Source organism: Streptomyces sp. NPDC002156, from assembly GCF_053593675.1.
Genome location: NZ_JBSFDA010000064.1, coordinates 1 through 54,157, shown reverse-complemented (window position 1 = coordinate 54,157; position 54,157 = coordinate 1). Strand labels below are relative to the sequence as shown.

General features: G+C 70.2%; 51 protein-coding genes. 40 read left to right on the top strand and 11 right to left on the bottom strand.

Annotated features, from left to right (window positions below; all coding sequences use genetic code 11):
• The first annotated feature begins 178 nt into the window (after positions 1-178).
• From ACWCRB_RS25115 to ACWCRB_RS25080, 8 genes are all read left to right on the top strand, one after another.
• Positions 179-1,378, top strand: coding sequence for a cytochrome P450 (locus tag ACWCRB_RS25115; RefSeq protein ID WP_450998176.1), 1,200 nt, complete (start codon positions 179-181; stop codon positions 1,376-1,378).
• Between the two features lie 8 nt (positions 1,379-1,386).
• A complete protein-coding gene (locus tag ACWCRB_RS25110; RefSeq protein ID WP_450998175.1) occupies positions 1,387-1,863 on the top strand; it encodes a VOC family protein in 477 nt (158 codons plus the stop codon).
• 7 nt (positions 1,864-1,870) lie between these two features.
• On the top strand, positions 1,871-2,995 hold the full coding sequence (locus ACWCRB_RS25105) for an acyl-CoA dehydrogenase family protein (RefSeq protein WP_450998174.1): 1,125 nt from the start codon (positions 1,871-1,873) through the stop codon (positions 2,993-2,995).
• A gap of 120 nt (positions 2,996-3,115) precedes the next feature.
• Positions 3,116-4,630, top strand: a complete 1,515-nt coding sequence (locus ACWCRB_RS25100; RefSeq protein ID WP_450998173.1) for a class I adenylate-forming enzyme family protein — start codon at positions 3,116-3,118, stop codon at positions 4,628-4,630.
• Positions 4,627-5,916: a MaoC family dehydratase gene (locus ACWCRB_RS25095; RefSeq protein ID WP_450998172.1), complete on the top strand. Its 1,290-nt coding sequence runs from the start codon at positions 4,627-4,629 to the stop codon at positions 5,914-5,916. The genes ACWCRB_RS25100 and ACWCRB_RS25095 overlap by 4 nt, the downstream gene beginning before the upstream one ends.
• A 2-nt stretch (positions 5,917-5,918) precedes the next feature.
• The gene (locus ACWCRB_RS25090) at positions 5,919-6,683 is read left to right on the top strand and encodes a crotonase/enoyl-CoA hydratase family protein (RefSeq protein WP_450998171.1); all 765 of its coding nucleotides are present in this window, start codon (positions 5,919-5,921) and stop codon (positions 6,681-6,683) included.
• Positions 6,684-6,750: 67 nt separating this feature from the next.
• The gene (locus ACWCRB_RS25085; RefSeq protein WP_450998170.1) at positions 6,751-7,896 is read left to right on the top strand and encodes a CaiB/BaiF CoA transferase family protein; all 1,146 of its coding nucleotides are present in this window, start codon (positions 6,751-6,753) and stop codon (positions 7,894-7,896) included.
• 49 nt (positions 7,897-7,945) lie between these two features.
• On the top strand, positions 7,946-9,088 hold the full coding sequence (locus ACWCRB_RS25080; RefSeq protein WP_450998169.1) for a thiolase family protein: 1,143 nt from the start codon (positions 7,946-7,948) through the stop codon (positions 9,086-9,088).
• 104 nt (positions 9,089-9,192) lie between these two features.
• Here the strand turns inward: ACWCRB_RS25080 and ACWCRB_RS25075 are convergent, their stop codons facing one another.
• The gene (locus ACWCRB_RS25075; RefSeq protein ID WP_450998168.1) at positions 9,193-10,362 is read right to left on the bottom strand and encodes an acyl-CoA dehydrogenase family protein; all 1,170 of its coding nucleotides are present in this window, start codon (positions 10,360-10,362) and stop codon (positions 9,193-9,195) included.
• A gap of 216 nt (positions 10,363-10,578) precedes the next feature.
• Between ACWCRB_RS25075 and ACWCRB_RS25070 the strand changes: the two genes are divergently transcribed.
• The 5 genes from ACWCRB_RS25070 to ACWCRB_RS25050 all read left to right on the top strand — a co-directional run bounded on the left by ACWCRB_RS25070 (position 10,579) and on the right by ACWCRB_RS25050 (position 16,221).
• Positions 10,579-12,051, top strand: coding sequence for a FadR/GntR family transcriptional regulator (locus ACWCRB_RS25070; protein ID WP_450998167.1), 1,473 nt, complete (start codon positions 10,579-10,581; stop codon positions 12,049-12,051).
• Between the two features lie 82 nt (positions 12,052-12,133).
• Positions 12,134-13,282, top strand: a complete 1,149-nt coding sequence (locus ACWCRB_RS25065) for an acyl-CoA dehydrogenase family protein (protein WP_450998166.1) — start codon at positions 12,134-12,136, stop codon at positions 13,280-13,282.
• A 10-nt stretch (positions 13,283-13,292) separates the two neighbouring features.
• Positions 13,293-14,060 carry an SDR family NAD(P)-dependent oxidoreductase gene (locus ACWCRB_RS25060; protein WP_450998165.1) on the top strand — a complete coding sequence of 256 codons (768 nt, stop codon included), beginning with the start codon at positions 13,293-13,295 and terminating at the stop codon, positions 14,058-14,060.
• Positions 14,057-15,244 (top strand): acyl-CoA dehydrogenase family protein, encoded by a 1,188-nt coding sequence (locus ACWCRB_RS25055; protein WP_450998164.1) that lies wholly within the window; start codon positions 14,057-14,059, stop codon positions 15,242-15,244. The genes ACWCRB_RS25060 and ACWCRB_RS25055 overlap by 4 nt, the downstream gene beginning before the upstream one ends.
• Complete coding sequence (locus tag ACWCRB_RS25050) at positions 15,241-16,221, top strand: NADPH:quinone oxidoreductase family protein (protein ID WP_450998163.1); 981 nt, start codon at positions 15,241-15,243, stop codon at positions 16,219-16,221. Before ACWCRB_RS25055 ends, ACWCRB_RS25050 begins: the two co-directional genes overlap by 4 nt.
• 22 nt (positions 16,222-16,243) lie before the next feature.
• Here ACWCRB_RS25050 and ACWCRB_RS25045 read toward each other — a convergent pair whose 3' ends face one another.
• Entirely contained in the window at positions 16,244-17,107 is an 864-nt protein-coding gene (locus ACWCRB_RS25045) for a mycofactocin-coupled SDR family oxidoreductase (protein ID WP_450998162.1), read from the bottom strand.
• A 175-nt stretch (positions 17,108-17,282) separates the two neighbouring features.
• Here ACWCRB_RS25045 and ACWCRB_RS25040 point away from each other — a divergent pair, with 175 nt between their 5' ends.
• The 4 genes from ACWCRB_RS25040 to ACWCRB_RS25025 are packed head-to-tail and all read left to right on the top strand — an operon-like array spanning position 17,283 to position 19,705.
• Positions 17,283-18,428: an amidohydrolase family protein gene (locus ACWCRB_RS25040; RefSeq protein WP_450998161.1), complete on the top strand. Its 1,146-nt coding sequence runs from the start codon at positions 17,283-17,285 to the stop codon at positions 18,426-18,428.
• On the top strand, positions 18,425-18,661 hold the full coding sequence (locus tag ACWCRB_RS25035) for a hypothetical protein (protein ID WP_450998160.1): 237 nt from the start codon (positions 18,425-18,427) through the stop codon (positions 18,659-18,661). The genes ACWCRB_RS25040 and ACWCRB_RS25035 overlap by 4 nt, the downstream gene beginning before the upstream one ends.
• Positions 18,662-18,668: 7 nt before the next feature.
• Positions 18,669-19,481 carry a mycofactocin-coupled SDR family oxidoreductase gene (locus ACWCRB_RS25030; protein ID WP_450998159.1) on the top strand — a complete coding sequence of 271 codons (813 nt, stop codon included), beginning with the start codon at positions 18,669-18,671 and terminating at the stop codon, positions 19,479-19,481.
• 35 nt (positions 19,482-19,516) lie between these two features.
• Entirely contained in the window at positions 19,517-19,705 is a 189-nt protein-coding gene (locus tag ACWCRB_RS25025; protein WP_450998158.1) for a ferredoxin, read from the top strand.
• Positions 19,706-19,793: 88 nt separating this feature from the next.
• Here the strand turns inward: ACWCRB_RS25025 and ACWCRB_RS25020 are convergent, their stop codons facing one another.
• Entirely contained in the window at positions 19,794-20,672 is an 879-nt protein-coding gene (locus ACWCRB_RS25020; protein ID WP_450998157.1) for a VOC family protein, read from the bottom strand.
• 169 nt (positions 20,673-20,841) lie between these two features.
• On the opposite strand from ACWCRB_RS25020, the gene ACWCRB_RS25015 reads away from it, so the two are divergent.
• Together ACWCRB_RS25015 and ACWCRB_RS25010 are read left to right on the top strand one after the other, a co-directional pair.
• Positions 20,842-21,711: an alpha/beta fold hydrolase gene (locus ACWCRB_RS25015; protein ID WP_450998156.1), complete on the top strand. Its 870-nt coding sequence runs from the start codon at positions 20,842-20,844 to the stop codon at positions 21,709-21,711.
• Positions 21,712-21,761: 50 nt separating this feature from the next.
• Positions 21,762-22,370, top strand: coding sequence for a TetR/AcrR family transcriptional regulator (locus ACWCRB_RS25010; RefSeq protein ID WP_450998155.1), 609 nt, complete (start codon positions 21,762-21,764; stop codon positions 22,368-22,370).
• 55 nt (positions 22,371-22,425) lie between these two features.
• Here the strand turns inward: ACWCRB_RS25010 and ACWCRB_RS25005 are convergent, their stop codons facing one another.
• Complete coding sequence (locus tag ACWCRB_RS25005; RefSeq protein ID WP_450998154.1) at positions 22,426-24,027, bottom strand: FAD-dependent oxidoreductase; 1,602 nt, start codon at positions 24,025-24,027, stop codon at positions 22,426-22,428.
• A gap of 279 nt (positions 24,028-24,306) precedes the next feature.
• On the opposite strand from ACWCRB_RS25005, the gene ACWCRB_RS25000 reads away from it, so the two are divergent.
• The 4 genes from ACWCRB_RS25000 to ACWCRB_RS24985 all read left to right on the top strand — a co-directional run bounded on the left by ACWCRB_RS25000 (position 24,307) and on the right by ACWCRB_RS24985 (position 28,078).
• Positions 24,307-25,134, top strand: coding sequence for a 2-keto-4-pentenoate hydratase (locus ACWCRB_RS25000; protein ID WP_450998153.1), 828 nt, complete (start codon positions 24,307-24,309; stop codon positions 25,132-25,134).
• The gene (locus ACWCRB_RS24995) at positions 25,131-26,090 is read left to right on the top strand and encodes an acetaldehyde dehydrogenase (acetylating) (protein ID WP_450998152.1); all 960 of its coding nucleotides are present in this window, start codon (positions 25,131-25,133) and stop codon (positions 26,088-26,090) included. The genes ACWCRB_RS25000 and ACWCRB_RS24995 overlap by 4 nt, the downstream gene beginning before the upstream one ends.
• Positions 26,087-27,103 (top strand): 4-hydroxy-2-oxovalerate aldolase, encoded by a 1,017-nt coding sequence (dmpG, locus tag ACWCRB_RS24990; RefSeq protein WP_450998151.1) that lies wholly within the window; start codon positions 26,087-26,089, stop codon positions 27,101-27,103. The genes ACWCRB_RS24995 and dmpG overlap by 4 nt, the downstream gene beginning before the upstream one ends.
• 258 nt (positions 27,104-27,361) lie before the next feature.
• Positions 27,362-28,078, top strand: a complete 717-nt coding sequence (locus tag ACWCRB_RS24985) for an IclR family transcriptional regulator (RefSeq protein ID WP_450998179.1) — start codon at positions 27,362-27,364, stop codon at positions 28,076-28,078.
• Positions 28,079-28,255: 177 nt separating this feature from the next.
• Here the strand turns inward: ACWCRB_RS24985 and ACWCRB_RS24980 are convergent, their stop codons facing one another.
• Together ACWCRB_RS24980 and ACWCRB_RS24975 are read right to left on the bottom strand one after the other, a co-directional pair.
• Complete coding sequence (locus ACWCRB_RS24980; RefSeq protein WP_450998150.1) at positions 28,256-29,026, bottom strand: SDR family NAD(P)-dependent oxidoreductase; 771 nt, start codon at positions 29,024-29,026, stop codon at positions 28,256-28,258.
• 2 nt (positions 29,027-29,028) lie between these two features.
• Positions 29,029-30,561: an acyl-CoA synthetase gene (locus ACWCRB_RS24975; protein WP_450998149.1), complete on the bottom strand. Its 1,533-nt coding sequence runs from the start codon at positions 30,559-30,561 to the stop codon at positions 29,029-29,031.
• Between the two features lie 278 nt (positions 30,562-30,839).
• Here ACWCRB_RS24975 and ACWCRB_RS24970 point away from each other — a divergent pair, with 278 nt between their 5' ends.
• The 3 genes from ACWCRB_RS24970 (at position 30,840) to ACWCRB_RS24960 (ending at position 33,884) form a co-directional block, all read left to right on the top strand.
• Positions 30,840-31,568: an enoyl-CoA hydratase/isomerase family protein gene (locus tag ACWCRB_RS24970; RefSeq protein ID WP_450998178.1), complete on the top strand. Its 729-nt coding sequence runs from the start codon at positions 30,840-30,842 to the stop codon at positions 31,566-31,568.
• A gap of 101 nt (positions 31,569-31,669) precedes the next feature.
• Positions 31,670-32,728: a 2,3-butanediol dehydrogenase gene (locus ACWCRB_RS24965; RefSeq protein WP_450998148.1), complete on the top strand. Its 1,059-nt coding sequence runs from the start codon at positions 31,670-31,672 to the stop codon at positions 32,726-32,728.
• A gap of 1 nt (position 32,729) precedes the next feature.
• The gene (locus ACWCRB_RS24960; RefSeq protein WP_405538856.1) at positions 32,730-33,884 is read left to right on the top strand and encodes an acyl-CoA dehydrogenase family protein; all 1,155 of its coding nucleotides are present in this window, start codon (positions 32,730-32,732) and stop codon (positions 33,882-33,884) included.
• Positions 33,885-33,972: 88 nt separating this feature from the next.
• Here ACWCRB_RS24960 and ACWCRB_RS24955 read toward each other — a convergent pair whose 3' ends face one another.
• Complete coding sequence (locus tag ACWCRB_RS24955; protein WP_389354120.1) at positions 33,973-34,680, bottom strand: TetR/AcrR family transcriptional regulator; 708 nt, start codon at positions 34,678-34,680, stop codon at positions 33,973-33,975.
• Positions 34,681-34,896: 216 nt separating this feature from the next.
• On the opposite strand from ACWCRB_RS24955, the gene ACWCRB_RS24950 reads away from it, so the two are divergent.
• Positions 34,897-36,900 (top strand): alpha-ketoacid dehydrogenase subunit alpha/beta, encoded by a 2,004-nt coding sequence (locus tag ACWCRB_RS24950; protein WP_450998147.1) that lies wholly within the window; start codon positions 34,897-34,899, stop codon positions 36,898-36,900.
• 77 nt (positions 36,901-36,977) lie between these two features.
• Here ACWCRB_RS24950 and ACWCRB_RS24945 read toward each other — a convergent pair whose 3' ends face one another.
• Positions 36,978-38,024: a cyclase family protein gene (locus ACWCRB_RS24945; RefSeq protein ID WP_450998146.1), complete on the bottom strand. Its 1,047-nt coding sequence runs from the start codon at positions 38,022-38,024 to the stop codon at positions 36,978-36,980.
• 162 nt (positions 38,025-38,186) lie between these two features.
• Here ACWCRB_RS24945 and ACWCRB_RS24940 point away from each other — a divergent pair, with 162 nt between their 5' ends.
• Together ACWCRB_RS24940 and ACWCRB_RS24935 are read left to right on the top strand one after the other, a co-directional pair.
• Positions 38,187-38,585, top strand: coding sequence for a nuclear transport factor 2 family protein (locus ACWCRB_RS24940; protein WP_450998145.1), 399 nt, complete (start codon positions 38,187-38,189; stop codon positions 38,583-38,585).
• 107 nt (positions 38,586-38,692) lie between these two features.
• Positions 38,693-39,100 carry a nuclear transport factor 2 family protein gene (locus ACWCRB_RS24935; RefSeq protein WP_405538859.1) on the top strand — a complete coding sequence of 136 codons (408 nt, stop codon included), beginning with the start codon at positions 38,693-38,695 and terminating at the stop codon, positions 39,098-39,100.
• A gap of 87 nt (positions 39,101-39,187) precedes the next feature.
• Here ACWCRB_RS24935 and ACWCRB_RS24930 read toward each other — a convergent pair whose 3' ends face one another.
• Positions 39,188-40,846 carry a flavin-containing monooxygenase gene (locus tag ACWCRB_RS24930; protein WP_450998144.1) on the bottom strand — a complete coding sequence of 553 codons (1,659 nt, stop codon included), beginning with the start codon at positions 40,844-40,846 and terminating at the stop codon, positions 39,188-39,190.
• 185 nt (positions 40,847-41,031) lie between these two features.
• Here ACWCRB_RS24930 and ACWCRB_RS24925 point away from each other — a divergent pair, with 185 nt between their 5' ends.
• From ACWCRB_RS24925 to ACWCRB_RS24900, 6 genes are all read left to right on the top strand, one after another.
• On the top strand, positions 41,032-41,424 hold the full coding sequence (locus tag ACWCRB_RS24925) for a carboxymuconolactone decarboxylase family protein (protein WP_369032505.1): 393 nt from the start codon (positions 41,032-41,034) through the stop codon (positions 41,422-41,424).
• 73 nt (positions 41,425-41,497) lie between these two features.
• Positions 41,498-42,238, top strand: coding sequence for an SDR family NAD(P)-dependent oxidoreductase (locus ACWCRB_RS24920; protein ID WP_450998143.1), 741 nt, complete (start codon positions 41,498-41,500; stop codon positions 42,236-42,238).
• Between the two features lie 159 nt (positions 42,239-42,397).
• Entirely contained in the window at positions 42,398-43,582 is a 1,185-nt protein-coding gene (locus ACWCRB_RS24915) for an NAD(P)/FAD-dependent oxidoreductase (protein WP_450998142.1), read from the top strand.
• Positions 43,583-43,642: 60 nt separating this feature from the next.
• Entirely contained in the window at positions 43,643-43,837 is a 195-nt protein-coding gene (locus ACWCRB_RS24910) for a ferredoxin (protein ID WP_450998141.1), read from the top strand.
• A gap of 86 nt (positions 43,838-43,923) precedes the next feature.
• Positions 43,924-45,162, top strand: coding sequence for a cytochrome P450 (locus tag ACWCRB_RS24905; RefSeq protein WP_450998140.1), 1,239 nt, complete (start codon positions 43,924-43,926; stop codon positions 45,160-45,162).
• 89 nt (positions 45,163-45,251) lie between these two features.
• Positions 45,252-46,193 carry an SDR family NAD(P)-dependent oxidoreductase gene (locus ACWCRB_RS24900; protein ID WP_450998139.1) on the top strand — a complete coding sequence of 314 codons (942 nt, stop codon included), beginning with the start codon at positions 45,252-45,254 and terminating at the stop codon, positions 46,191-46,193.
• On the opposite strand, the gene ACWCRB_RS24895 is transcribed toward ACWCRB_RS24900, so the two are convergent.
• Both ACWCRB_RS24895 and ACWCRB_RS24890 read right to left on the bottom strand, forming a co-directional pair.
• Positions 46,187-46,390 (bottom strand): hypothetical protein, encoded by a 204-nt coding sequence (locus ACWCRB_RS24895; RefSeq protein WP_450998138.1) that lies wholly within the window; start codon positions 46,388-46,390, stop codon positions 46,187-46,189. The genes ACWCRB_RS24900 and ACWCRB_RS24895 overlap by 7 nt on opposite strands.
• Positions 46,391-46,632: 242 nt before the next feature.
• On the bottom strand, positions 46,633-48,093 hold the full coding sequence (locus ACWCRB_RS24890; protein WP_450998137.1) for an MFS transporter: 1,461 nt from the start codon (positions 48,091-48,093) through the stop codon (positions 46,633-46,635).
• Positions 48,094-48,392: 299 nt separating this feature from the next.
• On the opposite strand from ACWCRB_RS24890, the gene ACWCRB_RS24885 reads away from it, so the two are divergent.
• From ACWCRB_RS24885 to ACWCRB_RS24865, 5 genes are all read left to right on the top strand, one after another.
• Complete coding sequence (locus ACWCRB_RS24885; protein ID WP_450998136.1) at positions 48,393-49,121, top strand: hypothetical protein; 729 nt, start codon at positions 48,393-48,395, stop codon at positions 49,119-49,121.
• 14 nt (positions 49,122-49,135) lie between these two features.
• Entirely contained in the window at positions 49,136-49,663 is a 528-nt protein-coding gene (locus ACWCRB_RS24880; protein ID WP_450998177.1) for a SixA phosphatase family protein, read from the top strand.
• A 37-nt stretch (positions 49,664-49,700) separates the two neighbouring features.
• A complete protein-coding gene (locus tag ACWCRB_RS24875; protein WP_405538864.1) occupies positions 49,701-50,327 on the top strand; it encodes a YigZ family protein in 627 nt (208 codons plus the stop codon).
• Positions 50,328-50,415: 88 nt separating this feature from the next.
• On the top strand, positions 50,416-51,579 hold the full coding sequence (locus tag ACWCRB_RS24870; protein WP_450998135.1) for an exonuclease SbcCD subunit D: 1,164 nt from the start codon (positions 50,416-50,418) through the stop codon (positions 51,577-51,579).
• A gap of 271 nt (positions 51,580-51,850) precedes the next feature.
• The coding region (locus ACWCRB_RS24865) for an AAA family ATPase (protein ID WP_450998134.1) at positions 51,851-54,157 on the top strand (2,307 nt) is incomplete at its 3' end.

Here is a 54,157-nt window from a genome sequence, read left to right as displayed (position 1 = left end):
GCCGCACCGGGCGAAGCCCCACGTACAACCAGTACGAGGGACTCCGCCCGGCACGCCGAGAGCACGCACCAGACGCCGCCGGGCCCGCCCTCCGGGCGGACGACGGGACTTTGCGGACACGACCTAGGACACCCCTGACCTCGTGCGACGTGACGGACGTACGACGAGAGGAGCCGTGATGAGTACGACACTCGAACCCGACGGAACCCACGACGGAGTTCCCGCCTACCACTTCGACAACCGGCTCAGCGGGCCGGTCCTCAGTCACCAGCAACGCTGGGACGAACTGGCCGGCACCCACTCCGGGTTCCGGAGCACCATCGCGCAAGGGTATTGGGTCGTCACCGAGAGCGAGGCGATCCAGCGGGCGCTCCAGGACTGGCGGACGTTCTCCAGCGAGTCGGTGACGGTCCTCAACCCGAATCCGAAGTTCCTGTGGATCCCGGAGATGCTGGACCCGCCCCACCACACCGAGTGGCGACGGCTGCTGGGCAAGCACTTCTCGCCGAAGGCCGCCGCCGCCGACGAGCCGAAGTTCCGGAGGATCGCCGGCGAAATCATCGACGGCCTGAAGGACGCCGGAAGCGCCGACGTCCTCGACGCCTTCGCCCGCCAGTACCCGACCCGGATCTTCATGGACCTGATGGGCCTGCCCGAGGACGACCTCGGCCAGTTCCTCCACTGGACCCACGATCTGCTGCACCTCACCTACGGCGAAGACCCCGACGGACAGCGGCAGTTGGCCGCCATGACCGCCGTGTCGGAGTACTTCGACGAGCAGATCGCCCTGCGCCGCGAGGCCCCTCGCGACGATCTGCTGTCACAGGCGATGACCTGGACGATCGACGGCGAGAAGATCAGCGACCGGGACATGCACGCGTTCTGCGTCCTGTTCTTCCAGGCCGGCTTCGACACCGTCCCGATCTCGGTCGGCTGGTCGTTCTATCACTTCGCCACACACCCGGAGCAGCGCCGGGCGATCGTCGCCGACCCCTCGCTCATCTCCACCGCCGTGGAGGAGATCCTGCGCGTCTACTCGCCCGTCGTCCCGGCCCGCAAGGCCACCCGCGACGTCGAGGTCGGCGGCTGCCCGGTCCGGGCCGGCGACATGGTGATGCTCCCGATCTCGGTCACCAACCGCGACCCCGAACGGTACGAGAACCCGCTGGAGGTGGATCTGCACCGGACGGCGACCAACCACATCGCCTTCGGCTCGGGCCCCCACCGCTGCCTCGGCTCGCACCTCGCCCGCCTCGAACTCAACGTGGCGATCGAGGAGTGGCACCGGCGCATCCCGGACTACGAGATCGAGCCCGGCCAGGACCTTGAGGCGCACGGCAACATGTACGGCATCAAGCAGCTCCGGCTCACCTGGTGAGCGGCGCGGTGACTCACATCCTGAGTGCGGCCGACCTCTATCACACGGGGATCGTGGTCCGGGACGTCGACGAGTGGAAGGCCCGGCTGACCGAGGTCGCCGGCTACCGCTGGACCGAGACCATGACCGCCGAACTGCCGGTGCGCATGGCGGACGGCGAACGGGTACTCGCCCTGCGCTGGACGTACTCGATCGACGCCCCGCACATCGAACTCACGCAGGAGATCCAGGGAACGCCCTGGACGGCGACCGGGCACATGGCCACGCACCACCTCGGCTACTTCTGCGACGACGTCCCGACGACCTCGAAACGGCTGGTGGAGGCGGGCTTTCCACTGGAGGCCTGTGCCGTGATCGACGGTGAGCCGTCGATCTTCGCCTACCACCTGGCGCCGGGCGGCATCCGGATCGAGATCGTGGACCGAGCCCGGATGCCGGACTTCGCCGCCTATCTGCGGTCGAAGACACCCCACAGGGACGGATGAAGCGCACGTGGCACCGACCTTCACCACGTTCACCGAGGAGCACGAGGCGCTCCGTTCGACGCTGCGCCGCTTCCTCGCCGACAAGGCACCGAGCGAGGCGGTACGCCGTTCGATGGAGTCCGACGAGGGCCACGACCCGGCGCTCTGGCGCCAGATGGCGGACCAACTCGGCCTGCACGGCCTCGCGTTGCCGGAGGAGTACGGCGGATTCGGCGGCGGCCCGGTCGAGTTGGGCATCGTCCTGGAGGAGCTGGGGAGGGTCCTGCTGCCCTCCCCGTACTTCGCGACGGTCGCCCTCGCCGGCCAGGCCCTCGCCGCGTCCGGTGATGACACGGCGAAGGCGCGCTGGCTGCCCGCCATCGCCGACGGTTCACTGACCGGCACCCTGGCGCTGGCCGAGGCGGGCGGGTCGTGGCGCGTCGAGGACGTGGCGGCCTCGGCGACGCGCGACGCGGAGGGTTGGCGGGTGTCGGGCACGAAGATGTTCGTGATCGACGGTCACAGCGCCGACCTGCTTCTTGTCGCCGCCCGCGCCGACACCGGCCCCGGCCTGTTCGCCGTGGACGGCACCGCGCCCGGGGTGACCCGTACCCGGCTGGAGGCGCTCGACCCGACGCGGCGGCTTGCGCGGATCGACCTCGACGGCGCGGTGGCGCTACGGGTCGGCCCGGAGGGAGACGCCACGGAGTACCTCCGTACCGTCGTCGACCGGGTGGTCGTGGCGCTGGCCGCCGAGCAGGTCGGCGGCGCGCAGGCCTGCTTGGACGCCGCGGTGGAGTACGCGAAGGTCCGGGTCCAGTTCGGCCGTCCCATCGGGTCGTTCCAGGCGATCAAGCACAAGTGCGCCGACACGCTGCTCCAGGTCGAGGCCGCCCGCTCGGCCGCCTACCGCGCGATGGCCGTGGCCGACGGGGAACCGGCCGAACTGCCGGTGTCCGCCGCGCTCGCCGCCGCGTACTGCGCGAACGCCTTCACCCATGCCGCCAAGGAGAACATCCAGATCCACGGCGGTATCGGCTACACGTGGGAGCACGACGCGCATCTCTATCTGAAGCGCGCGAAGTCCTCGGAGCAGCTCTTCGGCAGCCCGGCCGCGCACCGGGCCAGGCTGGCCGATCTGGTCGGCATCTGAGCCATTTCAGGTCACTGAATCACGTGGTTCTTGTCACTTGCGGTGGCATGTCACGGATCTGGCAGTAAACGATCATCAATTAAGTGTACTTTATAGGCCTGGTGACGAAAGGCTGCTCCCGTGGGAATTCGCGACCGCCTGTCCCGGCTGCTGACCGAGGCCCCCGCCGACGCCGAGGCGATCGAGTACGAGGGCGACTGGTGGACCTGGGGGCAGATCCAGGAGACCGCGCGTGGTGTCGTCGACGCGCTCGACGCACTGGGACTGCCCACCGGCGCCCGCGTCGGGGTCGTCCTGGAGAACCGGCCCGAGCACGTGGCCGTGGTCGCCGCGGTGATCGCCTCCGGGCGCTGCCTGGTGATGCTGAGCCCGTTGCAGCCACCGGCGCGGCTCGCCGCCGACATCGCGCGCTGCGAGCCGCCCGTCGTCGTCGCCGGTGCCGAAGTCCTGGCCCGCGACGGCGTGTTGAGCACGGTGACCGCTCACAGTGCGGCCCTGGAGACCGGCACCGACGGCATCATCAAGCTCGCGGGAGGTACGCCGTCCGCCGATGCGCCGCTCGCCGCCCCGGACGTCGCCGTGGAGATGCTCACCTCGGGAACCACCGGCCCCCCGAAACGCGTACACCTGCGCATAGGACAGCTCGACCAGGCCCTCGTCTCCGGCGGGCAGACCCCGAAAGACGCGCGGCTGCTGTCGCGGTCAGCGGCGCTGGTGGCCACTCCGCTCGTGCACATCTCCGGCCTGTGGCGGGCGCTCGCCTGTCTCGCGACCGGCCGCCGCATGCTGCTGATGCCCAGGTTCGCCGTCGATCCCTGGGTGGGCGCGGTGGAACGGCACCGGCTGCGGGCTGCGAGCCTCGTACCGGCCGCCATCCGTGCCGTACTGGACTCCGGCGTCCCGAAGGAACGGCTGGCGAGCCTCCAGGTCGTCACCTCCGGCACCGCGCCCTGCCCGGCGGAACTCGCCGACGCTTTCTTCCGTACGTACGGCATCCCCGTCCTCATGACCTACGGGGCCACCGAGTTCGCCGGAGCGGTGGTCGGCTGGACGCTGCCGCTGCACGAGCGGTGGTGGCAACGGAAGGCGGGCAGCGCCGGACGCGCCTTCGACGGCGTCGAGTTGAGGGTGACCGGCGAGGACGGCGCCGAACTGCCCGTCGGCAGGCCCGGCCGTCTGGAGGTCCGTACCGAGCAGAGCACCGGGGGCGGCCGGGCCTGGACGCGGACCAGCGATCTCGCCCGGATCGACGCCGACCGGTTCGTCTGGATCGAGGGCCGCGCGGACGACGCCATCATCCGCGGCGGCTTCAAGGTGCAGCCGGAGACCGTCCAACGCGTCCTGGAGAGCCACCCCGCCGTCCGTGAGGCGGCCGTCGCGGGCCTGCCGGACCCGAGGCTCGGCGAGATACCGGTCGCGGGGGTCGAGACCGAGCCGGGCGAAGTCCCCCCGGACACCGCCGACCTCGTCGCCCTCTGCCGGTCCCGGCTCACCCCGTACGAGGTACCGGCGCACATCGTCGTCGTCGACGCCCTGCCCCGGACCCCGTCGAGCAAGGTCAGCCGCGTGGACCTGCTGGAACTGGTCCGCGCCCGGCTCGCACAGCAGCAGCGCGTCAAGGAGGAACAGCGATGACGGGTACGCAGACGGGGACGCCGGAGAAGGCCGCGGAGCGGTTCGGCGTCCTCACCGACGAGGCGGTCGAGCGCTCCCGCCGCCGCCTCGGCGTCCCGCAGCCCCAGCACAACCCCCCGCACAACTACGAGGTGACCTGGGACGGCGTACGCCACTTCGCGTACGGCTACGGCGACGACAACCCCCTGTACTGCGACCCGGACCACGCGGCCCGCACCCGCTGGGGCTCGCTCGTCGCACCGCCCACCTTCCTCTACACGATGGGGGAGGACGCGGCCCCGAAGCCGGACCCGGAGACCAAGGCGCTCCTGAAGGGCGACCCCTTCGCCGGGCTCGGTTCCTACCAGGCGGTGATGGAGTTCGAGTGGTGGCGTCCGCTTCAACTCGGGGACCGCTGCCGGGTGTTGCAGACCCAGGTGGGCGTCCATCTCAAGCCCAGCCGCTTCGGCGGACGCACGGCACACGTCGTCAAGGACTACCTCTACGCCAACGGGCGGGGCGAGATGCACGCCCTGCGGCGCGGCACCTGGATCAACGCCGAACGGCACACGTCGAAGAAGCGGGCGAAGGAACACCTGGCCCAGGAGCCCTACACGGCCGAGCAGTTGGCCGAGATCGACGCCGCCTACGCGGCCGAGACCCGGCGCGGCGCCGACCCCCGCTACTGGGAGGACGTCGAGATCGGCGACGAACTCCAGCCCCGGGTGAAGGGGCCGCTCACCACCACGGACGTGGTCGTCTGGCATCTGGGCTGGGGCATGCAGCTCACCCCGCCCGGCGCCTTCGGGATCGCCGCGCGTGTCCGGCGCAAGGCCCCGGGACTGTATCCGCCGAACCCCATGAACATCCCGGACACCGTGCAGCGGCTGCACTGGGAACCCGCGCGGGCGAAGGAACTCGGGTTGCCGAACCCGTACGACTACGGCGGGATGCGTGAGACCTGGCTGTGCCATCTGCTCACCGACTGGATCGGCGACGACGGGTGGCTGTGGCAACTCCGGTGCGAGCACCGCAAGTTCAACTATCTCGGCGACACCACCTGGGTGCGCGGCACGGTCGTCGACAAACGGCGGGTGGCCGGGCGGGCCGAGGTGCACATCGAGGTGCGGTGCGAGAACCAGCGCGGTGAGGTCACCACACCCGGTACGGCCGTCGTCCTGCTGCCGACCCGCGACCGCGCCGTCGACCTCCCGGCACCGCCGGCCGAGGACCTGGACGGCATGGTCGCCCATGAGCTGGCCCAATTCGCCGTGACCGGCGATCAGTTGCACGATTCGAGGAGGTAGGCGTGTCGGACGAGGTGCTGGTGGAGCGCCGAGGCGCGGTCCAGGTCATCACGATCAACCGCCCGGCGGTGAAGAACGCGCTGGACGCGGGGGTGGCCGCCGGAGTGGCGGCAGCGGTGGACGAGCTGGACGAGTCGGACGACCTGCGGGCGGGCGTGCTCACGGGCGCAGGCGGCACGTTCTCGGCCGGCATGGACCTCAAGGCGTGGCTGAGGGGCGAGTCACCCGCGATCGAGGGCCGCGGCCTGTGCGGGATCACCCTGACCCCGCCGCGCAAACCCCTGGTCGCCGCCGTCGAGGGCTGGGCCCTGGCCGGCGGCTTCGAACTCCTGCTGGCCTGCGACCTGGTGGTCGCCTCCCACACGGCACGGCTCGGCGTCCCCGAGGTGCGGCGGTCCCTGGTCGCCCGCGCCGGCGCGGCCCTCCACCTCCCGCGCCGCATCCCGTACGCCATCGCGCTGGAACTCCTCCTGACCGGGGAACCGATCAGCGCCGAACGGGCCGCCGAGGTCGGCCTCGTCAACCGGCTGACGGACGAGGGCGGCGCGCTCGACGGAGCCCTCGCCCTGGCCGCGACGATCGCGGCCAACGGCCCGCTCGCCGTCGCGGCCACCAAGGAGATCGCGAGCCACGCCGCCGACTGGACGCTGGAGGAGGGGTGGGCGCGGCAGTTCGAGATCGCCGCTCCGGTGTTCAAGTCGGAGGACGCCAGGGAAGGTGCCGCCGCGTTCGCGGAGAAGAGGGCGGCGGTCTGGAAGGGCCGCTGACCACGTCGTACGTACGACTGGGGCAATTGAGTATCCGTAATTGGCCGGAGGTCGGGAGGGTATGACCATGACGACAGGAACGGGACCTCTCGTCGGCTGCCGGGTGGTCGAACTCGGTGGCATCGGGCCGGGGCCGTTCGCCGGGATGCTGCTGGCCGATCTCGGGGCGGAGGTCGTCCGGGTGGACCGGCCCGGACGCGCGGACGAACCGGACGCGGGCGGACCGGCGGATGTGCTCAACCGGGGGAAACGGTCGGTCGTACTCGACCTCAAAGACCCGGCCGGAGCCGCCGCACTCCTCCAACTCGTCGAGCGCGCCGACGTGTTGATCGAGGGGTTCCGCCCCGGAGTCACCGAACGCCTCGGCATCGGACCGCACGACTGCCTGGCCCGCAACCCCCGCCTGGTCTACGGCCGGATGACGGGCTGGGGCCAGGACGGCCCGCTGGCAGCAGCCGCAGGACACGACATCACCTACATCGCGCTGACGGGCGCGCTGGGCGCGATGGGGGAGGCCGGCGGCCCGCCGCAGATCCCCCTGAACCTCGTCGGCGACTTCGGGGGCGGCGGTGCCTACCTCGTGATCGGTGTCCTGGCCGCCCTGCACGCAGCCACGCGCACCGGAAAAGGACAGGTCGTCGACGCGGCCATAGTCGACGGCACCGCCCACCTCCTCGCCAGCACCTTCGCCAAGCTCGCGCGCGACGAGTGGACCGACGAACGAGGCGTCAACCGCTTCGACGGAGGCTGGCCCTTCTACGCCGTGTACGAGACCCGGGACGGCCGCCATGTCGCCGTCGGCGCGCTTGAACGCAAGTTCTACCGCCGCCTGGTCGAGCTGCTGGACCTGGGCGTCGATCCGGACCGCCAGCACGACCGTTCGACCTGGCCGCAGCTGCGGCAACTGCTGGAGAAGCGGTTCGCGGAGCGCACCCGGGACGAGTGGGCGGCACTGTTCGAGGGAACCGACGCCTGCGTGGCCCCCGTACTGAGCCTCACCGAGGCGGCAGCCCACCCCCATCTGGCCGCGCGAGCAAGCCTGTTCACGCGCGACGGAGTGATCCAGCCCGCAGCGGCGCCCCGCTTCTCGGGGACGCCTTCGAGCGCGGGCCGGGTGGCCCCGGAAGTCGGCGCGGACACGCAAGAAGTGTTCCGCGACTGGGGCGTGCGATTCCCGGACGACCAACCCGAGCAACACGAACAACCCGAATAGACGAAGTGGCCAGAAGTACCCAACCGACCTGACTGACCAGGGAGTTGTCATGCGAGACGCCGTCATCGTCGACGCCGTACGCACTCCGATCGGCAAGCGCAACGGCTCGCTGGCATCGGTGCACGCGGCGGATCTGTCGGCCGAGGTGCTCAAGGCCCTCGTCGAACGCACCGGGATCGACCCCGGCACGGTGGACGACGTGGTCTGGGGCTGTGTCACCCAGATCGGCGACCAGTCCAGCAACGTCGGCCGCTTCGCCGTACTCGCCGCGGGCTGGCCCGAACACGTCCCGGCCGTCACGGTCAACCGGGCCTGCGGCTCCAGCCAGCAGGCGGTCGACCAGGCCGCGCACGCCGTCATGGCGGGGCAGTACGACATCGTGGTCGCGGGCGGCGTCGAGACCATGAGCAGGGTGCCGCTCGGCTCGCACCGGACCACGGGACAGCCGTACGGACCCGCAGCCATCGCCCGCTACGACGGCTTCGAGTTCAGCCAGGGCGTCGGAGCCGAACTCATCGCCGAACGCTGGAAGTTGAGCCGCCACCGGCTGGACGAGTTCGCCTCGGAGTCGCACGCGAAAGCGGCGGCGGCGATCGATGCAGGCGTCTTCGACGACCACATAGTTCCCATCGAGGTGGACGGCACCAAGTTCACGACGGACGAGGGCCTACGACGCGGCACAAGCCCCGACACCCTGGCCAAGCTCAAGCCGTCCTTCAAGGAGGACGGCGTGATCCACGCCGGCAACGCCTCCCAGATCTCCGACGGCGCCGCGGCTCTGCTCATCACCACCCCGGAACGAGCCCGCGAGCTGGGCCTCACCCCGATCGCCCGCTACCACACCGGAGCGGTGAGCGGCGCGGACCCGATCACCATGCTCCTGGGCCCGATCCCCGCAACGGAGAAGGTCCTCCACCGCTCAGGCCTGACGATCGAGGACATGGGCGTCTACGAGGTCAACGAGGCCTTCGCCCCGGTGCCGTTGGCATGGCTGGCAGAAACGGGCGCAGACCCCGAGCGCCTGAACCCCCTGGGCGGAGCAATCGGCGTAGGCCACCCACTGGGCGGCTCCGGCGCCATCCTGATGACAAGGCTCCTGGCAAGGATGCGCCAGCAGAACCTGCGCTACGGCTTGCAGACCATGTGCGAGGGCGGCGGCACAGCAAACGCAACGATCATCGAGCTGATCTGATCCAGAGGGGGGTTCCTGGGGTCTTTAGGGGCGCGGGGAACTGCGCGACAAGCCACAACGGCGCAGCAGACACAAAACAACCCTTCGCGCCCCCCACGGAGTGACTACCGAGGCAACCCCAACCCCCGCTCAGCAACCTGCGTACGCAGTACCTCGTTAGCCCCACCAGCAATGGTGAACGCCCGCGAGTACAGATGCGCATCCTGCCACCACCCACCCGCCAAAACCCCCGCATCCCCCTCCACGAGCAACCCCTCAGTCCCCTGCAACCGCACACCAAAATCAGCCAGATCATGGTTCAGCTCACTGAAGAAGATCTTCCCGAGGAGCGCATCCGCAGGCTCCTCGGCCCCGTGCAACATCCGAGACTGAGCCATCGAGATCATCGCCGCATTCACCTGCACCCGCGCAGCCAACTCCCCGACAGCCTGCCGGGTCGCCGAGTCCTCCAGCGAGCCCCCGGCAAGCCGCACCAGATCATCCAGTACGGCGAACAACTCGGCGCCCCGCGCGGCCACCCCCGACCGCTCACGCCCAAGGCTGCTCATCGCCACCCGCCAGCCGTCGTTCACCCGCCCGATGACGTTCGCGGCCGGAATCCGAACCCCGTCGAGGAACACCTCGTTGAAGTCGGTGGTCCCGGTGATCTCGCGCAACGGGCGGATCTCGACCCCCGGACTGCGCATGTCCAGCGCGAACGCGGTGATCCCCTTGTGCTTGGGCGCGTCACCGTCGGTACGGGCGAGCAGGTACCCCATGTCGGCGTGCTGTCCGTTGGTCGTCCACACCTTCTGCCCGTCGACGACGAACACCGCGTCGTCGCCCTCCCCTTCCAGCCGCGCCCGAGTCCGCAGCGAGGCCAGATCACTCCCCGCCTCGGGCTCGCTGAACAGCTGGCACCACACATCCACGCAGGCCCGGATACGCGGCAGAAACCGCGCCCGCTGGTCGTCGGTGCCGAAAACCAGCAGTGCGCCCGAGGCCAGCGAGGCCGCGCCGACCGGCGGCCAGGTGCGGGCGCGGGCGATCTCCTCGGCGACGACGAACGGTTCGAGGGGATGGGCGTCGGGCCGGCCACCGTACTCGGCGGGCCAGTCGATGCCGAGGAAGCCCGCCCCGTACAGCTTCGCGGTCCACTCCCGGATCGCCGGCATCAGCGCGGGCTCGGGGGCCCGTACACCGGAGTGGGTCTTGACGCCGGGCGCGTGTTCCGCGACGAAGGCCCGTACTTTCCTGCGGAACGCCTCGAGTTCGGGGGTGGACTCCAGTCGCATCGCTGCCGGCTCCTTAACGTCGTCGTCATGCGCACGATCTCGAAATGAGGGTACTCTAACTGTGCCTGCTCGCTCCCGCCAGAGACCGGGAACAAGTAGGAGTGAGACCGGGTAACACCGACCCGATCTCGGCATCAGGTGCCCGACCCGCACGTGACCCGCGCCACCGGCGAATAGACTGGGGATCCGCAATACCCCCTCTGAGGAGTTGGCCCCATGGCGACTGCCGTCGATCGCGAACCCGCCGACGGCGAGGCCGGTGTCCCGGTCGGCAAGCTGGCCGCGCAGACCGCGCAGCGCATCGAGGCGACCGTGATCCGCCAGGGCTGGCCCGTCGGCGAGTCCCTGGGCTCCGAAGTCGACCTGCGTGAGCGCCTCGGTGTGAGCCGGGCGGTGCTGCGTGAGGCCGTACGGCTGGTCGAGCACCACCAGGTCGCCCGGATGCGGCGCGGCCCGAACGGCGGCCTGATCGTCTGCGCCCCCGACGCGGGACCGGCGACCCGGGCCATGGTGATCTACCTGGAATACGTCGGCACCAGCGTCACGGATCTGCTCCAGGCGCGCCAGCTCCTCGAACCGATCGCCGCCGGCCTCGCCGCCGACCGCATCACCGAGGAGGGCATCGCCACCCTCCGCGCCACGCTCGACAGCGAACTCGCCCACTGGGACGACCCGTCGGTCCACTCGCAGGACCCCCTGCACCCGGTGCTCGGCCAGCTGTCGGGAAACCCGGTGCTGCACCTGTTCATCGACGTGCTCACCCGCCTCACCGCCCGGTACGCGCACACCTCCCGCCGGGTCACCAAGGCTGAGATGCACACGGCGAAGGAGACCTCGCACCGGGCCCACCGCGCGGTCGTCGAAGCGGTGATCGCCGACGACGGCGCCCGTGCGCAGACCGAACTCACCGCCCATCTGGAGTCGGTCGCCGCCTGGATCGAGAAGCACCGGGTGCGCCGAGGGCAGCGCATCGCGGGGACGGTGATCGAACCCGAACTGGTCGAGGGAGCGCGGGCGAAGCTCGCCGAGGTGGTGGCCGCCCGGATCCACGACGACATCGCCGCGCGGGGCTGGCAGGTCGGCATGGTGCTCGGCTCGGAGGCCGATCTGCTGGCCCGCTACGGCATCAGCCGGGCCGTCCTGCGGGAGGCTGTCCGGCTCCTGGAGTACCACCAGGTCGCCCGGATGCGCCGTGGCCCCGGCGGCGGTCTGGTCGTCACCGAGCCGGAACCGCAGGCCAGCATCGACACGATGGCCCTCTTCCTCGAATACCAGGGCGTCACCGCCGACGACCTGCGGATCGTGCGCAACGCGATCGAACTCGGCATCATCGCCAGGGTGACCGCCCGGCACGCCGCAGGCGACACCGAGGTCGTCGAGCGCCTCACGAAGGCCGTCCGGTGGGCCACCGAGGGCCCGGCCGACGACCTCCGCAAGGCCGACCTGTTCCACTCCGAACTGGCGGCCCTGTCCGACAACCCGGTGCTGTCGCTCTTCCTCGCCATCATCACCGAACTGTTCCGACGGCACGCCTCCGGCCATGACCGCCCGCTGCCCGGTGACACGGCGGCCGACGAGGTCCAGCACGTGCACCAGCGCATCCTCGACGCGATCGTGCAGGGCGACGCCGGAGTCGCCCGCCACCGCATGGGACGCCATTTGGATGCACTCATTCCCTGGTGGCACTGACACTTCCCCTGCCTACGGCAAGAACCTCTAGACCGAGGAAGGTAATTACGTATACTCAATAGGGTCCACCGAAGGAGCTTCGATGCGTCGGACCCTGTTCGAACAGGATCACGAGGACTTCCGTCTCCTGGTCCGTGACTTCCTCGCCCGCGAAGTGCTCCCGGTGTACGAGGACTGGCGCCGCGCCGGCCTCGTCCCCCGTGATCTGTTCACCGCACTGGGCAAGCTCGGCATCATCGGCACGGCGATCCCCGAGGAGTACGGCGGGGGCGGTCAGGACGACTACCGCTTCAACGTCGTCATCCAGGAGGAGTGCGCCCGCGCCGGCGTGACCCTGGGCGGCCTGCGCACCCATCTCGACGTCGTCGTCCCGTACTTCACGGGACTGGCCAACGCCGAGCAGCGGGCCCGCTGGTTCCCGGGGCTGGCCTCGGGCGAGTTGTACGCCGCCGTCGCGATGAGCGAACCCGGCACGGGCTCGGACCTCGCCGGAGTCACGACGAAGGCGGTCCGCGAAGGCGACCACTACGTCCTCAGCGGAGCGAAGACCTTCATCACCGGCGGTCACCACGCCGACCTGGTGATCGTCGTGGCCCGTACCGCCACCGACCCGGACAACCGGCGCGCCGGGCTGTCCCTGCTGGTGGTGGAGAAGGGCATGCCCGGATTCACCGTCGGGCGCAAGCTGGAGAAGATCGGGCTCCAGGTCCAGGACACCGTGGAGCTGTCATTCGACGGTGTCCGCGTCCCCGTCGCCAACCTGCTCGGCGAAGAAGGCGCCGCCTTCTCCCTCCTCGGCCGCAACCTGGCCCAGGAACGGCTGGCCATCGCGGTCGGCGCCGTCGCCCAGGCCCGCGCCGCGATCGACCTGACCGTCACCTACGTACGCGACCGGACCGTCTTCGGGAAACCGGTCGCCCACTTCCAGAACACCAAGTTCGAACTCGCCGCCCTGGACACCGAGTTGACGGCGGCCCAGGCTCTGCTGGACGCGGCGATCACGGCGCTCGTCGCCGGTGAGCTGAGTCCCGTGGACGCGGCCAGGACCAAGCTGTTCTGCACCGAGACACAGGGCCGGGTCGTCGACCGCTGCCTCCAACTGCACGGCGGCTACGGCTACATCCTCGAATCGCCGATCGCCCGGCTCTACACGGACGCCAGGGTGACCCGTATCTACGGCGGCACCAGCGAGGTCCTCAAGACCATCATCAGCAAGTCCCTGGGCCTGTAAGGAGTTTGATGTGAACATCGACGGATCGTCGGCGCTGGTCACCGGGGGCGCCTCCGGCCTCGGTCTGGCCACCGCCCGCCGGATCATCGAGCGCGGCGGCAAGGTCGTCCTCGCCGACATCTCCGAGGAACAGGGCGTCAAGGCGGTCGCCGACCTCGGTGACGCCGCCCGCTTCGTCCGCGCCGACGTCACCGACGAGACGGCGATCACGGCCGCCCTCGACACCGCCGCCGAACTCGGCCCGCTGCGCTTCGTCGTGCACTGCGCGGGCCGTGGCGGCGACCGCACCCGGATCATCGACCGCGACCGCAACCCCGGCGAACTCGACACCTTCGCCGAGGTCGTACGGGTCAACCTGATCGGCACCTACAACGTGCTGCGCCTGGCCGCCGCCCGTCTCTCCGGCAACGACGTCGTCGACGGCGACCGGGGCGCGGTGGTCCTGACCGCGTCGGTCGCCGCGTTCGACGGTCAGATCGGCCAGACCTCCTACACCGCCTCCAAGGCCGGCGTGCACGGCATCACCCTCGTCGCCGCCCGCGATCTCGCCAGCTGGCAGATCCGCGTGAACACGATCGCCCCCGGCGTCATGGACACCCCGATGCTCGGCCGGCTCCGCGAGGACATCCGCGAGGGACTCGCCGCGTCCGTCCCGCACCCCAAGCGCCTGGGCGACCCGGACGACTACGCGCGCCTCGCCGTCGAGATGCTGGAGAACCCGTACCTCAACGGCCAGACCGTCCGCCTCGACGGCGCGATCCGTATGGCACCGCGATGACCGACGCGCGCTTCCGCGCCGAACTGCGTGACTTCCTGACGGGACATCACCCCGGTCGCCGCCCCAAGGACCGTGCCGAACGCTTCACTTGGCAGAAGAAGTGGCTGGCCACCCTCTTCGACGCCGGGTACGCGGGCCCGAGCTGGCCGCGCGAATTCGGCGGTATGGAACTGGACTTCGCCCGCCAGGTGATCTACCAGGAGGAGTACGCGCGAGCCCGGGTGCCAGGCCCCCTCGGCACCGGACTCGGCATCGCCGCGCCGACGCTCATCAAGTACGGCACCCCCGAACAGAAGGAGCGCTTTCTGCGCCCCATGCTGCGCGGCGACTCCGTCTGGGCACAGGGCTACTCGGAACCGGAGGCAGGCTCGGACCTGCCCGCACTGCGGACGACCGCGCGCCGGGAGGGCGGCGGCCCCGACGACCCCGGTGCCGTGTACGTCGTCAACGGGCAGAAGGTGTGGAACAGTTCGGCCGACATCGCCGACATCCTCTTCACCCTCGTCCGCACCGGACCGCCCGACTCCCGTCAGGACGGCATCAGTTACCTGCTGATCGACGCGAGGGCCCCCGGTGTGAGCGTGCGCCCGCTGCGGGACCTGACCGGGGATGCCCACTTCTGCGAGATCTTCTTCGACGACGTACGCGTCCCGGTGGCCGACCGGATCGGCCCGGAGAACGGCGGCTGGCCCCTCGTACGCACCAGCCTCGGTCATGAACGCGCGGCCGGCGCGATGAACCAGGCGGCGCTGTACCGGCGTGTCCTCGACGAGCTGATCGAGCTGGCGCGCGAGCGCGGGGCGACATCGGACCCCCTGGTGCGCGACCGGCTCGCCGACTTCGAGATCCGGGTGCGGATCATGCGGCTGACCGGGATGCGGACCATCGCCGACATCATGGCGAAGGGCGAGCCCGGGCCGGCGTCCTCGACGTCACGCCTGTTCATCGTGACCTTCGAACAGGAACTGCACGAGTTCGCCGTGGAGTTGCTCGGCCCGTACGGCATCCTCGGCCGCCGCGATCCGCACGCCGTCCAGCGCGGCCGCTGGGTGTGGGGCTTCCTGCGCACCCGGGCCTCCACGATCGGCGCGGGCACCGCCGAGATCCAGCGCAACACCATCGCCGAACAGGTACTGGGCCTGCCCCGGGACCCGGCGATGCCCACGATCGAGAGGGCACGATGAGAGCCGCACGCTGTACGGAGTACGGGCCCCCAGCGGGCCTGGGCGTCGTCGAACTCGACGACCTCGAACCGGGCCCGGGGGAGGTGCTGGTCGACGTCCACGCAGCGGCCGTCAACTTCCCCGACGTCCTGCTCGTCGCCGACCGCTACCAGGTCCCCGCGCCCCTGCCCTTCACGCCCGGCAGCGAGTTCGCCGGCGTCGTGGCCGCGCTGGGGCCAGGGGTGACCGGCCCTCCGGTGGGCTCACCCGTGGCCGGGGCGGTGCTCACCGGCGCCTTCGCCGAGCAGGTCGTGGTGCCGGTGACAGGGCTGCGGCCCGTGCCCGACGGGCTCGACATGGTGCACGCCGCCGCGTTCCACGTGACCTACGCGACCGCCTACCACGCCCTGACCACCGTGGGGCAGGGCGCGGCGGGGGAGTGGGTGGCGGTCCTCGGAGCGGCGGGCGGGGTCGGCTCCGCCGCCGTCGACGTCGCGACCCGGCTCGGGATGCGCGTGGTCGCTGCGGCATCGAGCCAGGAACGGCTGACGGTCGCCCGCAAACTCGGTGCGGTGGCGGGCGTGGACTACATCCGCGAGGACCTGAAGACCCGGCTGCGTGAACTGACCGACGGCGGCGCCCACTTGGTGATCGACCCGGTCGGCGGCGATCACGCCGAGGCCGCCCTGCGCGCACTGCGGCGGGGCGGCCGGTTCGTCACGGTGGGCTACGCCGACGGGAAGATCCCCCGGATCCCGCTGAACCTGGTGCTGCTCAAGGACGCGGTCGTACGGGGCTTCGAGATCCGGATGCTCCGCCAGTACGCCCCGGACGCGGTGGCCGCCGGCGACCGGGCGCTCGCCGCGATGGTCCGCGACGGGATGCGCCCGCTCGTCTCCCGCGTCCACCCGCTCGCCGACGTGGCCGCCGCCCTGACCGACGTCGCGGAACGCCGGACCACCGGGAAGGTGGTCATCGACATGACGGGCGGCGCCTGACCTTCGTTCGCGTGAACTCCGGTCAGAAGGTGGGCATTTGGGGCCGCCGCTTGACGTACCCGCCCGCGTCGACCCGCATCTGCATACCGGTGACGTAGCGGGACTCGTCGGAGACGAGGAAGAGGACGGTGTCGGCGATGTCCTCGGGCTCGACGAAGGGGATGCCGAAGCCGGTCGTCGCCGGGAAGTTGGGCAGCGCGTCCTCGCGGGTCGGGTTCTCCAGGTCGGGGCGGAACGAGCGGTACATCAGGTCGCTGTTGAGCATGTCCGTGTTGACGTTCGTCGGATGCAGCGCGTTGACCCGGATGTGCCGAGACGCCAGCACCGTCGCCAAGTCATGGACGAACGCGGCCACTTGGCGCTTCGCGAACGAATAGCCCAGGCCTCCAGGGCCGTTGGCCGGGTTGTCGACGGTCGCCGGGATCAGCCCGGCGATCGACCCGGTCGCCACGATCGAGGCACCGTCGGGCAGATGCGGCAGCGCCGCGTCGACGGCGTGCACCACCCCGTTGAAGTCGACGGTCACCGCGTCCAGGAAGGCCTGCGCGGTCTGCCCCGGGCCCAGCGGGCAGATCCCGGCCTGGGCCACCACCGCGTCGAGCCGCCCGAGTTCGGCCACCCCGTCGGCCACGGCCGCCTTGAGCGCCCCCGGATCGCGTACGTCGGCCTTGCGGGCGACGATGCGCCGCCCGAGCTTCTCGACCTGACGCACCGTCTCGTCCAGATCGGACTCGGTGGCCAGCGCGTAGCCGTTGGTGGCGATGTCCTCGCAGAGGTCCACGGCGATGATGTCGGCGCCCTCCGCGGCGAGCCGGATCGCCTGGGCCCGGCCCTGGCCGCGCGCCGCCCCGGTGATGAAGACGACCTTGTCCTGCACTCGACCCATGGGGTCTCCTTCCGTCGGATAAAAGAGTAGCCTGAATCTCGATGGATGGATCTGGCTCACCTCCATGATCCGAGAGAAGCTAGGGGTTTCATCACCTTCTTCCACTGAGTGGGACCCGATCAGTACACGCAATGTGCCGATGCTGGAGAGTCTCCGAGACCGAGGGAGCGCAAGGATGCCGTTGCAGCCATGGATGAAGTTGCTGTCGACCGACGATCACCTGATCGAGCCCCCACGACTGTGGACCGACCGCCTGCCCGCCAAGTACCGGGAAGCGGGCCCGCGCAGCGTCGAACAGCCGCGCGGGGAGGGCCAGTCGCCCGCCGAGGTGTGGGTCTACGAGGACCGGGTGTATCCCTACATCGGCCTCAACGCGGTCGCGGGCAAGAGCCCCGAGGAGTTCGGCCTCGAACCGACGCGCTACGACGAGATGATCCCCGGCTGCTACGACCCGAAGGCCCGCATCCGCGACATGGACCTCGACGGGGTCTGGGGGGCGCTGTGCTTCCCCTCGTTCCCGGGCTTCTCCGGCCATGTCTTCCTGGACGGCAAGGACCGTGAACTCGCGCTGCTGTGCGTCCAGGCGTGGAACGACTTCGTCCTCGACGAGTGGTGCGCCACCGCGCCCGGCCGGCTGATCCCGCTGGTCATCATGCCGATGTGGGACGTCGATCTCTGCGTCGCCGAGATCCACCGCACCGCTGCGAAGGGCGCGAAGGCGATCTCCTTCCCGGAGAACCCCGCCCCGCGCGGCCTGCCCTCCTTCCACACGGACTACTGGGACCCGATGTTCTCCGCGGCCGAGGAGACCGACATGCCCCTGTGCCTGCACTTCGGCACCTCGGGCAAGCCGCCGAAGACCGCCGAGGAAGCCCCGTTCGCGGTGACGATCACGCTGTTCGGCACCAACGCCATGTACGCCACCGCCGACCTGCTCTTCTCCCCGGTGCTCCACAAGCACCCCAAGCTGAAGATCGGGCTGTCCGAGGGCGGCATCGGCTGGATCCCGTATCTGCTGGAGCGCGCCGACGGCACCTGGGAGCGGCACCGCTTCTACCAGAACGTCAACCAGAGCGTGCGGCCCTCCGAGCTGTTCCACAAGCACTTCCACGGCTGCTTCATCGACGACCGCTTCGGCGTCGAGGTCCGCCACCACGTCGGCATCGACAAGATCACCTGGGAGTGCGACTACCCGCACTCCGACTCGTACTGGCCCAAGAGCCGCGCCTATGCCGCCGAGGTACTCGCCGACGTACCGGACGACGAGGTGCACAAGATCGTGGAGCTGAACACCCGCCGCCTGTACAACCTCCCCGCATGAGCAGGCGCCCGGAGTCCGAGCGCTCCGACTGGACCGACCTCGATCTGCTCACCCGCGAGGAGGCCCACGGCAGGCTCCTCACGGAGATCACCGACACGGACGTACGCCTCGCCGAACTCGGTGCCGGCGACGAGGCCGAGCGCGAACTCCTCCAGCGACGGCTGAGCGCACTGCACGAGGCCGCCGAGGACCTCCTCGGTCCGACCGGCCCGACCGACCATTCGAAGAACTGAGGCTGCCATGGGGCGAGTTGAGAACAAGGTCGCGCTCATCACAGGGGCGGCACGCGGGCAGGGGCGCTCCCACGCCGTGCGGCTGGCGGAGGAGGGCGCGGACATCGTCATCACCGACGTCTGCCGGGACATCAGCGACGCGCTGCCCTACTCGCTCGCGGCGAAGGAACAGCTGGAGGAGACCGCCGAGTTGGTGCGGGCGACCGGCCGGCGGTGCGTCGCCGTCCAGGCCGACGTCCGCTCGATCACGGAGATGCGGGCCGCCGTCGACGCGGCCCACGAGGAGTTCGGGCGGCTCGACGTGGTCGTCGCCAACGCGGGCGTCATGAGCTCGGGTTCCGCCTGGCAGCTGACCGAGGAAGCGTGGGACGTCGTGGTCGACGTCAACCTCAAGGGCGCCTGGAACACGGCACGGGCGGCACTCCCGGGGATGATCGAGGCGGGCGCCGGCGGCTCGATCATCATGATCAGCTCGGCCGCCGGAATCCGCGGCCACGTGCCGTACGCCCACTATGTGGCCGCCAAGCACGGGGTGGTCGGCCTGATGAAGGCCCTCTCCAACGAACTCGGCACCCACCGCATCCGGGTGAACACCGTCCACCCCACCGGCGTCAGCGACACCGGCATCACCGTGGGCGTACCGATCGAGGAACTCGCCGAGCGGGAACCGATGTTCGCCCTCGCCGCGATGAACACCCATGCCCCGTACGTCGAACCACGGGACGTGTCGAACGCGGTGCTGTTCCTCGCGTCGGACGAGGCGAGGTATGTCACCGGCCTGCAGTTCACCGTGGACGCCGGGTCGACCAACAAGCCGTAGAAGTCGGCCGACAAGCCGTAGAACAGGAGTGGTTCGTGAAGATCACCATCGACAAATCGGCCTGCTCGGGACACGCGCGGTGCGCGGTGGCGGCACCCGAACTCTTCCGCCTCGACGACGACGGCTACGCGCTGCCCTTCGACGGAGAGGTCCCGGAAGGCCTCGAAGCGGCGGCCCATGACGGTGAACGGGCCTGCCCGGAACGGGCGATCACCGTCGAGTGAGACGGCGGTGACATGACCCGGCAGTGACATGACTGAGCCCCACGCCCCGGACGGATTCCAGGAGGCGTGGGGCTCAGGGCTTTTCCGCTCAGCCGGCGGCCGGCGGCATCGGCGGCGGAGTGAAGTGGTGGCCCCAGAACGCGCCGTCCGTGATCTCGTACACCGGCACCGGCTCGGGCACCTTCAGGCCGTTCCAGCCGAACTCGACGGCGTAGTTCTCCGGCGACCAGACGTAGAACGACACCATGTGGTCGTTGGTGTGCTTGCCGAGCGAGTGCATCATCGGGACCTCGTACTTCCCGGCCCGGTCGAGCGCGCGCCCCACGTCGTCCAGGGTCGCCCCCTCCACCATGAAGTGCAGCAGCCGCCCCGGACCCGGCATCGGCGTCACCCCGAGGGTGTGGTGGCGGGGGTTGCAGCCCATGAACCAGGTCGTGCCGCCCGGTGAGCGCATCGTGTTGCGCTCGATGAAGCCCAGGACGTTGACATAGAACTCGAACGTCGTCCGCGCGTCCTCGGCGGAGATGATGGCGTGGCCGAAGCCCATGTCGCCGGTGACGAACTTCGACACCAGCGGGGTCTGCACCGGCACATGGTCGAGGGTCGTGCCGTAGAACAGCTCGACCGGGTTGCCGCCCGGGTCGTTGAACTTGACGAAGCCCGTGACCTTGCGCGCCGCGGCCTCCGCCTCGGTGCCGGCCGTCACCTTGATCCCGGCCTTCTCGACGTCCGCGACCAGGCCCGCCAGTTCGCGCTCGTCCAGGACCTCGAAGCCCAGCGCCGTCATCCCGGGCTGCGCCCCCGGAGAGACCACGATCCGGGCCGGATAGTCGTCCATCCGGAAGTGGAGCGACTCGGGATCGGCGCCCTCGACGGGCATCAGACCGAGGAAGTCGCCCCCGAAGGCCTTCCACTTGTCGATGTCGTTGGACTCAAGACGCAGGTACCCGAGTGAGCGAACACCCATCAGGTCCTCCCCTCACATTGCTTCGCATTGGTCAGGTCCGGGCGGCCCGAGAGCCCCCGGCATCGCTACATCCACGACGCTAGACAGCCCGCGCCGCTCCCCGCCGGGACCGTCCCACTGATCGGGAGCCCACCGGCGAGGGCCGCCGTCCCGATGCCACGGTGCTGTCATGACACTCACCTCTCTGACGTACGAGGACACCCTGCGCGAACTCCCCACGGACGAGGGCGTGTTGCGCTACCACGAGGCGGGCGACGGACCGCCGCTGCTCCTGCTGCACGGGTCGGGGCCCGGTGTGACCGGCTGGCGCAACTACCGGGGCAACCTGCCCGTGTTCGCGAAGCACTTCCGCACCCTCGCCCTGGAGTTCCCCGGCTTCGGCGTGAGCGACCCGACCGACGAGAACCCGATGGCGGCGGCCCCCAAGGCCGTACTGCGCTTCCTCGACGGCCTCGGGCTCGACAAGGTCGACGTCGTCGGGAACTCCATGGGCGGATTCGTCGCCGTGGGGCTCGCCGTCGCCCACAAGGACCTGTTCCGCCGGGTCGTCACCATCGGCGGGGTCGGCCGCAACATCCTGTCCCCGGCGCCCAGCGAGGGCCTGAACCTGTTGATGGAGTTCGCTGAGAACCCCACCCGGGAGAACCTCGTCCAGTGGCTGCGCTCGATGGTCCACGACCCGGCCCTGCTCACCGACGAACTGATCGAGGAGCGCTGGGTGAGCGCCACCGACCCGGCGACGCTGGAGGCGTCCCGCCGGATCTACGGCCGGCAGGCGATGGCCGCGATCATGGCCGCCCAGGCCCACTCCGACCAGCCCATCTGGGCCGCCCTCCACAAGATCACCGCGCCCACGCTGCTGACCTGGGGCCGCGACGACCGGGTCACCCCGCTGGAGAACGCGCTGCTGCCGATGCGCACCATCCCCAAGGCCGAACTGCACGTCCTCCCGGACTGCGGGCACTGGGCGATGATCGAACAGAAGGCGGCCTGGGAGAGCGCGGTCCTGGCCTTCCTGACCCGCCCCGAGACCTCCTGAGGGGCAACGCGGGGCGGCGACTCGACGACACCGCATGAGGGGGCGACGACGTGGCAAGACCCGCAGAGGTACGGCAGCCCGCCGCTCCGATGTCGAACCGCCAGGCCGCCCGTCAGGTCCGCATCCTGCACGCCGCCTCCGACCTCGGCGCGCGCGAGGGCCTCGCCCGGGTGCAGATGCACGACGTGGCCAAGGAGGCGGGCGTCGCGATCGGCACGCTGTACCGCTACTTCCCGTCCAAGCCCTACCTGTTCCTGTCCGTCCTTGAATGGCACATCGACCAGTTCCTCGGGGGCCGTGACGCCGGCTGTCCCGCCGCCGACGGGGCCGATCCGGCGGCCGAGGTGGCCGAGACACTCATCGAGCTGAGCGGAAAACTGGTGGCCAGCCCGCTCCTCGCCTCGGCCGTGGCGCTGTCGTCGTTCACCGAGTACGCGAGCGTCGTCCCGACCCGGTTCGACATCGTGGAGAGGGCCCTGGGACAACGGCTCCTGCGCCTCCTCGGCGGCCGCTGCGACAAGGAGACCGCGCGCAGCAGGGTGCGGCTGCTGGTCTACAGCTGGTGGGGCCTGTTCGTGGCCATGCTGACCGAGGAGATCACCACCGAACAGGCGGAGGCGGACCTGCACCTGGCCGCACGGCTGATCGCCGCGCCCTGAACGGACGTACAGCAGTGCCCGGGACACGACAGGTGTCCCGGGCACAGCCGTGAGATCAGTCCTTCGCGCCGGCGATGTCCAGTACCGCCAGGTACGAGAAGGCGACACTCGAACCGATCGGGGTCCCCGCACCCGGGTACACGTTTCCGGACATCGCGGCCATGGTGTTCCCGCTCGCGTAGAGCCCGTCGATCGAGGTGCCGTCAGGCCGCAGCACCCGCGCGTTCTCGTCGGTCTTGAGACCGCCCTTGGTCCCGATGTCGGCCGGAAGAATGGTCGCGACGTAGTACGGCGGGGTGTCGAGCGGCGGCAGCAGCGCGTTCGGCCACTCGGTCGTGGGCGGCGCCGGGAAACTCAGCTCGGGATGGGCGGGGAAGCCCAGCACGTAGTTGGCGATCTGGTCCCAGGGCGTCTCACCGCGATGGAACCGCTCGTCGACTCCGGTGGGCGCGTAGGTGTTGAACTCCTCGATGGTCTTCCGCAGCGCCTCGATCGGTACGTCGATCAGCTTGGCCAGCTCCTCAAGGGTGTCGGCCTTCTTCAACGCACCCGACTCGAACCACTCGGAGCTGACGGGCTGGTCGGCCGGGCCGCCGAAGCCGTCCCGGTCGAGCTGCCGCTGGTCGAACACCCAGTGGGCGGGGATGTGCGAGACACCCGTGGTCCGGTGCAGACGGAGTATCTCGCGCCCGGCCTGGTCATAGGGAAGGTTCTCGTTCATGAAGCGTTCGCCGGCGGCGTTGACCCAGATCCCGCCCCGGGTTCCCGTGTGGAAGAGCGGAAGTCCGTCCGGCCACACAAGACCCGGTATGCACCAGGCCTGGTCGAGCAGTTCGGTGGCGGCACCGACCGCCATCCCCGCCAGCAGGGCGTCGCCGGTGTTCTCCGGGGCGCCGTTGGACCACTCGCCGGTGAGCGGCGGCTGGTGCTTCGCGCGCAGTTCGGGGTCGCGTTCGAAACCGCCGGCGGCGAGGATCACGCCCCGCGTGGCGCGGATCCGGACGCGCTCACCCTCGCTGACGGCGTCCACGCCCACGACCCTGCCGTCCTCGACGACGAGGCTCTCCAGCGCGGTGTTGAGCCGGAGCGTGCCGTGCCCGGTCTCCAGGAACGCGGCCAGCGTCCTGCCGATGAGCGCACGGCCACCGTTGAGCACCGGGCCCTGGTCACGCCCCCATCGTTCCATCGGGAGGGGCTCGCGCACCAGCCGGGCGTACTCGCCGAGCTCGGCGGCGGGAACCTCCGCCGGGAAGATGGTGTGTCCCGCGGGGGAGGCGCCGGGGGCCGCCGCGTAGTACTCCGGCACGGGCCCGTGCACGAAGGACCCGAACCGCGGATTCTGCTCCAACTCGTCGATCACCTGTGCGCCGGCCCGCAGATAGGCGTCCTGGAGCCGCTCGCGGGAACTGTCATCGACGACAGTGCGCAGATACGTCCGGGACTTCTCCACATCGTTCTCGACGCCGGCCCGGTCCAGCGGCGCGGAGCCCGGGAACCAGAGCCCGGCGCCGGAGTAGGCGGTGGTACCGCCCACCCGGTCGGTCTTCTCGATGACGAGTGTGCGCAGCCCGCGCGAAGCCGCCGCATACGCCCCGACCAGACCTCCGCCGGACCCTACGACGACCACGTCGTAGACATCTTCGTTGATGCTCACCATGGACCTCTCCTCCAGCCGTTCAGCAGCTAGCCGCTGACGGTAACGAGCCGTCACGCCGCCGCTGTTCAGCCATTCCGCTCACCGAGACCCCCCAGTCCCGCTGAGCGGAACCCCTGCACCTGCGGTACACCGAGCCCACTCAGGCTGGGTATCCGAACGGTTCTGACGAACAGGGGGCACGCCTTTAGGGGCGCGGGGAACTGCGCGACAAGCCCCCACCGGCCCGCACCCGAAGAACCGCCGCCCCAGCGGAGCGCACCGCACAAGTTGAGGACACGAATGACAGACACCGGGAAACCGACGCCCGTCGCCGAGGCAGCCGCGCGACTGACCAACGCGGCCCACGCCGGAAAACCCTGTGCCCCCGTACGGGACCTCCTGGGCAGCACCGACATAGCCCTCGCCTACGCCGTCCAGCAACACGTCATCGCCGACCGCCTGACCGCTGGCGCACGCGTGGTAGGCCGCAAGATAGGCCTCACCTCGGAGTCGGTCCAACGCCAAGTAGGCGTGGACCGCCCCGACTTCGGCGTCCTCCTCGCCGACATGGACGTCTCCGCGCTGCCCGAGGTACCCAGCGGGCGCCTGCTGCAGCCCAGGGTCGAGGCGGAGATCGCGTTCGTGCTCGCCGCCGACCTGGACGACGACGACCTCGACATCGAGCGGGTCCGCGCGGCGGTCGGACATGCCGTGGCCGCCCTGGAGATCGTGGACAGCCGGGTCGCCGACTGGGACATCGCGATCACGGACACGATCGCCGACAACGCGTCGAGCGGCCTGTTCGTCCTCGGGGACGAACAGATCACCCTGAAGGAGTTCGAACCCCGGGACGTGACCATGCGGTTGTACGCCGACGGCGTCCTTGCGTCCGAGGGCACCGGCGCCGCCTGCCTGGGCGACCCCCTGGCGGCACTCCTCTGGCTCGCCCGCACCGCCCGGGAGTTCGGCGATCCCCTGCGCGCCGGCCAGGTCGTCCTCTCGGGCGCTCTGGGCCCGCTCGTCCCCACCCCGCCAGGCACCACCGTCCGGGCCGAGATGTCGGGCCTGGGCACAGTGACAGCGACCTTCTCCAGCAAGGAACGCAGGGAACCCAAGGAGCACGGATGACCAAGACCAAGGTGGCCGTTATCGGCTCCGGCAACATCGGCACCGACCTGATGATCAAGGTGCTGCGCCTGTCCGACACTCTGGAGATGGCCGCGATGGTGGGCATCGACCCGGACTCGGACGGGCTGGCGCGCGCCGCCCGGCTGAAGGTCCCGACCACGCACAAGGGCGTGGACGGACTCATCGCCATGGACGGCTTCGACGAGATCGACATCGTCTTCGACGCCACGTCGGCGAAGGCCCACGTCGAGAACGCCAAGAAGCTCGCCCCGTACGGCAAACGCCTCGTCGACCTCACCCCGGCGGCCATCGGCCCGTACGTCGTACCGACGGTGAACCTGGACGAGCACCTGAACGCCGCCGACAACGCTGTCGACAACCTGAACATGGTCACCTGCGGCGGCCAGGCCACGATCCCGATCGTCCACGCGGTCAGCCGGATCACGCCCGTGCCCTACGCCGAGATCGTCGCGTCGATCGCCTCGAAGTCGGCGGGGCCCGGCACCCGGGCCAACATCGACGAGTTCACCGAGACGACGTCCGGGGCGATCGAGAAGGTGGGCGGCGCCCGGCGCGGCAAGGCGATCATCGTCCTCAACCCGGCCGAACCGCCGCTGATCATGCGGGACACGGTGTACTGCCTGATCGGCGACGCCGACCACGAAGCGATCCGCGCCTCCGTCGAGGAGATGGTCGCGGCGGTCGCCGAGTACGTACCCGGCTACCGCCTGAAGCAGCAGGTCCAGTTCACGCCGGTCCCCGACGAGGACCCGGTGCACACCCTCTTCACCGGCGACCGCTCCGAGGCGACCACGAAGGTCTCGGTCTTCCTCGAAGTGGAGGGCGCCGCCCACTACCTGCCCGCCTACGCCGGCAACCTCGACATCATGACCTCGGCCGCCCTGCGCGTCGCCGAGCGCATCGCCCAGCGATTCTCCTCCGAGGTGACCAAGTGACCGCCAACCCCAGGCTCTACGTCCAGGACGTCACCCTCCGGGACGGGATGCACGCCATCCGGCACCGGATCACCCCCGAGTTCGTGGGCAAGATCTCCAGGGCCCTCGACCAGGCGGGCGTGGACGCGATCGAGGTCGCCCACGGTGACGGCCTGGCCGGCGGCAGCCTCAACTACGGGCCGGGCAGCAACACCGACTGGGAGTGGATCGAGGCGGCGGCGGACGCCATCGAGCGCGCCACCCTCACCTCCCTCCTCCTGCCCGGCATCGGCACGATCGTCGAACTCAAGCGGGCCTACGCCATGGGGGTCCGCTCGGTGCGCATCGCCACGCACTGCACGGAGGCGGACGTCGCGGCCCAGCACATCACCACGGCCCGCGAACTCGGCATGGACGTCTCCGGGTTCCTGATGATGGCCCACATGGCGACCCCGGAGGTCCTCGCCGGACAGGCGAAGCTGATGGAGTCCTACGGCGCGCACTGCGTCTACGTCACCGACTCCGGCGGCCGGCTCACCATGGACGGGGTGCGCGACCGCATCCGCGCCTACCGGGACGTCCTCGACCCGGAGACCCAGATCGGCATCCACGCCCACGAGAACCTCTCCCTCTCGGTCGCCAACTCGGTGGTCGCGGTGGAGGAGGGGGTGACCCGGGTCGACGCGTCGCTCGCGGGACAGGGCGCCGGCGCGGGCAACTGCCCGATCGAGCCGTTCGTCGCCGTGGCCAACCTCCAGGGCTGGAAGCACGACTGCGACCTCTTCGCCCTCCAGGACGCCGCCGAGGACCTGGTCCGCCCGCTCCAGGACCGCCCGGTCCGCGTCGACCGCGAAACCCTGACCCTCGGCTACGCGGGCGCCTACTCCAGCTTCCTCCGCCACGCGGAGGCGGCGGCGGAGCGCTACGGCCTCGACGCCCGCACGATCCTCCAGGAGGTCGGCAGGCGCGGACTGGTCGGTGGCCAGGAGGACATGATCGTGGACATCGCCCTGGACCTGACCACTCAGGGCTGACACCGACCGAACGTGCCGCTCCCCGGAAGAAACCTTCCGGGGAGCGGCAATTTTTTTGCCCGCCCATAGATTAGACCGACCGCCCCAATAAATCGGTGCACGACTCTTTCTCTGCGGACCGAGGCGTTGGTACCTTGACGCCGAAGCCGCCGAACTAGAATTGATTTCGGTTTGAGCAGAGAGGCACCGACGATGACGTCTGCCCTTCGCCTGGACTCGCGATCCTCCGAGGTCGTCGGGCAGGTACTGCCTCCGTCGATGATGGAGCGCGTCACGCTGATCATGGACCTTTTCGAACGTCCACAGACCCATCTGACCCTGGAGACGGTCTCCCGCCGAACCCATCTCCCGCGCTCGACCACCCACCGGATACTCGACCAGCTGGTCCGCCTGGACTGGCTGCGCCACACGGTGGCCGGCTACACGCTGGGACAGCGGGCGCTGGGCCTCGGCGGCCGGGAGATCGGCCACAGCGCACTGCGCTCGGCCGCCGCGCCGCACCTCCTGGACCTGGCCGTCCGTACGCGCATGGTCGTTCACCTCGCCGTGCTCGACGGCCCGGAGATCTACTACCTGGACAAGGTCGGCGGCCGGGCCGCGGTCGACATCCCGTCCAAGGTCGGCGGTCGGGCCATCGCCCACTGCACCGGCCTCGGCAAGGCCATGCTCGCCTGGCTGAGCCCGGAGGAGATCGACGCCCGCTACGCCCAGCTCATCGAGCGCCGCACCGAACACAGCATCGGCCACCTGGACCACCTCCACCACGAACTCCGCGCGGTACGCCGCCGCAACGGCCTGGCCATCGACCGAGGCGAGTGCTTCCCGGACCTGGGCTGCGTAGGCCTGGCCCTACGAGGCCCCGAGGGCCCGATCGGCGCGATCTCGGTGGTAGGAGACGGTAGTTCGTCCCTGGAGCTGGTGGCCCCCCTGGTGGTGAACACGGTAAAAGCAGTCTCGGAGGACCTCTTCGGGTAGGCCCGAGGGAGACGCGCCCCGTTTTTTAGGGGCGCGGGGCTGTATCGGTATGCGGCTCCGCCGCGTGGGCGCGACAAGCCCCGCCGGCCTGCCTTTAGGGGCGCGGGGAACTGCGCGACCAGCCCCCACCGGCCTGAGGCCAAAGAACCACCAAGCCGCGCAGCTCCCTGCCCCTACCTACCAGGCAGTCCATCCCCCATCCACAGTCACGGTTGTCCCCGTAACAAACCGAGAAGCATCCGACGCAAGAAACACCGCCGCACCCCCAAGCTCCTCGACGGACCCCACCCGCCCCAGAGGCGTCCCCCGGACAATCCGCTCACCCCACCGACTGTCCAACAACCCAGCACTGAGATCCGTACGGAAGTAACCGGGCGCAAGCGCATTCACCCGCACCCCCCGATCCGCCCACTCCACAGCCAACGACTTGGTGAGCGCCTCGACCCCACCCTTGCTGGCGGCATACGCCGCGATCCGCTCGAACCCCGTACTCGCATGCACCGACGAGATGTTCACGATCGACCCGGCCCCCTGCTCCAGCATGACCCGCCCGGCCTCGCGACAGCAGTAGAAGGTCCCCTGGAGATTGATGGCGAGAACCCGCGACCAGTCCTCGTCGGTGACCCACTCGCTCCGGCTGAAGTGCGGACTGACCCCGGCGCAGTTGACCACCGCGTCCAGCCGGCCCGTCCACTCGACGACACCCTCCACCATGCCCCGTACGGCGGCGGAGTCGGCGACCGAGCCGGGCAGCACCAGTGCCTTGCCGCCGTACTCGGCCAGTTCCGCTTCGAGGCTGTCGAGGTCCGCCGTCGTACGGGCGGTCACCGCGACGTTCGCCCCGGCCTGCGCCAGAGCGATCGCGATGGCCCGCCCGAGGCCCTTCCCGGCGCCGGTCACCCAGGCGGTACGGCCGTCCAGCCGCAGGTCGGTGTTCACATCGGCCATGGTCAGCTCTCCGCGGGGATGTCGCGCAGGGTCCGCTTGAGGACCTTGCCCGAGGGTGTACGGGGGAGTTCGTCGACGATGTCGAACCGGGCCGGCACCTTGAACTTCGCCAGGCGCTCCTGACAGAACTCCCGCAGCTCCTCCGCACCGGCTTCCGCCCCCGGTCGGAACACCACGAAGGCACGCGGGACCTCGCCCCAGCGCGGATGGGTCAGCCCGACGACCGCCGCTTCGAGGACGGCGGGGTGCTCGTACAGCACCCGTTCCACCTCAGGTGTGGCGATGTTCTCGCCACCGGAGACGATCATGTCCTTCTTGCGGTCGTCGATGTAGAGGAAGCCCTCCTCGTCGACGTGCCCGATGTCGCCGGTGTGGAACCAGCCGTCCCGCAGGGCCGCGGCTGTCGCCTTCTCGTCGCGCCAGTAGCCCGCGAAGACCTTCGGTCCGCGCAGCGTGATCTCGCCGAGTTCGCCCACCGGGGCTTCCTTGTCGGTGTCGTCGACGATCCGGATCCGGGTGTGCGGCACGGGCCGGCCGACCGAGCCCAGCTTGGACAGCGCGTGCTCACGGTCGAGGAAGGTGTCGCCCGAGACCGTCTCGGTCAACCCGTAGGCATCGGCGAACCAGGCGTTCGGGAACGCGTTCATGATCCGCCGCAGCACGGGCTCGGGGGTCTTCTCGCCGCCGCCCACGATGAAGCGCATAGAGGTCGTGTCGTACGACTCCCGGTCCGGGACCTCCAGGACGGCGTTGACCATGACCGGCGCCAGCCAGGCGTTGGTGACCCGGTGCTCCTGGATCGCCCGCAGCACGCCCGGCGCGTCGAACTTCCGCTGGAGGACCACACCGCCGCCCGCGTACAGCACCGCGAGGGCCGGCATGTCCAGACCGCCGACGTGGTAGAGCGGCCCGGCCACGAGCGTGGTGTCCGCCGCGGTGAGGCCGAAGTGGACGATCTGGGAGATGTTCTTCGCGTGCAGGTTGCCGTACGTGATGCGCACGCCCTTGGGGCGTGAGGTGGTGCCCGAGGTGTACATCAGCCGCTGGAGATCGTCCGGGCCGACCTCGACGGGATCGACACGGGCGCCCTCGTGCCGGGCCAGCAGCGCCTCGTAACCGGTCCATTCGTCGGACTCCGGCTCACCGTCCACCAGGATGCGGTGCTCCAGATCGGACAGTTTCCCGGCGATGCGGTCGGCCGCCCGGACGAACTCCGGTTCGGTGATGATCGCCTTTGCCTGGGAGTGACCGAGAATGTACGCCCATTCCTCCTCGGACAGCCGGTAGTTCAACGGGAGAAAGACCGCCCCGATCCGGTTGGCGGCGTACACCAGTTCCAGGAACTCCGGCCGGTTGTAGAGGAGCAGTCCGACGACGTCGCCGCGCCGGACGCCCAGTTCCGTCAGGCCCGCGGCCAGCCGGTTGACCCGGTCATGGAGCTCGCGCACCGTCAGGCTGCGGTCCTCCTGTGTGACGGCCACGGCTTCGGGCCGCTGGGTCAGGTGGTAATCGAGGATGCTCGCGAAATTGTGCACGGGTCTCTCTCGCTCTGTGTCGGAAAGGCGGGTTCCGGCCGGTTGGTTGCCCGCTCCCATGATTTAGTGTACCTCTTGGTCTATAAAACTTGTTGCCGAACTGTACGACGACGTGAACGCATCGACAACCATCTGCGCACCGATGAGTTCGAGTCGTTTCCCCAGCTGAACTCGATGACCACGACGACCATGACGACCTCGATGAGGAGGCTTTGGTGCCGCGCATCCGTCTCGACACCGACGGACCCGTTGTCACGGTCCGCCTCGACCACCCGCCGATGAACGCCTTCGACACCCTCCAGCGCGACGAACTCGCCGCGCGCGTGCGCCAGCTGGCCGACTCGCCCCATGTACGGGCCGTCGTCCTCTACGGCGGCGAGCGGCTGTTCGCCGCCGGGGCGGACGTCAAGGCGCTCGCCGCGATGGACATCGACGAGGTACGGGGCTGGAACCGGGCCCTTCAGCGCACCTTCGACGAGGTGGCCCAGCTGCCCATGCCGGTCGTCGCGGCGATCACCGGGTACGCGCTCGGCGGCGGCCTCGAACTGGCCCTCGCCGCCGACTACCGGGTCGCGGCGGACGACGCCCTCCTCGGCCAGCCGGAAGTACAGCTCGGGATCATCCCGGGCTCGGGCGGCACCCAGCGCCTGACCCGCCTGATCGGCCCGTCCCGCGCCAAGAACCTCCTGATGACCGGCCGCCGGGTGGACGCGGCCGAGGCCCTGAGCCTGGGCCTCGTGGACGAGGTGGTCCCGGCGGCCGAGGTCCACACGGCCGCCTTCCACTACGCCCGCAAGCTGGCCCAGGGCCCGGCGGCAGCACTGGAAGCCATCAAGGAGGCCGTCAACCACGGCACCGACACGTCCCTGTCAACAGGCCTGGCCCTAGAACGCTCCCTGTTCACAGGCGTCTTCGGAACAAGAGACGCAACGACAGGCATCGAGTCGTTCCTGTCCGAGGGGCCCGGCAAGGCCCGCTTCGAGGGCCCTGGGCAAGGCGCCCCGTAGGGGCCGCCTTGCCCAGGGGCGCGGGGAACTGCGCGACCAGCCCCCACCGGCCCGCACGCACACACAAAGCCGATCACCACGAACCGAAAGGAGGGCGGACCATGCAGGCACTGCGCTGGCACGCCGCACGAGACCTACGGCTGGAGGAGGTCCCGGACCCACCCGCCCCCGCCCCCCACGAGGCCATCGTGGACGTCACCTGGTCCGGAATCTGCGGCACAGACCTGCACGAGTTCCTAGAGGGCCCCCACATGATCCGCCCCAGCCCCCACCCCCTCACCGGCAAGGCCCCACCCCTCGCCCTGGGCCACGAACTCAGCGGCACAGTCCTCGCGTTGGGCACGGAGATACCCGGGATCAAGATCGGCGACCGGGTGACCGCAGACCCCGTCTGGCACTGCGGTGTCTGCTTCTGGTGCGCGCGCGGCGAGTACCACATCTGCCCCAAGAGCGGCTCCGTCGGCCTCGCCTCCCCCGGCGCCTTCGCCGACCGCGTCACCGTGCCGATCGCCGGCCTGACCCGCCTCCCCGACAACGTCAGCGACGAGATGGCGGCCGTGGCCGAACCGCTCGCCGTGGGCCTGCACGCCGTCACCCGCGCCGGAGTCCGGCCGGGCGACAACGTCCTGGTCGTCGGCGGCGGCCCGATCGGCGTAGCAGTGGTCCTCGCGGCCCGCATCGCCGGCGCCGCCGGCCTCTACGTGAGCGAACCCCTCGCGGGGCGCCGCGAGTTGCTGCTCAAACTGGGCGTCACCGAGGCCTTCGACCCGCGCGAGACGGACGTACGCCGTGAGGTGTTCCTCAAGACGGGCCGCATCGGCCCGGACGTCGTCATCGACGCGACCGGCGTACCCGCGCTCGCCGGACAGGCGGTCAGCACGGTCCGGCGCGGCGGACGCGTCGTACTCGCCGGTGTCGGGCACGGCGACGTCGAGTTCGACATGGGCCAACTCGTCTTCTACGAACGCTCGGTGGTCGGCACGCTCGGCTACAACTTCGACATCCCCCGTGTGATCGACCTGATGAGCACCGGGCGCCTGGACGCCTCCGCTCTGGTCACCGGACGTTTCCCGCTCGCGGACGGGGCCGAGGTCTTCGCGGACCTGGCCGCCGACCGGGCCCGGCACCTCAAGGTGCTGCTCACTCCGAAGGGACTGTGACATGGATTTCGACCTGCCGGAGGAGACCCGCGATCTCCAGGACATGGTCCGCGAGTTCGCGGCGAAGGAGATCGCGCCGAACGCCGCGGAGTGGTCCGAGACCGAGACCTTCCCGACCAAGATCTTCACCAAGCTCGGCGAACTCGGCCTGATGGGCATGCTCGTGCCCGAGGAGTACGGCGGCGCAGGCTCAGACACGGTCTCCTACGTCGCGGTCATGGAGGAACTGGGCGCCGCCGACCAGTCGGTCGCCTCCTCCTGGAACGCGCACTCGACCATCGCCACCCTGCCGCTCCTGACGTACGGCACCGAGGAACAGAAGCAGCGCTGGCTCGCGCCGCTCGCCAAGGGCGAGGCCATCGGGGCGTTCGGTCTGACCGAGCCCGGCGCCGGGTCCGACGCGGCCGGCATCACCACCACGGCCCGCCGGGCCGACGGCGGTTGGGTGATCAACGGCACCAAGATGTTCATCACCAACGCCGGCACCGACATCAGCCAGGGCGTCACCCTGCTGGCCACGACCGGCAAGAACGACGACGGACGGAAACGGTTCGCCACCTTCTACGTCCCGACCGGCACGCCGGGTTACAGCTGCGGCGCCAAGCTGAAGAAGCTCGGCTGGCACGCCATGGACACCCGGGAACTGGTCTTCGAGGACTGCTGGATCTCCGACGACCATCTGATCGGTGAGGAGGGCAACGGGCTGCGCCAGTTCCTCAACGTCCTCGACAAGGGCCGGATCAGCGTCGCCGCGCTGGGTCTGTCGCTGGCGAAGGCGGCGCTCTCACTGGCCGTCAAACACGCCACGGAACGCCACCAGTTCGGCCGCCCGCTGTCCGCCTTCCAGGCGGTCTCCCACAAGATCGCCGACATCGGTACGGAGTTCCAGGCCGCCCGCTGGATGGTCTACCGGGCCGCCTGGCTCGCCGACCAGGGGCGCCCGTACGGCACGGAGGCCGCCATGGCCAAGCTGTACGCCTCCGAGGTGGCCAACCGTGCCGCCTCCCAGGCTGTGCAGATCCACGGCGGATACGGCTATGTGCGGGAGTCGGAGATCTCCCGGTTCTACGCCGACGCCAAGATCCTGGAGATCGGCGAGGGCACGAACGAGATCCAACGCGACGTCATCGCACGGGCGTTGCTGAAGCAGACGTGACACGAGCAAGCGTGACATGAGCAGGCCGGTGCGCGACGCGAAAGGGCCCGCGGCGGATGCCGCGGGCCCGGGGATCCCGGAACGGGGATCAGCTCGCCAGTGCGGCCGGCTGCCACTCGGCCTCGGGGTCGAGCGGCAGGTCGGGCCGGTCGCGCTTGAAGGCCGCCGCCTCCTCCTCCACGTCCGGCAGGGCCGCGCCGGGCGCCCCGAACCCTCGCAGCAGGGTGTCGCAGTACTCGCTGGACAGGTACGAGGCGTCCCAGCGGCCGCCCGGCTTCACCCACTGGTAGGTGTGGTTGTGCAGATTCAGGAACTGCAGGGTGGCCAGGTGCGGTTCGACCGCGCGGAAGGTGCCCGCCTCCACGGCCTCCGTGAGCAGTCCCCGGACCAGCTGCTCGAACTCCGCGCGCTGGCCGAGGAGCGTGTCGAGGTAGTCGCCGGTGAGGCTGCGGTAGTCGTGCTCGTAGACCCAGATGTGGTCGAGCCTGCGGAAGATGATCGTCAGCAGCGACTCCGACAGCAGCCGCAGCCGTACCAGCGGGTCCGCGTCGAGGCCCGCGATCTGCCGGGCGCGGGACAGCAGCGGGTCCATCACCCGCGACTGGATCTCGATCAGCAGGTTCTCCTTGGACCCGATGTAGTAGTACAGGGCGCCCTTGGCGAGCCCGACCGCTCGGCCCAGTTCGTTGATCGAGGTCGCCGCGTAGCCATGACGGGCGAACAGGGTGGCCGCGGTGTCGATGATCTTCTGACGTCGGACCTCGTAGTCCGGTCCATGGCCCGGTGGTCGTGGCATGTGGTTCTCTCCCCGCCTGCTGTGTCGACATTCGACATACCGATGAGACATGACCTCGGGCCCGCATCCGGACGGCCGAATGGCGCATCCGGGGGGAAGCGGGCCCGGGACCTCGTTCTATTGTGCTTGACCAGTTTGCTAGACCAGACGGTACATTAAAAGATGGACTCCGGCGGCGCGGCCTTGTACCGCCCGCGCGACATTGCGAGGACGCGCATGACGATCGAGGCATCGCACAAGACAACGACCGGTTCCGGCGGTTCCGCGCACGCGGAACAGCTGCTGGAAATGTACCGCCGGATGCGTCGAATCCGACGCTTCGAGGAGCGGGCTTCCGTGCTGTACAAGGCGACGGAGATCCCCGGATTCCTGCATCTGTCGATCGGCCAGGAGGCGAGTGCCGTCGGCGCCTGCTGGCCGCTCGGCCCCGGCGACGGAATCACCTCCACCCACCGCGGCCACGGGCATGTCCTGGCCAAGGGCCTGGACACGGCGTCCATGATGGCCGAGCTGATGGGCAAGGAGGCCGGAACCAATCACGGCCGCGGCGGCTCGATGCACATCGCCGACCCCCGCCTCGGCATCTACGGCGCCAACGGCATCGTCGGCGCCGGCCTGCCCATCGCCGCCGGGGTGGCGACCGCTGCCAAGCTGCGCGCCGCCGGTGACGTGGTGGTGGCGTTCTTCGGGGACGGCGCGGTCGCCCAGGGCATGTTCCACGAGGCCGTCAACCTGGCCGCCGTATGGGACCTGCCCGTCGTCTTCCTGTGCGAGAACAACCACTACTCCGAGTTCTCGCCCGCCTCCGCACAGCACCGCGCCACGCTCTCCGCCCGCGCCGCCGGATACGGCATCGACTACGCGCACGTCGACGGCAACGACGTCCTCGCGGTGGCGGGCCTGATGAACGACGTGGTGGAACGCCTGCGGGGCGGCGCCGGACCCGTCCTCGTGGAGGCCGAGACCTACCGCTGGCACGGCCACTACGAGGGGGACCCCGAGCGCTACCGCCCCGCCGAGGAGGTCGCCGCCGCCAAGGAGCGCGACCCGCTGCTGGTGGCCCGCAAGCACCTGGCGGCGGCCGGTGTCCCGGCCGTGCTGGCCGACGCCGTCGACGAGGAGATCGACAAGGAGATCGAGGCGGCGGTCGAGTGGGCCAGGAGCCTGCCCGAGCCGGACCCCGAGACGCTGCACGACTTCGTCTCGGCGCCCCGCTCCGAGGTGCCCGAGCCGGCCCCCGCCGACGGCGAGGTCTTCCGCTCCATGGACGCCGTACGCCTCGCCCTGGAACACGAACTCACCGCCGACCCCGATGTGTTCATCGCCGGCATCGACGTCGGCGCGGGCGGCAACGTCTTCGGCCTCACCCGTGGCCTTGCGGACGCCTTCCCGGGCCGGGTCCGCGACACGCCGATCAGTGAGAGCGCCGTCCTGGGCGCGGCGGTCGGGGCGGCCATGGCCGGGATGAAGCCGGTCGTCGAGATCATGTACATGGACTTCATCGGTGTCGCCTTCGACATGCTGCTCAACCAGGCCGCCAAGCTGCGCTTCATGACCGGCGGCCGGGCCTCGATGCCGCTCGTCGTCCGCACCCAGTTCGGCGCGGGCCGCTCCTCGGGCAGTCAGCACTCGCAGAGCCTGGAGGCCCTCCTCGCCCACATCCCGGGCCTGACGGTAGTGATGCCGTCCAACCCGGCCGACACATACGGCCTCCTGCGCGCCGCCATCCTGGACCCGAACCCGGTGATCTTCGTGGAGAACCGGCTCCAGTACGGCCTCAAGGGCCCGCGTCCGCCGGCCGACCACCTGATCCCGCTGGGCAAGGCCAAGGTGGTCCGCGAGGGCACCGACATCACCCTGGTCTCCTGGTCGCGGATGGTCCAGGACGCCCTGGCCGCCGCCGACCTGCTGGCCGCCGAGGGAATCAGCGTGGAGGTGATCGACCTGCGCACGATCGCCCCGCTGGACCGCGAGACCGTCCTCGCCTCCCTCGCCAAGACCAACCGCCTGGTCATCGCCCACGAGGCGGTACGGGACTTCGGCGTCGGCGCCGAACTGTCGGCCCTAGCCGTCGACGAGGGGTTCTGGCACCTGGACGCCCCGGTGACCCGGGTGGCCCCGCCGCACGTACCGGCGCCGTACGCGCCCTCGCTGGAGCGGGTGTGGCTGCCGTCGCGGGACACGATCGCGGAGACGCTGCGGCGGATCGCGGCGGTCTGACCGTCCGAAGGGAACAAAGGGAGGGGCCCCAGGACTCGGACTCGGTCCTGGGGCCCCTCCCTTTTGCGGTGTCCGGGTCAGACGGTGGCCACCGGAGTCAGGGGGCTGCCCTGCGTCCCCGGGAGGTTCAGCGGGGGAGCGGTGAGCAGGAAGCGGCTGCGGTTGTGCTCGCGCAGCCAGGCGGCGAGTTTGTCGAGGTACCACAGCTCACCGAGCGGAACGCCCAGCTTGAACAGGCACAGGTGGTGGATCGGCAGCAGCGAGTGCGGGCCCGTCTCGTTGCCGACGCCCACGCCCTCGACCGCGTAGTTGTCCGCGGCCAGGCCCGCGAGCTGCGAGTCGGTGATCCACTGGAGGATCTCCGGGTCGTGGGCGTCCAGGTAGGCGGCGGTCTGGTGGATCGCGACCGGGTCCGGGTTCTTCTCCCATGCGAGGATCTGGGTGGCGAAGCCCGTGTGCAGCAGGACGATGTCGCCGGGCTCCACGACGACGTTGTCGGCGTCCATGATCTCGCGCAGCTGGCGGTAGTTGACCGCCTGGTAGCCGGTACCCAGGTGATGGGCGATGTCGATCAGGACACCCCGGCCCTGGACCCCGTGCTCGGCCATGTGCTCCAGACCGAGGTGACGCGCGAAGCCGAGGCTGCCGCTGCCGTCGCCCTTGGCGTCCTCCTGCGGTCCGACGAGGTCGGTGCCCGCGCGGTAGCCGTTGTAGTACACCGCCTCGGCGACCCCGTCGGAGTCCGCGTCGAACTCGGCTCCCTGGTGGGCGAGCGCGTCCCACTGCGTCGAGTACTGGAGCCAGAGGGTGACCACGTCGTCCGACCAGACGTCGATGAGGTCGGGCGAGAAGTGCTCGCTGGCCTTGATGTTGTAGAAGACGTCCTGGTTGTGCTGGAGGTCCTCGGTGGGGCGCAGGATCGGCGGGTAGCGGCGCTGGTTCATGGCCGAGCCGCCCGGGTAGTCGAGCGGCAGGCTGAGGCTGAAGGCGATGCCGTGCTCGACCTCCCGCACACCCTGGAGCACCTTCTCCTTGGTGACCAGGTTGATCCGGCCCAGCTCGTCGTCCTCGCCCCAGTCGCCCCAGGTCGAGCCCGGCGGACGCTGCTTCCAACGCTTCGTCATGACTAACGCCTCCTCAGGCGACGGTCCCCGTTGACGGTCGGCGGCATGCTATTTGGATTATACCGGTCGGTCAACAATCAGAACTGTTTCGGTACAGCCCTTTATATTGTCTTGCTCCGAGCAATAGACTCAGTGGTCGAAACATCGACTGTTGGGGAGATGATGAGCGAATCCACACAGGCGTGGGTGGCTGCCGGAGTACGTGCCGTGATCGGGACGCACACGCAGGCCCAGGACGCCGGCCGCACCGACGAGATCGTCGCGCTGTACACACCCGACGGGGTCCTCGAGCTGCCGGGCACGGACCCCCTCCAGGGGCACGACGCGCTCCGCGCGGCCTTCAAGGGGTGGGAGCCGGAGCTGCCGCAGCTGCACCTGGTCACCAACACGGTCGTCACCTCCTCCACGGCCGACGAGGCGACGGCCACGAGCGACGTGGTCTTCCTCCAGCGCGGCGAGGCGGGCTGGGCGGTCCAGGTCGTAGGCCACTACGAGGACGACCTGATCCGAACAGCCGGCACCTGGCTGCTCAGGCGCAGGAAGACGACCTACCAGGTTTAGAGGAGGTCGGGCCCCGATAGGGGCGCGGGGAACTGCGCGACCAGCCACAACGAACCCGCAGATCACCCACGACCTGTCCACCCCTTGCACTTAGACCCTGGAGAGACATGACCACCACTTCCCCCGACACCGAGGCATCGGTCGCCGCCGGCGTACAGGCCGCCATCGCCGCCTACGCCCAGGCCCTGGACACGGGCCGCAACGACGACGTAGCCACCCTCTTCACCCCGGACGGCGTAGCCGAGATCGCAGGCATAGCCACCTTCGAGGGCCGAGACGCGATCCGCGAAGGCTTCGCGGCCTTCGCCCCGACCCAGCCGCAGCTGCACCTCGTGGCCAACACGGTGGTCACCTCGTACACCGAGGAGGAGGCGACGGCAGTCAGCAACCTCGCGTTCTTCCAGCGCGGCGAGGCGGGCTGGGCCGTGCAGATGGTCGGCCGCTACGACGACACGCTCCGCCACCACGACGGCACGTGGAAGTTCCAGCGGAGGGTCACGACCTTCCTGCCGTAAGCGCGCCTGCGCGCAGCCGCGCGAACGAAAGCCGACGCTCGTGCCACCCGAGGGACCAGGTGGCACGAGCGTCGGCTTTCGCGCTGGTCAGGCCTTGGACTCCGGCTCCGCCGCCTTGGAGAAGGCGAAGGCCGGAAAGTCGTTCTGGACCGCCTCGCGGATCAGCTCCTGGAGGTTCCAGCGGCCGGTCGGGTTCAGCAGCTGCTTGATCGGCTTGCCGGGGATGTTGCCCCCGGAGAAGTAGCTGCTCTCCAGGAAGGAGGACATCGTGCTGGAGTTCACGCTGTCCGTCCACTCCTCCTCGGCGACCTCGGTCACCTCGATGACGTCGTGACCGTGCTCGCGGGCGTGGACGATCGCGTCGGTGACGAACTCCACCTGGTCACCGGCGTACCGCGGGTTGTTGCCCGTGGCGCCGTGCGGCCCGCCGGGGAAGAAGAAGTTGGGGAACCCGGCCGTCGCGACCCCGAGGTAGGTGAGCGGGCCGTCCGACCAGTACTCCTTCAGCGGGAGGCCCTGACGCCCCTGTACACCGAGCCGGTTGAGGGCTCCGGTGCCGAAGTCGTAGCCGGTCGCCCAGATGATGATGTCGAACTCCTCGACACCCGCGCTGGTCTCGATGCCGTCCTCGGTGATGCGGGTGATCGGCGTCTCGTTGATGTCGACGAGCGTGACGTTCGGCTTGTTGTACGTCTCGTAGTAGCCGGTCCCGAAGGGCGGGCGCCGGCCGCCGTACCCGTGGGCCTTGGGGATCAGCTTCTCCGCCGTCGCCGGGTCCTTGACGATGCCGCGGATCTTCTCGGCCATGAACGCGCACCACTCCGCGTTCACGGTCTCGTTCGAGAGCATGTCGTAGTAGTGCTCGGTCAGCTTGGTGAAGCCGGGGCCGTTCCACCGCTCCTCGTAGAACGCCTGACGGTCCTCCGGGCTGTCCTCAAGTCCCGAACGCATGACGATCTGGTGCAGGAAGCCGCTCGGCGAGGTGTTCAGCGTCTCGCGGATCGACTCGAAGTTGGCCTTCAGCTCGGCCTGCTCCTCGGGCGTGATCGGCCCGTTGTTGAGCGGCGTGAGCCAGTCGGCGTCCTTCTGGAAGACCGTCAGCTGTGCCACGTCGTCCGCGATCGCCGAGATGATCTGCACACCGCTGGAGCCGGTGCCGATCTGTGCCACCCGCTTGCCGGTGAAGTCGATCGGCGTCTTCGGCCAGCGGCTGGTGTGGTGCTGCGCGCCGCGGAAGTCGTCGCGACCAGGGATGGCCGGGATGAACGGCACCGAGAGGTTGCCGGTCGCCGCGACGACGAAGCGGGCCCGGACCTCGGTGCCGTCACTGCCCCGCACGGTCCAGCTCCCGGACGCCTCGTCGAAGACGGCCGCGGTCACCTTGACGCCGAAGGCGATGTCCCGCCGCAGGTCGAACCGGTCGACGACATGGTTGAAGTACCGCTCGATCTCGGGCTGGCCCGCGAACTTCTCCGACCACTCCCACTCCTCCCACAGTTCCTTGGAGAAGAGGTAGCCGTAGGTGTAGCTCTCGGAGTCGAAGCGGGCCTCGGGATAGCGGTTCCAGTACCAGGTGCCGCCGACTCCGGTGCCCGCCTCCAGCAGTTTCACCGAGAACCCGGCCTCCCGGGCCCGGTACAGCTGGTAGATGCCGGTGACACCGGCGCCGATGACCAGCACGTCGACTGTGCTGTCCGCGCCGCCTGCTCCGACCTGGTCCGGGCCCGGCTTCGTCGTGTCGCTCATGTGCTCTCCCGCGTGAGCCTGATTCATTTTGTCGACCGGTCGGTCGAATACTCAGTGAGAAGTGAGAGTAGATGAGGCGGCGGGTCCGGGCAATGGATGTGAATCTCGCCCGGGTCATTGATTGTACCGACCGTCTGATCTAACTTTCGCTCAAGGACGTGAAGCCGCACAACGGGAGTACAGGCATGAGCGACAAGGGTGTCGAAGAGACCGCCGATCTGCGGGCCGCGGGCTGGAAGGCCATGCGCGCCGCACTTCCGGGTGTGTTCCCCGAGGGCGACATCGATCTGAAGGACGGCCGCCTCGGCGAGGATCTCGTCGACATCGGCCTCCTGAGTGTGTGGGGCGGACTGTGGGGCCGCGACGGGCTGGCTCCGCGTGACCGCAGTCTGGTGACGCTGGGCATTCTCATCGCCCTCGGCGCCGAGACCGAACTGAAGACCCATGTCCGTATCGCGCTGACGAACGGTCTGACCGAGGACGAGATCGCCGAGGTCATCTACCACTCCAGCGGTTACACCGGCTTCCCCCGGGCCGTGGCCGCCCGTACGGCGGCCCGCGAGGCTCTGGAGAGCTGACCGAAAGCCCCTGCATCGCCGCCGACCGGGCGTGACCCGTCGGCACCCACCCCACATCACACGAGGAGTACCCATGTCACTGCAGGGAAAGGTCGCGGTCGTCACCGGCGGTGCCCGCGGCATCGGCCGGGGGATCGCCACCGTACTCGCGGCCAAGGGCGCCGCGGTCGCCGTCTGGGACCTGAACGTCGAGGGCGCCGAGGAAACGGTCGAGCTGATCGTCAAGGAGGGCGGTACGGCGATCGCGGTTGGCGGCGACGCGGCCGACGCCGAGGCGGTCGCGGCCTCGGCCGCCCGTACCCGTGCGGAGCTTGGTCCGGTCGCGATCCTGGTCAACAACGCCGGGACGACCGCCTACGAGCCCTTCACGAGCATCAGTGAGGCGGCCTGGGACCGGATGATCGGCATCAACCTCAAGGGCCCGTTCCTGGTCACCAAGGAACTGGTGCCGGACATGGTCGAGGCGGGCTGGGGCCGGATCGTCAACATCTCCTCCTCCTCCGCGCAGACCGGCGCGCCCTCCATGGCGCACTACGCGGCCTCCAAGGGCGGTGTCATCGGCCTCACCAGGGCGCTGGCCGTCGAGTACATCGAGAAGGGGATCACGGTCAACCACGTACCGCCCGGGTTCATCGACACCCCGCTGGTGCGCCAGGGTCCGGTCGACGTCGACGCGGTCGCCGCCATGATGCCGATGAAGCGCGCCGGCACCCCGGAGGACATCGCCTACGCGGTGGCCTATCTGGCCTCCGAAGAGGCGAGCTATGTGACCGGCCAGACGCTCAGTGCGAACGGCGGCCGCTACCTGGCCTGAGCGGTTGCCGCCCAGGCGCCGCCGCCGGGTCTCCTGTTCGAGTGTTTGTTGTACCGACCGGCAGGTATAATTTTCAGCGAGGCATCGGGCCCCGGCTGCAAATGGAGCACGCATGAGCATCGACGACGACGTCAGAAGCGGCATCCGAGGGGTGACCGCATGACGGCCCGCGTCCTGGTGGTGGGCGCCTCGGCGTCCGGGTTGTCCACCGTGGAGGCGTTGCGGCGCAAGGGTTTCGCGGGTGGGATCACGGTGCTGGGTGATGAGCCGCATGCTCCGTACGATCGTCCGCCGCTGTCCAAGCAGGTGCTCTCGGGTGCCTGGGAGCCGACCCGGGCCGAGCTGCGCAGCGTGGAGCAACTGGCGTCGCTGGACGCCGAGTTCCTGTACGGCGACCCTGCGGTCGGCCTGGATCCGGCGGCGCGGACGGTCCGTACGGAGTCCGGGCGGCAGGTGGGCGCGGACGCGATCGTGATTGCCACGGGTGTGCGGGCGCGGCGGTTTGCGGGTCAGGACGATCTGGCCGGTGTGCATGTGCTGCGGTCCCTGGATGACGCGTTGGCGTTGCGTGGGGATCTGGTGGCGGGCCGGCGGCTGGTGGTGGTCGGTGAGGGTGTGCTGGGGTCGGAGATCGCGGCGACGGCGCGGGTGTTGGGGCTTGAGGTGACGTTGGCGGGTCCGTTGGCGGGGCCGATGGCGTTGCAGGTGGGTCCGGTGGTGTCGGGGGTGCTGGGCGAGCTGCACACCGAGCGCGGGGTGAGCCTGCGGCTGGGTGAGGGTGTCGTCGGGCTGGCCGGTGAGGGCGGCCGGGTGTCGGGGGTGCGGCTGGCGTCGGGTGAGGTGCTGCCCGCGGATGTGGTCGTCGTGGCGATCGGGGGGATCCCGGCGACGGAGTGGCTGGCGGACAGTGGGCTGACGCTCGACAACGGTGTGGTGTGCGATGCGCACTGCCGCGCGGCCGACGGAATCTACGCGGTCGGTGATGTGGCGCGTTGGTATCACGAGGGCTTGGGCCGGTTGTTGCGGTTGGAGAACCGTACGAATGCCACGGAGCAGGGGATGGCGGTCGCCGGGGCGATCCTCGGCGGGGACGAGCCCTACGCGCCGGTGCCGTATTTCTGGACGGATCAATTCGACGCGAAGCTTCAGGTCCACGGTTTCCTGCCCGCCGATGCCGAAGTGGACATCGTCGAGGGCGAGTTGGCGGCCCGGCGTTTCGTCGCCCGGTATCGGGTGGGGGGCCGGGTGACGGGTGTTCTCGGCTGGAACATGCCCAAGCAGACCCGGCTGGCCCGCCAGGAAGTCGTCGACGGGCTCGAGACCGCCCCGGCACCCGGCCACTGAACGACCAGCCACTGAACGACCGTCCACCGAATCACCCACTGAAGGTTCAGGAGAGATGCCATGAAGGTTGTCGTCGACGAGGAGAAGTGCGTCGCCGCCGGGCAGTGTGTGTCCGCCGCCACGGACGTGTTCGACCAGCGTGACGAGGACGGCATCGTCGTCCTCCTGGACGAGAACCCGCCCGCCGAGCTGGCCGAGGACGTACGCAACGCCGCCGCGGTCTGCCCCGCGCTGGCCATCCGCATCGAGGAATAGACCGAGAGACAGACCGAGGTCGGGACCAGACGGAAAACGTCCCCGGTTCCGCGTGCGTTCCCCCCACCATCACTTGAGGAGAATCCATGGCTGAGACAGAGACCCCGCTCGCCCCCGACGAGCAGGCGTACTTCTACCAGGACGACCGGGACGCCAAGTGCCCCTTCGCGCCACCGCCCGGACTGCGCGCCCTGAACGAGAGGGCGCCGGTCTCCCGGGTCCGCATCTGGGACGGCAGCACCCCGTGGCTGGTCACCGGCCACGCCGCGCAGCGGGCGATCCTGTCCGACCCCCGGGTCAGCTCGGACGACAAGAAGCCCGGGTTCCCGTATCCCAACCACGTCATGGCGGAGTCCGCGCCGCACCACCCGCTCACGATCTTCAACGCGGACGGCGCCGACCACACGCGCATCCGCCGCATGATGACCCGGCCGTTCACCCGCCCCCGGATGGAGGCGCTGCGGCCGAAGATCCAGCAGTTCACCGACGAACTCATCGACCAGATGCTGGCCGGCCCGAAGCCGGCCGACCTGGTGACCGCGCTGTCGCTGCCGCTGCCCTCGCTGATGATCTGCGCGCTTCTCGGAGTGCCGTACTCGGACCACGACTTCTTCCAGGAACACGCCCAGTGGGCCACCAGGAGCGACAAGACCGTCGAGCAGCAGGAGACGGCGAACGCGGCGCTGGGCGGCTACCTGGCCAAGCTGCTCCAGCAGAAGATGGAGGAGCCGGCCGAGGACGTCCTCTCGGACTTCGCCGCGCGGATCAAGGACGGTGACCTCAATCTTCGCGAGGCCATCATGCTGTCCATGATCCTGCTGATCGCCGGTCACGAGACCAGCTCCAGCATGATCACCCTGGGTACCGCCCTGCTGCTGGAGAACCCCGAGCAGCTGGCGAACCTGCGCGGCATCGAGGAAACGAAGGACGCCGCGAACGCGGTCGAGGAGATCCTTCGCTATCTGACCGTTCCGCAGCTCGGGCAGCGCCGGATCGCCGCCGAGGACTTCGAGTTCGAGGGCGTGCAGATCAAGGCGGGCGACGGCATCATCGCCGCGCTGCCCGCCGGGAACTGGGACCCGGAGGCCTTCCCCGAGCCGGAGAAGCTCGACCTCACCCGCAAGGCGAACCACCATGTCGCCTTCGGCTGGGGCATCCACCAGTGCCTCGGCCAGCAGCTGGCCCGTATCGAACTGCAGGTCGTCTACGGCACGCTCTACCGCCGTGTCCCGACCCTGCGCCTCGCCGTCGACCGTGACGAGCTGGACTTCCGTCCGGCCGACGCGCTCGCCTTCGGCATCAGCGAGCTGCCGGTCACCTGGTAGTACCCGGCAGACCCGGTAATACCCGGCAGTCCTGGCAGTACCCGGCAGACGGCGACCGCCCCTCAACCCCAGCACAACAGGAGTCACCTATGAGCGAGTTCAGCTTCGAAGGACGCGTCGCCGTCGTCACGGGCGCGGGCCGCGGTCTCGGCCGGGCCTACGCCCGTCTGCTGGCGGAGCGGGGCGCCAAGGTCGTCGTCAACGACCTCGGCGGGTCGATCGAGGGCGACGGCGCGGACGTCGGGCCCGCGCAGACGGTCGTCGAGGAGATCAAGGCCGCGGGCGGCGAGGCGGTGGCCGACACCAACGACGTGTCCACACCGGCCGGCGGCCAGGCGATCATCGACAGCGCGATCGCCGCCTTCGGCCGGATCGACATCCTCGTCAACAACGCCGGGATCGTCCGCTACGCCGGGCTGCCGGAGATCGAGGCGGAGAACCTGGAGCGCCATCTCGACGTCCACCTCGTCGGCTCCTTCAACACGCTGCGGGCCGCCTGGCCGCACTTCGTGGAGCAGGGGTACGGCAGGGTCGTACTGACCACCTCCAGCGGCATGTTCGGGCTGGACAACAACCTGTCGTACGCGGCGGCGAAGGCGGGCACGGTCGGTCTGGCCCGCAGCGCCAAGCTGGCCGGCGAGCCGCACAACATCAAGGTCAACCTGATCGCCCCGGCGGCGATGACCCGGATGGGCGGCGGCGAGCAGCCGGACGACGCGCAGCCCGTGCCCGGTCAGCCGTACATGCCGTCGGGTGCGGTGGCGCCGATGGTGGCGTACCTCGCCCACGAGAGCTGCCCGGTCAACGGGGAGATCTACACGGCCGGCGCGGGCCGCTTCGCGCGCCTCTTCATCGCCTCGACCGAGGGGTACGTCCAGGAGGACGGCCCGGCGACCGTCGAGGACGTCGCGAGGAACTGGGACACCATCAACGACGAGAAGGACTACTACGTCCCGACCGACCTGATGGGCTGGTCCGGCTCCTTCCTCAAGCACCAGTTCCGCGACCTCTCGGTGCCTGGGGCTCAGTAGGCACGCGAGTGGTCAGGCAGTACGGCTGTACGGCTGTGGTCTGACCGCGGGCCCGATCCACCGATGAGCGACACGTCGTCGCAGATCGTCGGGGGGTCGGGCTCAGTGCTGTGCTGTGCGGTGGCGTTGTGGACGAGGCGGACGATGCGGCGGGGCACGCCGTTCCCGGAGGTCGCCGGGACGGGGGGCTGCGTCACGGTACGGGCCGTCCCGGCCGCCGAGGGGGAGGGACGGGGCGGCCCGTCCGCCACGGGACGGAAGGTGCGGGCCTCTGCGACGTTGCCGGGCTCTGGCCGACGTCCGGGTCGCCGGGGACCGGCGATGCGTATTCCCGCACGCACCTCGACCAACGCCGGACCGGCCCGCCGCTTCGGGGAAGCGGGCGGGCCGGTGCCGTGTGGTGCGGGCCGAAGCCGATGTGGCCTGGAGGGCAGAGGGGTCAGGCGACGGCCTGGCCGGCCTGGACCTCGTCGAGGCGCTTTGCCTTGGGGATCAGGGAGACGAGCACCGTGCCCACGGCACAGCAGCCGACGACCAGCCAGAGGCCGTTGGTGAAGCCCTTGTCGAGGTAGAACTGGGTGCCGTGCATGACCGCCCCGTGCTGGGACATCACGACGAAGGCCACTTGGGACACGATGATCTGCGCGACGCCCTGACCGAGGGTCTGGGCCCCGTTGGCCAGCGCCTGCTCCTCGGGGGTGACCACCTCGATGATCATGATGGGCACGATGGCCATCACCACACCCGTGCCGAACCCCGCGATGACACCCATCCCCACGATCTGGGGAGCGCTGTGGTGCAGCTGGGTGCCGATGCCGTAGCCGAGGACGGTGAGCGCGGAGCCGACGGCGAGGATGATCCGCGCGTCCATCCGGCGGGCGACGAAGCCGGTGCCGACGGCCGCCACGATGATCATGGCGCTGATGGGACTGGTGACGATGGCGTTGTGGGTGCCGGACCAGCCCAGACCTTCGGAGACGTTGGGGATGTTCGGCATCAGGATCAGCATCTGGATCACGACGCCGACGGCGCTGAGCGAGCCGGCCGCGATGGAGGTGGCCAGCAGGACGCTCCACACCGAGCGGCGCCGCGTCATGGACGGCGGGAACAGCGGTTCGGCGACGCGGCGCTCGACGAGGACGAAGACGAGCAGCGCGATCAGCGCTCCGACGATCCAGGCGGCGAACTTGCCGCTGCCCCAGCCCCAGTGCGAGCCCTGGCCGACGGCGTAGACGAGAGCGGTGATGCCGCCGCCGAGGAGGATGCCGCCGAGCCAGTCCATCCGCCCGCCCGCCTCACGGACCGGGCTCTCGGGCACGAAGGCCGCGACCAGCACGAAGCTGACGGCGGTGCTGACGGCCATGAACCACAGGACGCCGCGGAAGCCGTAGTCGTCCAGGAGCCAGCCGGACAGGAACGGCCCGCCGAAGGCGACGAGGCCGACGCCGCCCGCCAGGATCCCGCTGGCGAGTCCGACCCAGCGGCGGGGGAACACGTCACGGGTGATCGCGTAGGCGAGCGGGGCGGTGGCCGCGTAGACGCCCGCGATGCCACGCCCGATCAGCAGGGTGCGGTAGTCGGTGGCGGAGGCGGCGATCAGGTCACCGACGAAGCCCAGCCCGATGGCGACGAGCAGAACCTTCTTCTTGCCGAAGAGCGCCGCGGCCTTGACCGCGAAGGGCAGGAAGAAGGTCCCGGTCAGGAGGGTCATCAGGGTGAACCAGGCGATTTCGGTGGTCCGGAAGTGGATCGCGACCTCGGCCTGCGAGATTCCGGACAGCGCGGCCATCAGCGCGACCAGCTGGACGGTCCACACGAGCGCGATGACGACGAGGACGTTGCGCCTGGTCGAGAGCGGTCTCTCGTGTTCCTGTGGGGCGGCGGTCTGTGTCTGGGACATGGGCGGCCCTTCCAAGGGTGAGCGGAGATCCAGAGCACGGCTCTGACTCTGGAGGTGTGGGGAGGTTGGTGCCGGTAAAGTAGACCTAACGGTCGGTACAATCAATAAGCTGCGCGTAAAGGCATCGAGCGACCGTCCCTGGTCCCACTCACCGGGACAAAAGACACCAGGTGGAGGCGCCCCTTGGGAGGCAGCCCCGAAGGGGCGTCTCCCAAGGGGCGCGGGGAACTGCGAGACAAGCCCCCACCGGCCGGGGAGCCGAACAACCCGCCCAATCAACGGAGCGTTACGCTCATACAGTGCTCCACATCCTCGACGCTCGAACCGGCGAGACCCTCACCGCCGCCCCGGCCCGCAGGGCCCTGACCCGCGTCGAGGCGCACACGCAGCGCTTCGACGCCACCGCCCTCCGTGTGCTCCTGGTCGCCGACGTCCTCATCCGCGCCCTGGAGGTAGGCGGCACCCCCGCCTGGCCCGTGCTGGCCGGTGAGGAACAGGTGGCCGAACTCCGGGCGGGCGCCGCGGCACTCGGCATCCGCCCCTTCGAGGACCGGCACGACGTCGGACCGGAACTGGCGGAGGCCCAGCTGCTCCATGTGACGAGCCGGGACGACCGGGCGACGGACGGCATCCGCCTCGACGTCGCCCCGGTCGACTTCGCCGGCTCCGCGAGCGGCCTCGGAGACATCGACCCCAACACCCTCCGCCTGGCCCTGCTCACCCACCCCCGCTCCGAGCCCGTACGGCTGACCCCGGCCGCCCTGGCCGAAGCGGGCGACACGCTCACGCACTGGCGCAGGTCGGTCGCCGTCTGGGCCGGGCAGCCGTCCCGGCCGGTGCCCGACGCCGTACGCCGCGACCTGCGCGCCGCCTGGGAGGACGACCTGGACGTGCCCGCCGTGCTGGACGTCCTGCGCCGCGTCGAGACCCTCGACGGACTGCGGGACGGGGCCCGCTTCGAGACGTACGCCTACGCCGACCGCATCCTCGGCCTCGAACTCACCCGCGACATCGGGACCTTGGCGTGACCGCCCACCGGGGCATGGGCCCGCTGCGCCGGCTGGTCGTCCTGCGGCACGCCAAGTCGGCCTGGCCGCTCGGCGTCGACGACCACGACCGCCCCCTCGGCCCGCGCGGCCTGCGCGACGCCCCCGCCGCCGGACGCGCGCTCGCCGAGGCCGACTGCCTGCCCGACCTCGCCCTGTGCTCCACGGCCGAACGCGCCCGCCGCACCTGGGAGTTGGCGGCGGCCGAGTGGGGCACTCCGCCGCCGGTGCGGCACGATCCGAGGGTGTACGGGGCGGACGTACCGGAGTTGCTGGCCGTCGTCCGTGAAGTCCCGTCCACCGTCGAGACGTTGCTGCTGGTCGGGCACAACCCCGGTCTGGAGGAACTGGTGCTGGAGCTGGCCGAGGACGCGCTCGACGAGGCGCTGGACGACGTACGGACGAAGTTCCCGACCTCCGCGATCGCCGTCCTGGTCTGGCACGGCGAAAGCTGGCACGACCTCGCGCCCGGCACGGCCCTGCTCACGGACATGATCGTGCCGCGCGGCAAGAAGACCCACTGACCGAGGCCGCCCCACCTGGTGCGCATAGGGTGGCCGGATGCCGGACGAGTACCGCACAGTGGCCCACGCGGGCGTGCACGAGACCGAGGTCAACCGCTCCCGCTTCCTGTGCGCCCTCGCCCCCGCGGCCACCGAACAGGAGGCCCAGGAGTTCGTCGCCGCCGTCCGCAAGGAGCACGCGGACGCCACTCACAACTGCTTCGCGTACGTCATCGGCGCCGACGCCTCCGTCCAGCGGGCGAGCGACGACGGCGAACCGGGCGGCACGGCGGGCGTGCCCATGCTCCAGATGCTGCTGCGCCGCGACATGCGGTACGTCGTCGCCGTCGTCACCCGGTACTACGGCGGGGTCAAGCTGGGCGCGGGCGGGCTGATCAGGGCGTACGGGGGAGCGGTCGGCGAAGCCCTCGACGTGCTCGGCACCCGCACCCGCCGCCGGTTCCGGCTGGCCACGGTGACCGTCGACCACCAGCGCGCGGGCAAGCTCCAGAACGACCTGCGGTCCACCGGGCGCGAGGTGCGTGACGTGCGGTACGGGGAGGCCGTCACGATCGAGATCGGGCTGCCGGACGCCGATGTGGAGGCGTTCAAGGGGTGGCTGGCCGATGCGACGGCGGGGACGGCCGGGTTCACCCTCGGTGGAGAGGCGTACGGGGACGCGTGAGCGATGTGGCGACCTCGGGGGCCGCACATCGGGCCGATACGGGAGTAACCGCCCGTGATGTCAGACCCGGCTGTTAGTTTCGGGGATCATGAGACTGCTGCACACGTCCGACTGGCATCTCGGCCGCGCCTTCCACCGGGTGAACATGCTCGGGGCGCAGGCCGAGTTCATCGGCCACCTCGTCACCGTCGCGCGCGAGCGCGAGGTCGACGCGGTGGTCGTGTCGGGTGATGTGTACGACCGGGCGGTGCCCCCTCTGGCCGCGGTCGAGCTGTTCGACGACGCCCTGCACCGGCTCGCCGACCTCGGGGTGCCGACGGTGATGATCTCCGGCAACCACGACTCGGCGCGACGGCTCGGCGTCGGCGCCGGGCTCATCGGCCGCGCCGGCATCCATCTGCGCACCGACCCGTCGGCCGCCGGGACGCCGGTCGTCCTCCAGGACGCCTCCGGGGATGTGGCCTTCTATGGTCTGCCGTATCTCGAACCGGCCCTGGTCAAGGACGAGTTCGGGCTGGAGAAGGCCGGCCAGGAGAGCGTCCTCGCCGCCGCCATGGACCGGGTCCGCGCCGACCTCGCCACGCGCGCGGAGGGCACCCGGTCCGTCGTCCTCGCCCATGCCTTCGTCACCGGCGGCGAGGCCAGCGACAGCGAGCGGGACATCACCGTCGGCGGGGTCGCCTCCGTGCCCTCCGGTGTCTTCGACGGAGTCGACTACGTCGCGCTGGGCCATCTGCACGGCTGCCAGACCATCACCGAGCGCGTGCGCTACTCGGGCTCCCCGCTGCCGTACTCCTTCTCCGAGGCCGACCACCGCAAGAGCATGTGGCTGATCGACCTGGCGGACGACGGCTCGCTCACCGCGGAGCGCGTCGACTGCCCGGTGCCGCGCGCGCTTGCCCGTATCAGGGGCGCGCTGGAGGACCTGCTCGCCGATCCGGGCCTGGCCCGCCACGAGGACGCGTGGGTAGAGGCGACGCTGACGGACCCGGTGCGCCCGCCCGACCCCATGGCCCGCCTCTCGGAACGGTTCCCGCACACCTTGAGCCTCGCCTTCGACCCGGACCGCTCACCGGACGACCCGGACGTGACCTACGCGCGGCGCCTAGCGGGCCGCGACGACCAGGAGATCGCGGAGGACTTCGTCCTGCACGTGCGGGGCGCGGAAGCGGACGAGCACGAACGGGGCGTGTTGCGGGACGCGTTCGACTCGGTGCGGGTGGACGAGACGGTACGGGAGGTGGCTCGGTGAAGTCGGCGCGGGCTGTGTGGATGGGGTGGAACGGCATGGGCCGCGACGCGGGTCACGGTGCGGAGGATCACGCGGGGTGCGGGCCGGTGGGGCTTCTCGCGCAGTTCCCCGCGCCCCTGAAAGGCGGGGGCTGCGCCCCTCGCCTTTCGGTCCGGAGGGCCGGGGCGGGCTCCGACGCAGGCCAGCGCACCGGCCAAGGTGCGGGCAGCCGTGCCCCGGTCGACCTGTGCTGCAGCGATTCGCACAGCGATCGGCACATGGAGGGTGCCCGGTGAGGCTGCACCGGCTGGATATCACGGCCTTCGGGCCCTTCGGTGGCGCTCAGCAGGTCGACTTCGGTGAGCTGTCCGCCGCCGGGATCTTCTTGCTGCACGGGCCGACGGGTGCGGGCAAGACGTCGATTTTGGACGCCGTCTGCTACGCGCTGTACGGCTCGGTGCCCGGCGCCCGTCAGGGCGGCTCGCTGCGCAGCGACCATGCCGCGCCCGGCACCCGCACCGAGGTCACCCTCGAACTGACCGTCGCCGGACGCCGGTTGGAACTCACCCGGCAGCCGCCCTGGGAGCGCCCCAAGAAGCGCGGTGAGGGCACGACCCTTGACAAGGCGCAGAGCTGGCTGCGTGAGTACGACGCCTCGGCCGGTGCCTGGAAGGACCTCAGCCGCTCCCACCAGGAGATCGGCGAGGAGATCACCCAGCTGCTCGGGATGAGCCGTGAGCAGTTCTGCCAGGTCGTGCTGCTGCCCCAGGGCGACTTCGCCCGCTTCCTGCGCGCCGACGCCGAGGCGCGCGGCAAGCTCCTCGGCCGCCTCTTCGACACGCACCGCTTCGCCGAGGTCGAGAAGCGCCTCGCGGATCGCCGGCGCGCCGCCGAGGCCGAAGTGCGCGACGGGGACGCGGAGTTGCTGGCCGACGCCCACCGGATGCAGCAGGCCGCCGGTGACGCCATGGAGCTGCCCGGCCTCGCGCCGGGTGAACCGGGGCTGGCCGAGGCCATCATGGGTGCCGCCGCCGTCGCCCGCTCCACCGCGCGCGAGCGGCTCACCATCGCCCACTGTGCCCGCGCCGCCGCCGAGTCCGCGCAGGTCGCGGCCGACGGCGCGCTGGCCGACGTACGCGAAGTGGCCCGATTGCAGCGGCGGTTCGCCGAGGCGCGGGAGCGGGCCCGGCTGCTGGAGGAGCGGGCGGACACGCACCGGGCGGACCGGGAGCGGATGGAACGGGCCCGCAAGGCCGAGGCGGTGGCGCCCGCACTGGAGCTGCGGAAGGCCGCCGAGGCCGAGCATCGGCGCGCGGCCGACGGTGAGGCACGCGCGCGTGCCCTGCTGCCGAACACCTTCGCCGACGACGGTGCCGGTGGACTCGCCGCAGCTGCCCGCCGCGCCGCCGAGGAACTGGGCGGGCTCGAATCCGCCCGCCGCGCCGAACAGCGCCTGGCCCAACTCGTCGCCGAGCGCACCGGCCTGGACCGTCAGGAGCGCGCCGACGAGGAGGTCCTGCACGACGCAGAGAACTGGCTCGGCGGGTGGGAGGCGACCAGGGCGGGCCTCCAGACCCGTATCGAGTCCGCGCAGGAGGCCGCCACCCGGGCCGAACAGCTCGTCGTCCAGCGGGAACCCGCCCAGAACCGGCTCCGGGCCGCCCGCCAGCGTGACGCGCTCGCCCGGGACACGGACGAGACGCAGACCCACGTACTGGCCTTGCGCGAGCGGGCCACGGAGGCCAAGGCGCACTGGCTCGACCTCAAGGAACAGCGCCTGAACGGCATCGCCGCCGAACTGGCCGCCAAGCTGAGTGACGGCGAACCCTGTGCCGTCTGCGGGGCCACCGAACACCCGGCGCCCGCACGGAAGATCGCCGGGCACGTCGACCGGGAGACGGAGGAACGGGCGCTCGCCGCCTACCAACGGGCCGACGAGCGACGCGCCGAGGACGAACGCCGACTGGGCCTCGTACGCGAGGCACTGGCGGCCGCCACCGCCGAGGCCGGGGACACGCCCACCGCGCAACTCGCCGAGCAGGCAGAGGAGTTGGAGCGACGGTACGAGGAGGCCCGGCGGGGCGCCTCCGGGCTGCACTCCGCGCACGAGGAGCTGCGCCGGGCCGAGCAGGAGCGCGAGCGTCGCAGCGCCGCCCAGCAGGAGGCGGCGCTCAGGACGGCGTCCAGGGTCGCCCGACGGGACACCCTGGACAGTGAACGGGCCGCGCTGGAGGAGGAGTTGGCGCAGGCCCGGGGTGGCGCGGCGAGCGTTGCCGTGCGGGCCGGGCAACTGGAACACCAGGTCGCCCTGCTCACCGACACGGCCGAGGCGGCCCGTGCCGCCGAGGACACCGCCCAGCGCCTCAAGGACGCCGACGCCCGTCTTGCCGACGCCGCCTACCGCGCCGGGTTCGACACACCACGCGCGGCGGCGGAAGCGCTGCTGGACGACACGGCCCACCGCGAACTCCAACGGCGCCTGGACGCCTGGCAGTCCGAGGAGGCCGCCGTACGGGCCGCCCTCGCCGAACCCGACACCGTGGCCGCGGCCCAACAGCCGCCCGCCGACCTCGCGGGCGCGGAGCGGACCGCCTCGGCC

Bases quoted from the DNA above. Each gene is read 5' to 3' on its own strand.
- ACWCRB_RS25070 (WP_450998167.1), top strand. From the start codon at position 10,579: ATGGCGACTGCCGTCGATCGCGAACCCGCCGACGGCGAGGCCGGTGTC.
- ACWCRB_RS24935 (WP_405538859.1), top strand. From the start codon at position 38,693: ATGACCACCACTTCCCCCGACACCGAGGCATCGGTCGCCGCCGGCGTA.
- ACWCRB_RS25000 (WP_450998153.1), top strand. From the start codon at position 24,307: ATGACAGACACCGGGAAACCGACGCCCGTCGCCGAGGCAGCCGCGCGA.
- ACWCRB_RS24875 (WP_405538864.1), top strand. From the start codon at position 49,701: ATGCCGGACGAGTACCGCACAGTGGCCCACGCGGGCGTGCACGAGACC.
- ACWCRB_RS25075 (WP_450998168.1), bottom strand. From the start codon at position 10,362: ATGCGACTGGAGTCCACCCCCGAACTCGAGGCGTTCCGCAGGAAAGTA.
- ACWCRB_RS25115 (WP_450998176.1), top strand. From the start codon at position 179: ATGAGTACGACACTCGAACCCGACGGAACCCACGACGGAGTTCCCGCC.
- ACWCRB_RS25015 (WP_450998156.1), top strand. From the start codon at position 20,842: ATGACACTCACCTCTCTGACGTACGAGGACACCCTGCGCGAACTCCCC.
- ACWCRB_RS25050 (WP_450998163.1), top strand. From the start codon at position 15,241: ATGAGAGCCGCACGCTGTACGGAGTACGGGCCCCCAGCGGGCCTGGGC.
- ACWCRB_RS25035 (WP_450998160.1), top strand. From the start codon at position 18,425: ATGAGCAGGCGCCCGGAGTCCGAGCGCTCCGACTGGACCGACCTCGAT.
- ACWCRB_RS24995 (WP_450998152.1), top strand. From the start codon at position 25,131: ATGACCAAGACCAAGGTGGCCGTTATCGGCTCCGGCAACATCGGCACC.
- ACWCRB_RS24920 (WP_450998143.1), top strand. From the start codon at position 41,498: ATGTCACTGCAGGGAAAGGTCGCGGTCGTCACCGGCGGTGCCCGCGGC.
- ACWCRB_RS25020 (WP_450998157.1), bottom strand. From the start codon at position 20,672: ATGGGTGTTCGCTCACTCGGGTACCTGCGTCTTGAGTCCAACGACATC.
- ACWCRB_RS24905 (WP_450998140.1), top strand. From the start codon at position 43,924: ATGGCTGAGACAGAGACCCCGCTCGCCCCCGACGAGCAGGCGTACTTC.
- ACWCRB_RS24930 (WP_450998144.1), bottom strand. From the start codon at position 40,846: ATGAGCGACACGACGAAGCCGGGCCCGGACCAGGTCGGAGCAGGCGGC.
- ACWCRB_RS25055 (WP_450998164.1), top strand. From the start codon at position 14,057: ATGACCGACGCGCGCTTCCGCGCCGAACTGCGTGACTTCCTGACGGGA.
- ACWCRB_RS25030 (WP_450998159.1), top strand. From the start codon at position 18,669: ATGGGGCGAGTTGAGAACAAGGTCGCGCTCATCACAGGGGCGGCACGC.
- ACWCRB_RS24960 (WP_405538856.1), top strand. From the start codon at position 32,730: ATGGATTTCGACCTGCCGGAGGAGACCCGCGATCTCCAGGACATGGTC.
- ACWCRB_RS24880 (WP_450998177.1), top strand. From the start codon at position 49,136: ATGGGCCCGCTGCGCCGGCTGGTCGTCCTGCGGCACGCCAAGTCGGCC.
- ACWCRB_RS24900 (WP_450998139.1), top strand. From the start codon at position 45,252: ATGAGCGAGTTCAGCTTCGAAGGACGCGTCGCCGTCGTCACGGGCGCG.
- ACWCRB_RS24965 (WP_450998148.1), top strand. From the start codon at position 31,670: ATGCAGGCACTGCGCTGGCACGCCGCACGAGACCTACGGCTGGAGGAG.
- ACWCRB_RS24955 (WP_389354120.1), bottom strand. From the start codon at position 34,680: ATGCCACGACCACCGGGCCATGGACCGGACTACGAGGTCCGACGTCAG.
- ACWCRB_RS24910 (WP_450998141.1), top strand. From the start codon at position 43,643: ATGAAGGTTGTCGTCGACGAGGAGAAGTGCGTCGCCGCCGGGCAGTGT.
- ACWCRB_RS25065 (WP_450998166.1), top strand. From the start codon at position 12,134: ATGCGTCGGACCCTGTTCGAACAGGATCACGAGGACTTCCGTCTCCTG.
- ACWCRB_RS25040 (WP_450998161.1), top strand. From the start codon at position 17,283: ATGCCGTTGCAGCCATGGATGAAGTTGCTGTCGACCGACGATCACCTG.
- ACWCRB_RS24985 (WP_450998179.1), top strand. From the start codon at position 27,362: ATGATGGAGCGCGTCACGCTGATCATGGACCTTTTCGAACGTCCACAG.
- ACWCRB_RS24945 (WP_450998146.1), bottom strand. From the start codon at position 38,024: ATGACGAAGCGTTGGAAGCAGCGTCCGCCGGGCTCGACCTGGGGCGAC.
- ACWCRB_RS24970 (WP_450998178.1), top strand. From the start codon at position 30,840: ATGAACGCCTTCGACACCCTCCAGCGCGACGAACTCGCCGCGCGCGTG.
- ACWCRB_RS25045 (WP_450998162.1), bottom strand. From the start codon at position 17,107: ATGGGTCGAGTGCAGGACAAGGTCGTCTTCATCACCGGGGCGGCGCGC.
- ACWCRB_RS24980 (WP_450998150.1), bottom strand. From the start codon at position 29,026: ATGGCCGATGTGAACACCGACCTGCGGCTGGACGGCCGTACCGCCTGG.
- ACWCRB_RS25085 (WP_450998170.1), top strand. From the start codon at position 6,751: ATGACGACAGGAACGGGACCTCTCGTCGGCTGCCGGGTGGTCGAACTC.
- ACWCRB_RS24890 (WP_450998137.1), bottom strand. From the start codon at position 48,093: ATGTCCCAGACACAGACCGCCGCCCCACAGGAACACGAGAGACCGCTC.
- ACWCRB_RS25005 (WP_450998154.1), bottom strand. From the start codon at position 24,027: ATGGTGAGCATCAACGAAGATGTCTACGACGTGGTCGTCGTAGGGTCC.
- ACWCRB_RS24870 (WP_450998135.1), top strand. From the start codon at position 50,416: ATGAGACTGCTGCACACGTCCGACTGGCATCTCGGCCGCGCCTTCCAC.
- ACWCRB_RS25095 (WP_450998172.1), top strand. From the start codon at position 4,627: ATGACGGGTACGCAGACGGGGACGCCGGAGAAGGCCGCGGAGCGGTTC.
- ACWCRB_RS24940 (WP_450998145.1), top strand. From the start codon at position 38,187: ATGAGCGAATCCACACAGGCGTGGGTGGCTGCCGGAGTACGTGCCGTG.
- ACWCRB_RS24915 (WP_450998142.1), top strand. From the start codon at position 42,398: ATGACGGCCCGCGTCCTGGTGGTGGGCGCCTCGGCGTCCGGGTTGTCC.
- ACWCRB_RS24950 (WP_450998147.1), top strand. From the start codon at position 34,897: ATGACGATCGAGGCATCGCACAAGACAACGACCGGTTCCGGCGGTTCC.
- ACWCRB_RS25080 (WP_450998169.1), top strand. From the start codon at position 7,946: ATGCGAGACGCCGTCATCGTCGACGCCGTACGCACTCCGATCGGCAAG.
- ACWCRB_RS24925 (WP_369032505.1), top strand. From the start codon at position 41,032: ATGAGCGACAAGGGTGTCGAAGAGACCGCCGATCTGCGGGCCGCGGGC.